Origin of the sequence: Chryseobacterium sp. SIMBA_038, from assembly GCF_046535115.1 — a bacterium.
GTDB lineage: Bacteria > Bacteroidota > Bacteroidia > Flavobacteriales > Weeksellaceae > Chryseobacterium.
In genome coordinates this window covers 403,700-461,370 of the sequence record NZ_JAWRXH010000001.1, presented here as the reverse complement: position 1 = coordinate 461,370, position 57,671 = coordinate 403,700, and the positions used below count along the sequence as shown (strand labels likewise).

The 57,671-nt window shown below is 33.9% G+C and carries 57 protein-coding genes and 1 tRNA gene (2 of these 58 running past the window's edge); 22 read left to right on the top strand and 36 right to left on the bottom strand.

The genetic code is table 11. The annotated features are described in order from the left end of the window. From SB689_RS02070 to SB689_RS02050, 5 genes are all read left to right on the top strand, one after another. Window positions 1-190, top strand: the 3' portion of a protein-coding gene (locus tag SB689_RS02070; protein WP_410690462.1) for a hypothetical protein. It extends 311 nt beyond the left edge of the window; the window shows 190 of its 501 coding nt (coding positions 312-501); its start codon lies beyond the left edge, outside the window; its stop codon occupies window positions 188-190. A 164-nt stretch (window positions 191-354) separates the two neighbouring features. Next, window positions 355-552 carry a 50S ribosomal protein L35 gene (rpmI, locus tag SB689_RS02065; protein WP_072406970.1) on the top strand — a complete coding sequence of 66 codons (198 nt, stop codon included), beginning with the start codon at window positions 355-357 and terminating at the stop codon, window positions 550-552. Between the two features lie 116 nt (window positions 553-668). Beyond that, window positions 669-1,013, top strand: coding sequence for a 50S ribosomal protein L20 (rplT, locus tag SB689_RS02060; RefSeq protein WP_054508924.1), 345 nt, complete (start codon window positions 669-671; stop codon window positions 1,011-1,013). Between the two features lie 103 nt (window positions 1,014-1,116). Further along, complete coding sequence (locus SB689_RS02055) at window positions 1,117-2,289, top strand: M28 family peptidase (RefSeq protein WP_410690461.1); 1,173 nt, start codon at window positions 1,117-1,119, stop codon at window positions 2,287-2,289. 103 nt (window positions 2,290-2,392) lie between these two features. Further along, window positions 2,393-3,565 carry a M28 family peptidase gene (locus tag SB689_RS02050; RefSeq protein WP_410690459.1) on the top strand — a complete coding sequence of 391 codons (1,173 nt, stop codon included), beginning with the start codon at window positions 2,393-2,395 and terminating at the stop codon, window positions 3,563-3,565. A gap of 43 nt (window positions 3,566-3,608) precedes the next feature. On the opposite strand, the gene hisIE is transcribed toward SB689_RS02050, so the two are convergent. The 14 genes from hisIE to SB689_RS01980 all read right to left on the bottom strand — a co-directional run bounded on the left by hisIE (window position 3,609) and on the right by SB689_RS01980 (window position 16,537). After that, complete coding sequence (gene hisIE / locus SB689_RS02045; protein ID WP_410690457.1) at window positions 3,609-4,196, bottom strand: bifunctional phosphoribosyl-AMP cyclohydrolase/phosphoribosyl-ATP diphosphatase HisIE; 588 nt, start codon at window positions 4,194-4,196, stop codon at window positions 3,609-3,611. Then, entirely contained in the window at window positions 4,190-4,945 is a 756-nt protein-coding gene (gene hisF, locus SB689_RS02040) for an imidazole glycerol phosphate synthase subunit HisF (RefSeq protein WP_410690456.1), read from the bottom strand. The genes hisIE and hisF overlap by 7 nt, the downstream gene beginning before the upstream one ends. After that, window positions 4,938-5,660, bottom strand: a complete 723-nt coding sequence (gene hisA / locus SB689_RS02035) for a 1-(5-phosphoribosyl)-5-[(5-phosphoribosylamino)methylideneamino]imidazole-4-carboxamide isomerase (protein ID WP_410690455.1) — start codon at window positions 5,658-5,660, stop codon at window positions 4,938-4,940. The genes hisF and hisA overlap by 8 nt, the downstream gene beginning before the upstream one ends. A gap of 2 nt (window positions 5,661-5,662) precedes the next feature. Continuing rightward, window positions 5,663-6,241: an imidazole glycerol phosphate synthase subunit HisH gene (gene hisH / locus SB689_RS02030; RefSeq protein WP_410691278.1), complete on the bottom strand. Its 579-nt coding sequence runs from the start codon at window positions 6,239-6,241 to the stop codon at window positions 5,663-5,665. A 1-nt stretch (window position 6,242) separates the two neighbouring features. Then, on the bottom strand, window positions 6,243-7,337 hold the full coding sequence (gene hisB / locus SB689_RS02025; RefSeq protein ID WP_410690454.1) for a bifunctional histidinol-phosphatase/imidazoleglycerol-phosphate dehydratase HisB: 1,095 nt from the start codon (window positions 7,335-7,337) through the stop codon (window positions 6,243-6,245). 38 nt (window positions 7,338-7,375) lie between these two features. Then, window positions 7,376-8,416 carry a histidinol-phosphate transaminase gene (gene hisC, locus SB689_RS02020; RefSeq protein ID WP_410690453.1) on the bottom strand — a complete coding sequence of 347 codons (1,041 nt, stop codon included), beginning with the start codon at window positions 8,414-8,416 and terminating at the stop codon, window positions 7,376-7,378. 3 nt (window positions 8,417-8,419) lie between these two features. Next, window positions 8,420-9,697, bottom strand: coding sequence for a histidinol dehydrogenase (gene hisD / locus SB689_RS02015; protein ID WP_410690451.1), 1,278 nt, complete (start codon window positions 9,695-9,697; stop codon window positions 8,420-8,422). 1 nt (window position 9,698) lies between these two features. Continuing rightward, window positions 9,699-10,556: an ATP phosphoribosyltransferase gene (gene hisG / locus SB689_RS02010; protein ID WP_410690449.1), complete on the bottom strand. Its 858-nt coding sequence runs from the start codon at window positions 10,554-10,556 to the stop codon at window positions 9,699-9,701. A 250-nt stretch (window positions 10,557-10,806) separates the two neighbouring features. Continuing rightward, entirely contained in the window at window positions 10,807-11,904 is a 1,098-nt protein-coding gene (locus tag SB689_RS02005; RefSeq protein WP_410690448.1) for a glycosyltransferase family 4 protein, read from the bottom strand. Then, window positions 11,901-12,677 (bottom strand): polysaccharide deacetylase family protein, encoded by a 777-nt coding sequence (locus tag SB689_RS02000; RefSeq protein WP_410690447.1) that lies wholly within the window; start codon window positions 12,675-12,677, stop codon window positions 11,901-11,903. Before SB689_RS02000 ends, SB689_RS02005 begins: the two co-directional genes overlap by 4 nt. Further along, window positions 12,677-13,609, bottom strand: coding sequence for a glycosyltransferase family 2 protein (locus SB689_RS01995; RefSeq protein ID WP_410690446.1), 933 nt, complete (start codon window positions 13,607-13,609; stop codon window positions 12,677-12,679). Before SB689_RS01995 ends, SB689_RS02000 begins: the two co-directional genes overlap by 1 nt. Window positions 13,610-13,616: 7 nt before the next feature. Further along, window positions 13,617-14,786, bottom strand: coding sequence for a glycosyltransferase family 87 protein (locus tag SB689_RS01990; RefSeq protein WP_410690445.1), 1,170 nt, complete (start codon window positions 14,784-14,786; stop codon window positions 13,617-13,619). 31 nt (window positions 14,787-14,817) lie between these two features. Further along, window positions 14,818-15,630 (bottom strand): 2,3,4,5-tetrahydropyridine-2,6-dicarboxylate N-succinyltransferase, encoded by an 813-nt coding sequence (locus SB689_RS01985; RefSeq protein ID WP_066758522.1) that lies wholly within the window; start codon window positions 15,628-15,630, stop codon window positions 14,818-14,820. Window positions 15,631-15,967: 337 nt separating this feature from the next. Continuing rightward, window positions 15,968-16,537, bottom strand: coding sequence for a C40 family peptidase (locus tag SB689_RS01980; protein ID WP_410690444.1), 570 nt, complete (start codon window positions 16,535-16,537; stop codon window positions 15,968-15,970). Between the two features lie 236 nt (window positions 16,538-16,773). Between SB689_RS01980 and SB689_RS01975 the strand changes: the two genes are divergently transcribed. Beyond that, window positions 16,774-17,421, top strand: coding sequence for a hypothetical protein (locus SB689_RS01975; RefSeq protein ID WP_410690442.1), 648 nt, complete (start codon window positions 16,774-16,776; stop codon window positions 17,419-17,421). Window positions 17,422-17,497: 76 nt separating this feature from the next. Here the strand turns inward: SB689_RS01975 and SB689_RS01970 are convergent, their stop codons facing one another. The 12 genes from SB689_RS01970 to SB689_RS01915 all read right to left on the bottom strand — a co-directional run bounded on the left by SB689_RS01970 (window position 17,498) and on the right by SB689_RS01915 (window position 29,961). Continuing rightward, window positions 17,498-17,875, bottom strand: a complete 378-nt coding sequence (locus SB689_RS01970; protein WP_410690441.1) for a hypothetical protein — start codon at window positions 17,873-17,875, stop codon at window positions 17,498-17,500. 33 nt (window positions 17,876-17,908) lie between these two features. Next, window positions 17,909-17,982, bottom strand: a tRNA-Ala gene (locus SB689_RS01965). A gap of 172 nt (window positions 17,983-18,154) precedes the next feature. Further along, window positions 18,155-18,634, bottom strand: a complete 480-nt coding sequence (locus SB689_RS01960) for a MarR family winged helix-turn-helix transcriptional regulator (protein WP_410690440.1) — start codon at window positions 18,632-18,634, stop codon at window positions 18,155-18,157. Beyond that, complete coding sequence (locus SB689_RS01955; protein WP_410690439.1) at window positions 18,631-19,125, bottom strand: GNAT family N-acetyltransferase; 495 nt, start codon at window positions 19,123-19,125, stop codon at window positions 18,631-18,633. Before SB689_RS01955 ends, SB689_RS01960 begins: the two co-directional genes overlap by 4 nt. A 166-nt stretch (window positions 19,126-19,291) precedes the next feature. Continuing rightward, a complete protein-coding gene (locus SB689_RS01950; protein ID WP_410690438.1) occupies window positions 19,292-20,707 on the bottom strand; it encodes a TolC family protein in 1,416 nt (471 codons plus the stop codon). 89 nt (window positions 20,708-20,796) lie between these two features. Then, window positions 20,797-23,943 carry an efflux RND transporter permease subunit gene (locus SB689_RS01945; RefSeq protein ID WP_410690437.1) on the bottom strand — a complete coding sequence of 1,049 codons (3,147 nt, stop codon included), beginning with the start codon at window positions 23,941-23,943 and terminating at the stop codon, window positions 20,797-20,799. A gap of 1 nt (window position 23,944) precedes the next feature. Next, window positions 23,945-25,132 carry an efflux RND transporter periplasmic adaptor subunit gene (locus SB689_RS01940; RefSeq protein ID WP_066758544.1) on the bottom strand — a complete coding sequence of 396 codons (1,188 nt, stop codon included), beginning with the start codon at window positions 25,130-25,132 and terminating at the stop codon, window positions 23,945-23,947. A 1-nt stretch (window position 25,133) separates the two neighbouring features. Next, window positions 25,134-25,589: a transcriptional regulator gene (locus SB689_RS01935; protein WP_066758545.1), complete on the bottom strand. Its 456-nt coding sequence runs from the start codon at window positions 25,587-25,589 to the stop codon at window positions 25,134-25,136. A 116-nt stretch (window positions 25,590-25,705) separates the two neighbouring features. Beyond that, entirely contained in the window at window positions 25,706-26,218 is a 513-nt protein-coding gene (locus SB689_RS01930) for a GNAT family N-acetyltransferase (protein ID WP_410690436.1), read from the bottom strand. Between the two features lie 460 nt (window positions 26,219-26,678). Then, window positions 26,679-26,909, bottom strand: a complete 231-nt coding sequence (locus SB689_RS01925) for a DUF2007 domain-containing protein (RefSeq protein WP_410690434.1) — start codon at window positions 26,907-26,909, stop codon at window positions 26,679-26,681. 62 nt (window positions 26,910-26,971) lie between these two features. Next, a complete protein-coding gene (gene lat, locus SB689_RS01920; RefSeq protein ID WP_410690432.1) occupies window positions 26,972-28,297 on the bottom strand; it encodes an L-lysine 6-transaminase in 1,326 nt (441 codons plus the stop codon). A 113-nt stretch (window positions 28,298-28,410) separates the two neighbouring features. After that, on the bottom strand, window positions 28,411-29,961 hold the full coding sequence (locus tag SB689_RS01915) for an aldehyde dehydrogenase family protein (protein WP_066758555.1): 1,551 nt from the start codon (window positions 29,959-29,961) through the stop codon (window positions 28,411-28,413). A gap of 133 nt (window positions 29,962-30,094) precedes the next feature. Here SB689_RS01915 and SB689_RS01910 point away from each other — a divergent pair, with 133 nt between their 5' ends. Next, entirely contained in the window at window positions 30,095-30,292 is a 198-nt protein-coding gene (locus SB689_RS01910; protein WP_066758556.1) for a hypothetical protein, read from the top strand. Window positions 30,293-30,365: 73 nt separating this feature from the next. Here the strand turns inward: SB689_RS01910 and SB689_RS01905 are convergent, their stop codons facing one another. The 5 genes from SB689_RS01905 to SB689_RS01885 form a co-directional block, all read right to left on the bottom strand. After that, window positions 30,366-30,554 carry an Arc family DNA binding domain-containing protein gene (locus tag SB689_RS01905; RefSeq protein ID WP_410690430.1) on the bottom strand — a complete coding sequence of 63 codons (189 nt, stop codon included), beginning with the start codon at window positions 30,552-30,554 and terminating at the stop codon, window positions 30,366-30,368. A 113-nt stretch (window positions 30,555-30,667) separates the two neighbouring features. Further along, window positions 30,668-31,537, bottom strand: coding sequence for an SPFH domain-containing protein (locus tag SB689_RS01900; RefSeq protein ID WP_410690428.1), 870 nt, complete (start codon window positions 31,535-31,537; stop codon window positions 30,668-30,670). A 335-nt stretch (window positions 31,538-31,872) separates the two neighbouring features. Then, window positions 31,873-35,118, bottom strand: coding sequence for a cytochrome c biogenesis protein CcsA (ccsA, locus tag SB689_RS01895; protein WP_410690426.1), 3,246 nt, complete (start codon window positions 35,116-35,118; stop codon window positions 31,873-31,875). 192 nt (window positions 35,119-35,310) lie between these two features. After that, window positions 35,311-35,895 carry a Crp/Fnr family transcriptional regulator gene (locus SB689_RS01890; RefSeq protein ID WP_410690424.1) on the bottom strand — a complete coding sequence of 195 codons (585 nt, stop codon included), beginning with the start codon at window positions 35,893-35,895 and terminating at the stop codon, window positions 35,311-35,313. 72 nt (window positions 35,896-35,967) lie between these two features. Then, window positions 35,968-36,612, bottom strand: a complete 645-nt coding sequence (locus SB689_RS01885) for a cysteine hydrolase family protein (protein ID WP_410690422.1) — start codon at window positions 36,610-36,612, stop codon at window positions 35,968-35,970. 258 nt (window positions 36,613-36,870) lie between these two features. Between SB689_RS01885 and SB689_RS01880 the strand changes: the two genes are divergently transcribed. The 4 genes from SB689_RS01880 (at window position 36,871) to SB689_RS01865 (ending at window position 42,634) form a co-directional block, all read left to right on the top strand. After that, entirely contained in the window at window positions 36,871-39,396 is a 2,526-nt protein-coding gene (locus SB689_RS01880; RefSeq protein WP_410690420.1) for a DNA translocase FtsK, read from the top strand. A gap of 66 nt (window positions 39,397-39,462) precedes the next feature. Further along, the gene (locus SB689_RS01875) at window positions 39,463-40,110 is read left to right on the top strand and encodes a LolA family protein (RefSeq protein ID WP_410690417.1); all 648 of its coding nucleotides are present in this window, start codon (window positions 39,463-39,465) and stop codon (window positions 40,108-40,110) included. Between the two features lie 157 nt (window positions 40,111-40,267). Further along, a complete protein-coding gene (locus SB689_RS01870; RefSeq protein WP_410690415.1) occupies window positions 40,268-41,722 on the top strand; it encodes an LptF/LptG family permease in 1,455 nt (484 codons plus the stop codon). A gap of 141 nt (window positions 41,723-41,863) precedes the next feature. After that, window positions 41,864-42,634: a hypothetical protein gene (locus SB689_RS01865; RefSeq protein WP_410690413.1), complete on the top strand. Its 771-nt coding sequence runs from the start codon at window positions 41,864-41,866 to the stop codon at window positions 42,632-42,634. A gap of 72 nt (window positions 42,635-42,706) precedes the next feature. Here the strand turns inward: SB689_RS01865 and frr are convergent, their stop codons facing one another. After that, window positions 42,707-43,261, bottom strand: coding sequence for a ribosome recycling factor (frr, locus tag SB689_RS01860; protein ID WP_410690411.1), 555 nt, complete (start codon window positions 43,259-43,261; stop codon window positions 42,707-42,709). A gap of 154 nt (window positions 43,262-43,415) precedes the next feature. After that, window positions 43,416-44,123: a UMP kinase gene (gene pyrH, locus SB689_RS01855; protein ID WP_410690409.1), complete on the bottom strand. Its 708-nt coding sequence runs from the start codon at window positions 44,121-44,123 to the stop codon at window positions 43,416-43,418. A 168-nt stretch (window positions 44,124-44,291) separates the two neighbouring features. Between pyrH and porQ the strand changes: the two genes are divergently transcribed. From porQ to SB689_RS01830, 5 genes are all read left to right on the top strand, one after another. Continuing rightward, on the top strand, window positions 44,292-45,281 hold the full coding sequence (porQ, locus tag SB689_RS01850) for a type IX secretion system protein PorQ (protein WP_410690407.1): 990 nt from the start codon (window positions 44,292-44,294) through the stop codon (window positions 45,279-45,281). 87 nt (window positions 45,282-45,368) lie between these two features. Continuing rightward, on the top strand, window positions 45,369-46,043 hold the full coding sequence (gene cmk, locus SB689_RS01845; RefSeq protein ID WP_410690404.1) for a (d)CMP kinase: 675 nt from the start codon (window positions 45,369-45,371) through the stop codon (window positions 46,041-46,043). 94 nt (window positions 46,044-46,137) lie between these two features. Then, entirely contained in the window at window positions 46,138-46,488 is a 351-nt protein-coding gene (locus SB689_RS01840; RefSeq protein WP_410690402.1) for a YtxH domain-containing protein, read from the top strand. Window positions 46,489-46,567: 79 nt separating this feature from the next. Beyond that, a complete protein-coding gene (locus SB689_RS01835) occupies window positions 46,568-46,876 on the top strand; it encodes a phage holin family protein (RefSeq protein ID WP_410690400.1) in 309 nt (102 codons plus the stop codon). A 3-nt stretch (window positions 46,877-46,879) separates the two neighbouring features. After that, complete coding sequence (locus tag SB689_RS01830) at window positions 46,880-47,377, top strand: phosphoribosyl-ATP pyrophosphatase (RefSeq protein ID WP_410690398.1); 498 nt, start codon at window positions 46,880-46,882, stop codon at window positions 47,375-47,377. A gap of 79 nt (window positions 47,378-47,456) precedes the next feature. Here SB689_RS01830 and SB689_RS01825 read toward each other — a convergent pair whose 3' ends face one another. Continuing rightward, window positions 47,457-48,179, bottom strand: coding sequence for a TrmH family RNA methyltransferase (locus tag SB689_RS01825; RefSeq protein WP_410690397.1), 723 nt, complete (start codon window positions 48,177-48,179; stop codon window positions 47,457-47,459). On the opposite strand from SB689_RS01825, the gene SB689_RS01820 reads away from it, so the two are divergent. Further along, window positions 48,165-50,765: a BamA/TamA family outer membrane protein gene (locus SB689_RS01820; protein ID WP_410690396.1), complete on the top strand. Its 2,601-nt coding sequence runs from the start codon at window positions 48,165-48,167 to the stop codon at window positions 50,763-50,765. The two genes, SB689_RS01825 and SB689_RS01820, sit on opposite strands and share 15 nt — an antisense overlap. Here the strand turns inward: SB689_RS01820 and SB689_RS01815 are convergent. Both SB689_RS01815 and SB689_RS01810 read right to left on the bottom strand, forming a co-directional pair. Then, a complete protein-coding gene (locus tag SB689_RS01815) occupies window positions 50,762-51,379 on the bottom strand; it encodes a vancomycin high temperature exclusion protein (RefSeq protein WP_066758584.1) in 618 nt (205 codons plus the stop codon). The genes SB689_RS01820 and SB689_RS01815 overlap by 4 nt on opposite strands. Further along, on the bottom strand, window positions 51,376-52,500 hold the full coding sequence (locus SB689_RS01810) for a flavin reductase family protein (RefSeq protein WP_410690395.1): 1,125 nt from the start codon (window positions 52,498-52,500) through the stop codon (window positions 51,376-51,378). The genes SB689_RS01815 and SB689_RS01810 overlap by 4 nt, the downstream gene beginning before the upstream one ends. Window positions 52,501-52,532: 32 nt before the next feature. Between SB689_RS01810 and SB689_RS01805 the strand changes: the two genes are divergently transcribed. The 5 genes from SB689_RS01805 to SB689_RS01785 form a co-directional block, all read left to right on the top strand. After that, the gene (locus tag SB689_RS01805; protein WP_410690393.1) at window positions 52,533-53,096 is read left to right on the top strand and encodes a TlpA family protein disulfide reductase; all 564 of its coding nucleotides are present in this window, start codon (window positions 52,533-52,535) and stop codon (window positions 53,094-53,096) included. A 24-nt stretch (window positions 53,097-53,120) separates the two neighbouring features. Beyond that, window positions 53,121-54,092, top strand: a complete 972-nt coding sequence (locus SB689_RS01800; RefSeq protein WP_410691277.1) for a FecCD family ABC transporter permease — start codon at window positions 53,121-53,123, stop codon at window positions 54,090-54,092. A 183-nt stretch (window positions 54,093-54,275) separates the two neighbouring features. After that, complete coding sequence (locus tag SB689_RS01795; RefSeq protein ID WP_410690392.1) at window positions 54,276-55,199, top strand: ABC transporter ATP-binding protein; 924 nt, start codon at window positions 54,276-54,278, stop codon at window positions 55,197-55,199. A gap of 165 nt (window positions 55,200-55,364) precedes the next feature. Next, the gene (locus SB689_RS01790; protein WP_054509975.1) at window positions 55,365-55,814 is read left to right on the top strand and encodes a MarR family winged helix-turn-helix transcriptional regulator; all 450 of its coding nucleotides are present in this window, start codon (window positions 55,365-55,367) and stop codon (window positions 55,812-55,814) included. A gap of 21 nt (window positions 55,815-55,835) precedes the next feature. Next, window positions 55,836-57,671, top strand: partial view of a 3-hydroxyacyl-CoA dehydrogenase/enoyl-CoA hydratase family protein gene (locus SB689_RS01785; RefSeq protein ID WP_410690391.1) — the 5' portion only. It continues 558 nt past the right edge of the window; 1,836 of the gene's 2,394 nt are visible here — the first part of the coding sequence; its start codon is at window positions 55,836-55,838; the stop codon falls past the right edge of the window.

Below are 57,671 nucleotides of genomic sequence, written 5' to 3'. Positions count from 1 at the left end.
TAACGGCAACCCTTTGTGGCATACAAACAGTTCAGTTAGCGAGAATGTGTCAAATCCGCATATCAAGCTTCAACTTTATTCAAAAAGTGGAGCAATGGTTCCTACGGGAATAAGAATTAAACTTATTTTGGGCGGAAATAATGTAGAAAGAAAAACAATAGCGGAAATAGACGTTGACGATTTTTATTAGAAAATTTTAATAATAGGCTGTTTTCATTGATAAAACAGCCTATTTCAATATAACTAATCTTAGTTTGGATTGATTTTTTTTGTATCTTTGCAAACTATTATTCCTAGATGTCTTTAGGGATAACCAATACAGATATTGATAACAAAACAATAAAAAGCAAAAAAATGCCAAAATTAAAAACGAAATCAGGTGCTAAAAAGCGTTTTAAACTTACCGGAACTGGTAAGATTAAAAGAAAAAATGCTTTCAAAAGCCACATCTTGACAAAGAAAGAAACTAAGCAAAAGAGAAATCTTACGCAAACTTCTTATGTTGCAAAAGTGGACGAAAAAAGTGTTAAGCGTCAATTAGCAATTCAGTAGTTTTTATAATCCTTATTCGGTTTATAAGAATAACAATTCAATATTTTAACCCTGGAATGGTGCAGATAAGTGTAATGAAACAGTTTACCGCCCTTTTCAAAAAAACAATTTAAATTATGCCTAGATCAGTAAATGCCGTAGCTTCAAGAGCTCGCAGAAAGAAAATTATTAAGCAAGCTAAAGGTTTTTTCGGTAGAAGAAAGAACGTTTGGACTGTAGCTAAAAATGCCGTGGAAAAAGCAATGCAATATGCTTACCGTGGTAGAAAAGAGAAAAAGAGAAATTTCAGATCACTTTGGATCATGCGTATCAACGCAGGAGCTAGAGAGCACGGAATGTCTTACTCTCAGTTTATGGGAGCTCTTAAAAAGAACAACATCGAGCTTAACAGAAAAGTTTTAGCTGACTTAGCTATGAACTATCCTGAAGCTTTCAAAGCTGTTGTAGATCAAGTAAAATAATGTAAAATTTTTTGTTATCAATATAAATCCCGAGTTTTTTGCTCGGGATTTTTTAATTATCTACATTTGCTAAATTATTAAATATTTAAAACTTTATTTAAAAGTGAAAAAATTATCTACTCTTCTACTCCTTTCGTTAGCAACTTGCGGTTTGCAGGCTCAAAGTTTTATTCAGGCTTATCAAAACAGAGCAAACTTGGTTACTCAGACGAATATTACGACAAACTTGCAAGAGTTTGGAAATTTTGGTGTAAAGACTACAGGTTCTGTAGCCAATACCAATGCGCTTAACTGGATCAAGAATAAATATCTGTCTTACGGTTACACGGTTAGCCAGATGGAAGAAGATCCTTTTACAGTAGGAAGTTTAAGTTCTAAAAATCTTATCATAACAAAAACAGGAACGGTTTATCCTAATACATATGTGATTATTTGTGGTCATTATGATACCATCACAGGTCCCGGAGTAAGTGATAACGGAAGCGGAACTTCTATTATTTTAGAAGCGGCTAGAATTTTAAAAGATGTTCCTACGGAATATTCTGTGAAATTCATCCATTTTTCTGGAGAAGAACAGGGACTTTATGGAAGTGATCATTATGCGAATAACGTTGTTTTCAAAAATGGAGTTCGTGATTTAGACGTAAGATTAGTTTTCAATATCGATCAGGTTGGAGGTAAATTATCGAGCCCGAGCAATTCAATAAAATGTGAAAGCGATCAGGCTGGCCAGTCTGGAAATAATGCGGCATCATTGTCGTTTACACAGCAATTAGCGGCTTGTACTACTCTATATTCGCCATTACAAACGGTGATGTCTAATGCCTATTCATCAGATTATATGCCCTTTGAAGAGAACGGAGATATCATTACCGGATTCTACGAAACTCCACAGAGTCATAATGAGCATACGGTAAATGATACATTTGCCAATGTAGATCCTACTTATGTTTTTAAAGTTGGAAAGGCTGCAGTTGGTGCGCTTCAACATTTTGCGGTTGCTTCAACTACAATTTTAGGTGTAAACGAGACTTCATCTCAAGGTTTAGAGTCTGTAAAAGTATATCCAAATCCGGCAAAAGATGTTTTAAATGTTGAACTACCAAAAAAGGTGAAAGATTTTAGCCTTGAAATTACAGATGTAAGCGGTCGTACGTTATTTTCAGTACAAAATCAAACAAAAATAAATGTTTCAAGTTTAGTAAATGGAACTTATTTATGTACGGTGAAGACAGATAATGAGAGCGTTACAAGAAAAGTAATCATTGAAAAGTAATTACATTACAATAATATAATTAATTGATCCTGAGTTTTTTGCTCGGGATTTTTTAATTATCTACATTTGCTGAATTATTAAATATTTAAAACTTTATATAAAAGTGAAAAAATTATCTACTTTTCTACTCTTTTCGTTAGCAACTTACGGTTTACAGGCTCAAAGTTTTATTCAGGCTTATCAGGATCGTGCCAATATGGTTACGCAGACTAATATTACGACCAATTTACAGGATTTTTCAAATTTGGGAGTTAAAACTACTGGTTCTGTAGCGAATGCAAATGCCTTAAATTGGCTTAAAAATAAGTATGCATCTTTTGGATATTCTGCCAGTCAGGTTGTAGAAGATCCGTTTACTTTTAGTGGAACAAGTTCAAAAAATTTAGTAATAACTAAAACAGGAACAGTTTATCCTAATAAATATGTAATTATCTGTGGACATTTCGACAGTATTGTTGGTCCCGGAGTCAACGACAATGGAAGTGGAACTTCAATTATTTTGGAAGCTGCAAGAATTTTAAAGGATGTTCCAACGGAATATTCTATTAAATTTATTCACTTTTCCGGTGAAGAACAAGGATTGAGAGGAAGTCAGCACTATGCAAATACAGTGGCTTATCAGGGAAGTACCCGTGTTTTAGATATAAAATTAGTCTTTAATCTGGATCAGGTTGGCGGGAAAATGGGAAATAACAATAATACCATTTACTGCGACGAAGACATGGGCGGAAATGCGAATAATACAGCTGCCGGTGTTGCTGCAACTCAGGAATTGGTAACACTTACAGGTCTTTATTCTCCTCTTTTAACTGATATTGACGAAGCAGAAGATACAGATTATATTCCTTTTGAAACTAAAGGTGAAGTAATTACGGGGTATTTTGAAAAAATTAGAAGTAATTATCCGCACACGGCAAATGATACTTTTGCCAATACAGATCCTGTTTATATTTACAATGTTGGAAAAGCAACGGTTGGTGCACTTCAACATTTTGCGGTGGCAGCTACAACAATTTTAGGAACAAGAGATGTTCCGGCAAATAATTTAGAATCTGTAAAGATCTATCCAAATCCGGCAAAAGATGCTCTTCATATTGAAGTACCCAGCAAAGTGAAAGATTTCAGTTTTGAGATCACAGATTTGATTGGCCATACTTTGATAAAAGAAGGAAATAAAACACAGATTAATACTTCTAGTTTAGCTAATGGAGCTTATATTGGAGTATTTAAAGCTGATGGTCAGACGGTTGTTAGAAAGGTTTTGATTGAAAGGTAAAAATGAAAATTTAAGATATAAACTCGCTTTTTTAGCGAGTTTTTTATTTATCGCGAGTTTGTAATACCTGTTCAATTTCTTCTAATGAAAAACCTTTAGCTTTTAATAAAATCAAAAAGTGATATAACAAATCTGCGGCTTCATTTTTAAATAAATTATCATTATTATCTTTAGCTTCAATCACCAATTCTATGGCTTCCTCTCCTACTTTTTGAGCTACTTTATTAATGCCTCTTTGAAAGAGTGAATAGGTGTAAGAAGATTCTACTTTATCATCAATTCTTTGAGAAATCCTAGCTTCCAATTCATATAAAAAACCTTTTGCTTCTTTCTCTCCGAAACAACTGAAACTTCCCGTGTGACAAACCACATTTTTAGGAATAGCTTTAATTAAAATAGTATCGCTATCACAATCAATTTGAATATCTTCAACCTTTAAAAAATTACCGGATTCCTCACCTTTCGTCCAAAGTCTGTTTTTAGAACGGCTAAAAAAAGTTACAATTCCTTCTTTTTCTGTTTTCTCAAAAGCTTCTTCGTTCATATATCCCAACATCAACACTTGTAAGCTTCTGCTATCCTGAATAATTACGGGAACTAATCCGTTTGTTTTACTGAAATCTATTACCATCTTACTTCAATTTTTTGATTACTTAATTCTTGTTTTAAATCCAAAATGCTCACTTCTCCAAAATGAAAAATACTCGCTGCCAAAGCGCCTGTCGCTTTCGTTTTTTTGAAAACATTTCCAAAATCTTCAATTTTCCCCGCACCTCCAGAAGCAATCACGGGAATATTGATATTTTCAGAAACTGATTTTGTTATTCTTATATCAAAACCATTTTTCGTTCCGTCACCGTCCATAGAGGTCAGTAGGATTTCGCCTGCACCTAAATCTGCTGCTTCTTTTGCCCAATCTATTGTTTTCAAATTGGTTATTTCTCGTCCGCCTTTCACATGAACCCAATCCGAATTATTAATAAATTTGGTATCAATCGCCACAACAATACACTGACTTCCAAACTCTTTGGCCAAGTCAGAAATCAACTGAGGATTTTTCACAGCAGATGAATTGATGCTAATCTTATCCGCTCCCGCTTCCAATAGTTTTTGTACATCTTGAATGGAAGAAATCCCGCCTCCAACCGTGAAAGGAATACTCAGTTCTTTAGAGATATTTTGCACCAATTCAATGAATGTTTTTCTCTTTTCAATCGTGGCGGTAATATCAAGAAAAACCAATTCATCGGCTCCGTTTTCTTCATACCTTTTCGCCAGTTCTATAGGATCTCCTGCATTTCTTAATCCTTCAAAATTAATTCCTTTTACCGTTGTTCCATCCTTGATATCCAGGCAAGGGATTATTCTTTTTTTAAGCATTTTCAATGAATTTTTGAAGTTCTTTTAATTCTATTTTTCCTTCATAAATTGCTTTTCCTATGATAGTTCCAGCACAACCAATTTCTTTCATTTTTTGAACATCTTCAATACATGAAATTCCGCCGCTTGCAATTAATTGAGCAGAAGTTTTATCTAAAATTTCTTTGTAAAGCTCTGTTGATGGACCTTGTAACATTCCGTCTTTTGAAATATCAGTACAAATAACCTGCTGAATTCCTTTTTTCTGATATTGAAGAATAAAATCAATCACGTCTTTATCACTGCTTTCCAGCCAGCCTGAAGTTTTTATCTTTCGATTATCACAATCGGCGCCCAGAATAATTTTATCTGCACCATATTTTTCAATTAATTCAAAACAAAATTCAGGATTCTTAATTGCAATACTTCCAATCGTAATTTGTTTAGCGCCAGAATTGAAAGCTATTTCAATATCTTTTACTGCTTTCAATCCACCTCCAAAATCAATAGATAAATTGGTTTCTTTTGCAATACTTTCCAGTACTTTTTGGTTGACAATATGCTTAGATTTTGCACCGTCCAAATCCACCAAGTGAAGGAATTTAATTCCAAAGCTTTCAAACTCTTTCGCAACTTCTACAGGATTTTCATTGTATATTTTTTTTGTGCTGTAATCACCTTTTGAAAGACGAACACATTTTCCGTCAATAATGTCAATAGCAGGAATAATTTTCATATTTAGAGTTTTAAAAAGTTATTTAATAATTCAGCTCCAATTTTTCCTGATTTTTCAGGGTGAAATTGGGTTGCAAAGAAATTATCCTTCTGCAAAGACGCACTAAAAGGCAAAATATAATCACAAACCGAAGTTGTATATTCTGATAATTCACAATAATAACTGTGAACAAAATACAAATCATTTTTTTTTTCAATTCCTGAAAATAATGGAGATTTTATCTCTGAAATTGTATTCCAACCCATGTGAGGAACAATATCTTTTGGTGGGAATTTCTTTACATTAATATCAAAAATCCCTAATCCTTCAGTGTCTCCTTCTTCATTATTTTTACACATTAATTGCATCCCCAAACAAATTCCCAAAACAGGCTGTTTCAAATTTGGGATCAACTTGTCCAGACCTTTTTCTTTTAATAAATTCATCGTAGAAGAAGCTTCTCCAACTCCTGGGAAAATTACTTTATCAGCTTTTTGAATTAGCTCAAAATCATCAGTAATTATTGATTCTGCATTTAATCTATTCAATGCATTTTGCACCGAATGAACATTTCCTCCGTTATATTTTATAATTGCAATCATATTAAAGACTTCCTTTTGTAGAAGGTAAATTAAAGTTTTCATCAGTCTGTTTTACCGCCATTTTTATAGCTTTTGCAAAGGCCTTGAAAACAGATTCAATTTTGTGATGCTCGTTATCTCCTTCAACTTTAATATTTACATTAGATTTAGAAGAATCGGTGAAAGATTTAAAGAAGTGATAAAACATTTCAGTCGGAACATCACCAATCTTTTCTCTATTAAAATCAGCTTCCCAAACCAACCAAGGTCTCCCTCCAAAATCTATCGCGACCTGAGCCAGACAATCATCCATCGGAAGCAGAAAACCATATCTCTCAATCCCTTTTTTCTTTCCTAAAGCCTGAAGAATTGCTTCTCCCAACACAATTCCTGTATCTTCGATAGTGTGATGCTCATCAACCTGTAAATCACCATTTACTTTGATTTTTAAATCTAGATTTCCGTGTTTTGAAATCTGCTCCAACATATGATCAAAAAAATGCAATCCTGTTGAAATCTCAGAATTCCCTTTTCCATCAAGGTTAACTTCAATGTCAATTTGAGTTTCATTCGTTTTTCTTGAAACTTTCGATTTTCTTGGTTTTTGATTTAAAAATTGATAGATCTCAGACCAATTTTCAGTTGTCAATTCAGCATTTTCATATTGAATTTTATTAATAAAAATTGCTTTTGAGCCTAAATTTTCCGCTAATTGAATATCCGTGATTCTATCGCCAATTACGTAGGAATTTTGTAAATCATAATCTCCGTAAATATATTTCCCAAGCATTCCAATTCCAGGTTTTCTTGTGGGTAAATTTTCATGCTCAAAACTTTTATCAATTAAGATATCACTGAAAATTATACCTTCATTTTCAAATGCTTTCAACATTTTTTCCTGAGGTTTAATAAAATCATCAAAAGGAAAACTTTCGGTTCCCAAACCATCCTGATTGGTGATCATGACCAATTCATAATCCAGTTCTTTGGCTATTTTTGAAAGGTTTTGAAATACTCCTGGATAAAACTCCAGTTTTTCTAAGGAATCAACCTGAAAATCCGTTAGAGGTTCAATAATCAATGTTCCGTCGCGGTCTATGAATAATACTTTTTTCATTTTTAAATAACTTTCATTTTCTTAATTTTTTAACGCTATCAAACCTTGTAGGTTTCACACTGTTTTAAAGCCTGAATCAACAGAATATTTTCATCTCTGTTTCCAATATTAATTCTGATACAATTGGGAATTTGAGGAGTTCTTTTACTTGTTAAAACTTCTTTATCCAAAAGATTTTCATATACTTTTTCAACGTCTTCAAACTCGATTAAAAAGAAATTAGCATGTGTAGGAAAGACTTTTGTAATACAACTTATACCTTGAAATTCATTTTTCAACCATTCTCTTTCTTCAAAAATATTATTCAAGTTTTGATTGAATTGATCTTTATTATCAATCACATTTAGAACCAATTCCTGACTTAAATAATTTACATTATAGGGTGCTTTTACTGTATTAATCAACTTAATAATTTCTTCACTGGCATACGCAATTCCCACTCTTGCTCCCGCCATTCCCCACGCTTTTGAAAACGTTTGAAGAACAATAAGGTTACTATATTTTTCAAGAAGTTCGAGACTCGATTTCTGATCTGAAAATTCAATATACGCTTCATCCACCACAACAATTCCATCAAAATTTTGAATATAAAACTCAATATCTTCAAGGCTGTTTCCTGTAGGATTGTTTGGAGAGCATAAAAAGAAAATTTTTGTTTGAATGTTCTGGGTAACTTTTAAGAACTCCTCTTTTTTGATTTGAAAATCTTCATCTAGATCAAGCTTTACCACTGTGTTTTCATTAATTGTGGCATAAAATCCGTACATCGCAAATGAAGGATTCATCATTAAGATTGAATCTTTTTTAGGCTCACAGAAAATTTTAATAATTAAATCAATCAATTCATCACTCCCATTTCCCACAGCAATTTGATTAGATGAAATATTTTTAAACTCAGACAATTTATTTTTAAGCTTTTTCTGAGTCGAATCCGGATAACGGTTACATTCTCCAAACGGACTTTCATTGGCATCTAATAAAACAGGATTGCTGAATTCATTATGATCTCTAAAACTGATGTAAGGCTGTAATGCTAAAATGTTCTTTCGAACGAAATTATTTAGGGTAAATTGTTTCATTTTTTATTGATTTAATCGGATGGTTACGGCATTTTTGTGAGCGAATAATCCTTCCGCCTCTGCCATGATTTCTATTGTTTTTCCTAAGTTTTGAAGTCCTTCTTTCGACAAGTACTGAAACGTAATTTTCTTCACAAAACTGTCTAAAGAAACTCCACTGTAATTCTTTGCAAAACCGTTGGTGGGAAGCGTGTGATTGGTTCCGCTTGCATAATCTCCGGCACTTTCACATGAATAATTTCCTAGAAAAACAGAACCGGCATTTTGAATTTGAGGAATATAGTTATCAAATTCATTTAAGGCTAAAATAAGGTGTTCCGGAGCGTATAAATTGCTGAATTCTATTGCTTCTTTGATGGTATTTAAAAGAATAAAATGACTGTTATTCAATGATTGTTGTGCAAATTCATTTCTTGGAAGTTCTTTGATCTGTTTTTCAATTTCTTCAATCGTTTCGTTGAAAACTTTCACCTCCGTTGATATAAAAATAACCTGACTATCACTTCCATGTTCCGCCTGTGATAGTAAATCTGCTGCACAAAATGCGGGAATGGCCTGCTCATCAGCAATCACTAAAACTTCACTTGGCCCTGCAGGCATATCGATCGCTACTCCATAATTTTGAGCATATTCTTTTGCGGCAACAACAAACTGATTTCCAGGTCCAAAAATTTTATAAACATTAGGAATACTTTCTGTCCCCAGCGTCATCGCTGCAATAGCTTGCGCACCGCCCGTTTTAAATATTTTTGAAACACCACAGAGTTGAGCAGCATACAAAATCGCAGGATTAATGTTTCCGTTTTTATCTGGCGGACTACATAAAATAATCTCTTTAGAACCCGCCAACTGAGCCGGAATTGCCAACATCAGAACGGTAGAAAACAAAGGCGCTGTCCCTCCCGGAATATAGATTCCTACTTTTTCAATCGCCCGATTTTCTCTCCAACAAACCACTCCTTTTTTCGTTTCAATTTTTTCAATTTCAGACTGCTGTGAAGCGTGAAACTTTGTAATATTTTCTTTAGCTTGTTGAATAGCTTCTTTCAATTCTTCGCTAATTAGGCTTTCTGTATTTTGAATTTCTTCCGTTGAAACTGTAATATTTTCAATATTTGCAGAATCAAATTTTTTATTAAATTCAAGCAATGCTTTATCTCCATTTTTCTCTACTTCTGAGAAAATATCTATGATTGTTTTCGAAATTTCTTCTCTTGTAAAAGCCGGTCGTTTTGTAAGTTCCTGCCAATTTTCCTGATTGGGATATCTGTAAATTTTCATATTAAATCACCATTTTATCGATTGGAATAATTAAAATATCCTGCGCTCCATTTTCTTTTAATTCATCAATAACATCCCAGAAACGATCTTCGTTGATCACAGAATGAATACTACTCCAGCCTTCTTCTGCCAAGGGAATAACCGTCGGACTTTTAAGCACCGGAAGTATTTTAGAAATATCCGCAATCTTTATATTGGGAACATTCATCAAAATGTATTTTGAATTTTTCGCTTTTAAAACAGATTGAATTCTGAATAAGAATTTTTCAAGAATGATTTCTTTTTCCTGATTGAGATTTGGCGTTTTAGCCAACACCGCTTCTGATTTCAATAAGGTAACCGTTTCTCTTAGTCCGTTCTTAAATAAAGTGCTTCCAGAGCTCACAATATCACAAATTCCATCTGCCAAACCAATGTTCGGAGCAATTTCTACAGAACCTGAAATAACGTGGATGTCCGCTGAAACATTATTTTCTAACAAGAATTTTTTAAGGGTATTGGGATAAGAAGTAGCGATTTTTTTATTCTGAAAATAGCTCAAATCGTTCGTTTCAACCTCTTTAGGAACTGCAAGTGAGACACGGCATTTTGAAAATCCAAGCTCCTGAATAATGTCGATCTTTTTTTGTTTTTCTACTAAAAGATTCTCCCCAACGATGGCAATATCTACCACCCCGTCTTCCAAATATTGAGGAATATCCGAGTTTCGCAGGTACATAATCTCCATCGGAAAATTATCTACCGAAACTTTAAGCTGATCTTTTCCGTTGTTGACGAAAATACCACAGTCTTTCAGAAGTTGTAAGGAATCTTCGTAAAGCCGACCGCTTTTTTGGATTGCAATTTTTAATTTACTCATTTTTTCTACATTGAGTCTGAGCAAATAAAAACTGATTATTGAAAAGAAATTCTCGCGAAAATTTAGAAACAAAAAAACCGTCTATTACTCAGACGGTTTTAAATATTTTTGATTTTAACACATGTTTATATCAATCAATTCCGTCTAACAGAGATGATGATAATAATGATGTAGTGTTAAAAAATTGGGTTTCATTGTTGAAATTTTGTGGTACAAATGTAGAACTTATTTTTAAACTTCAAAGGTTTTTCTACAGAATTTTTTGATAAAAAGTCATTAATTCATGGGCAATCGGCTCGTCATTAAACTTTTGAACAAACTCAAAACCCTTATCAGCACGACGTTTTCTCTCTGATTCATTATCCCATAAAAATTTTATTTTTGATTGAATATCTAAATGATTTTTAGGATCGATGTAAACAGAGTCCGGACCACCCGCTTCCGGAAGACAACTTGTATTGCTTGTAATCGTTACCGTTTTTGAAAAAAGTGCTTCTATGACAGGAATTCCAAAGCCTTCAAAGAAACTTGGATAGACAAAAATATCGGCTAGTTTATAGATTACTGCAAGTTCATCCATAGAAACACCTTCAAGAAAATGGATTTGTTTCTCCATTTTGTTTTTCCTGATGTACTCCTCTGTCTTGCTGAAATATTTTGTCTTTTTTCCGACAACAACCAATGGAATTTCTGTTTTGTCAATTGCTTTTACAACATTCAATAAGTTTTTACGCTCTTCAATCGTTCCAACATTGAGAATAAATCTTTCCGGAAGATTGAATTTTTCTTTCGTTTCCTGAATAAATTCTTCTGATTGATTTTCTTTAAAAGCATGATGGCAACCTTGATAAATAACTTCAATTTTACTTTCAGGAACTTTTAAATACTGAATAATATCTCTTTTCGTCTGCTCAGAAATGGCAATGATTTTATCGGCAGTTTGAGCTGCTTTTTTGAACTTCCATAAATGAATTTTTCGATCAAAAAAAGAGTAATATTGAGGATAACGAACAAAGATCAAATCGTGAATTGTAACCACTTTTTTAATTGGCTTTTTATCCCATTGTAAAGGTAATTCACCCGACAAACCATGAAAAATATCTGCATTTTGCTTCTGTGCATCTTTTCCCATTTTGAATTGGCGAGACACTGTTCCTTTTGAAGTTTCAACAAACTGAACATTAGCATTTTCAAGAATATCAGAACCTCTTTCAGATTTGTTTTTATTGAGTAAAATATATTCGTTTTCAGGGAAATATTTTACAAGAATTCTTACTAGATCTCTGGAATAATTCCCTAAACCTGAGGTATTGTGAAAGAAACGTTTGGCATCGAAAGCGATTTTCATGATTCTATTTGTTTTTGAAATTCCTGAAATGTTCCGAATGAATAATTTTTACTTTTTAACCAAGAAACAAATTCATCAAATCTTTCTACCATATCTTTTCCTGAATTTTTTACCGTAAAACTAGGGAGTTTAAACGCTTCATCTTTGATTTCTGCAAATTCCCAGGGATGGAAATACACATTCAGATAATTATCTTTTTTTAAGGTATCTGAAGCTAGTTTTTTATAAAATGATAACGGGAAGTTATGAAAGCTCAACCAAAATAAAGGTATTCTAAAATTAGGCGAAACCGAAGCCGGAATCTGCGTTACATTTCCTTCCTTAAAATACGTTCTTGAAACTTTTAGGTTGTTGTATCTTCCCGGAAGATAAGTTGGATTGATAGATGAATTGTAGGAATATCCAGCTTTTTCAACCTCTTTTTCATCGACAGGCATCATTCTGGGCATTCTTAATCCTGTTACTTTCGTAGAAAATAATTTTTCTAATTTTTCTCTGGATTCTTTTAAATGTTTTTCTTCAAATTCAGAATGAAACCATGTGTGAGAAGCCAATTCGTGACCTTCCCTTAGCAATCTTTCAATAAGGTGCTTACTATTTTCCGCGAAAATTACGGTTGAAAAAAAGGTAGCTTTTGCGTTATACTTTTTAAGAATATCAAGTATTCTTTCTAATCCGTTTTGTGAGATAGAGATTTGCTTTTCAAAGGATATTTCACCTTTGTATTCAAATGGCATATCAAATTCTTCAATGTCAAAACTTAATAAAACCATTATTGAAAATTTTTATTTTTTATGATATAATTAGGTCTTTGCTTCACTTCTTTAAAGATTTTACCTAAATAAATTCCGATAATTCCCATTATAATCAACTGTAATCCACCAAAGAAAACAATGGTCATAATTAGAGATGCCCAACCTGAGATTTCTGTTTTAGCAACGAAAGCATATAAGACATACAATCCATATCCAACGACTGAAAATGCAGAGAATATAAATCCAAGGTAAGCCGCGATTGACAACGGCTTTACACTAAAAGCAGTGATTCCCGTAAAAGCAAAAGTGATCATTTTCTTTAGATTATAACTGCTTTCTCCTGATAATCTTTCGCACGCTGTGAATTCGATTCCGGTTTGTTTGAAACCCATCCAGCTGGTTAATCCTCTTAAAAACAGATCATCTTCATTCAGACCTCTCATCACTTCTACGGCATTTGCGTCCATTAATCTAAAATCTGAACCGCCACCTTTTGTAAGATTAACGTCGGAGAGGCTTGATAATATTTTATAGAAAAAGTCAGAAGTTTTTCTCTTAAAAAAAGAAATTTCCTTTGGATACGTTCTGATCGTGAAAACAATATCGTTGCCTTCTTCCCATTTTTTGATCATTTCAGGAATGAGTTCCGGTGGATGTTGGAGATCGCCGTCCATTGAGATGACAGCGTTTCCGTGGGCATTGTCCATTCCTGCTTTTACGGCAGGTTGGTGTCCAAAATTTCTTGAAAATTCGATGAATTTTACTTCATCAAACTGTTGGGAAAGTTCTTCTAATTTTTGTTGTGTATTGTCTCTGCTGCCGTCATTTACAAATATAATTTCAAAATCATAATGGCGCAATCCTTCGAAAACTTCTTTGATTTTCTGATGGATCATGGCAACGTTTCCTTCTTCGTTGTAGGCGGGAATTACGATGGAAATTTTTTTCATATTTATCTTAATTCAGGCTGTAATTTTTCTCAAAATCTTTAGTTAAAAGTTCATATACAACCCTCAACCAAACTACAATGCAAGGTACTGCTTTTAAAGAATATTTGATGATATAATCATTTTTCACACTTTTCGGGAATAAATCTGAACTTGAAAAACATGTGAAAATAATAACAAAAACTAATAATCCTATGGTAAAAGGCGTTCTTTCTTTTTGAAGGAAAAACCAAAGCATTACACCGGTTACGGCAATAATATACGTTGGAGACTCAGAGCTTGAACTGAACAATACCAAAAACAGTAATGTTGAAGCCAAGATCATCAATTGAAAAGCATAATTTTTATATTGTTTAATTCTGATATATGGTGCTGCAAATAAGGGTAATCCCACGGCTAAAAACATCAGATTAGAAATAGAAGCGTCTCCTAAAATTCTTCTGAAAAAGCCCATCAATGAAATGTCCTGCATATTTCCTAATACCTGATTCTCACTGTTTTTTTCAACAATTGAATGGAACCAATCTGCATAACTTTGAATCACAAACTGCGGACTGGAATACGCCATCGGAAGCGCAAAAAATAATACTGCAATTGCCAATCCTGAAAGAATAAATTTAATCTTATTTTTAATAAAGAAAAATTGACTAAGACCAACAATTCCATAGATTTTAACGAAAATTCCGATTAAAATTGCTGTTACAGATTTTACCTCTTTTCTTTCATAAATATAGGTTGCAGATAATAATAAAAGCCCTGTTAAAGCCACATTAAACTGTAAACTTAACGCTGCCGTTATATATTCCTGCAAACAAAGTAATGCGAAAATTGCCTTTTTAGAATCTGAAAAAGGTAATTTATAAATCGCATAAACGAAAATGAAAGTATTAGCCAAATTCCAAAGAGAAATTCCCAGCCAATCGGGCATCATGGCAAATGGAGCAATTAATGCACTGAAAAATATTCCGTAATGATTTAAATCAAAATAAAGATCAGGATAATGGATAAATAAGTTTTTCTGATGAATGGTATTAAAAAATACATTTTTAAAGATCAGATAATTATTGATCGCATAATCTCCTCTGAAATATTTGGAAATCGCAGTAACAACCGATATAATAAGATAAACCCCAAATATATATTTAGGGTTTAGCAATATTTTAAGAAATTTTTCTTTCAAAATTGGGTGGTATTAGTGTAAAGAATTAATCTTAAACCGCTACATTATTTTCTCTCAATGCGTCATTAAGAGATGTTTTCTTGTCTGTAGATTCTTTTCTCTGACCAATGATCAAAGCACAAGGAACCTGATATTCTCCAGCCGGATATTGTCTTGTATAACTTCCAGGAATCACTACTGAACGAGCAGGAACTCTTCCCTTAATTTCAATAGGTTCAGGACCTGTTACATCGATAATTTTAGTAGATGCAGTAAGAACAACATTTGCGCCTAAAACTGCTTCTTTTTCTACGTGAACACCTTCTACAACGATGCATCTTGATCCGATAAAACAATCATCTTCAATAATAACCGGAGCAGCCTGAAGAGGCTCTAGAACACCACCGATACCTACACCACCACTTAAGTGAACGTTTTTACCGATCTGTGCACAGCTTCCTACCGTAGCCCAAGTATCAACCATTGTTCCTGAGTCTACATAAGCCCCAATATTTACATAAGAAGGCATCAAAATCACTCCTGAAGCAATGAAAGAACCCTCTCTCGCAATCGCATGAGGTACAACTCTCACTCCTTTTGCAGCATAATTTCTCTTCAAAGGAATTTTGTCATGAAATTCAAACGGACCTACCTCGATAGTCTCCATTGTTTGAATCGGGAAATACATTACAACAGCTTTTTTTACCCATTCATTTACCTGCCATCCGTTTTCTGTAGGTTCAGCAACACGAAGCTCTCCAGAATCTAATAAAGAAACAACCTCTCTTATTGCCTTTTTGCTATCTTCATTTTGTAGTAAATCTCTATTATCCCAAATGTTTTCAATTGTTTGTTGTAACGACATATTTCTAGTTTAAATTAATTTGAATAATTATACGAGCCCAAAGATACAAAAAAGTTCAGGAAAACCTTTTTATTGCAAGATTTGATTAAGTGCAAAATTTTTATAAAGCAAGGGAAATCTTTGTCATTTTGAACAGAACGAAGTGGAGTGAAAAATCTATTTTATTGTAATTGAGATTCATTTATTGTTTTATTATGTATAAACTTTCCATGCAGTTTGTCATTCCGCAGGAATCTATACATCGTTTTATAATTACACAGTTGAGATTCCTGCGGAATGACAAAGACTATGTTAAATTTATTTATGAAAGTCTTTTCCAATGATAACTAAGTCTGAATTACAAAACCCTTTGCGCATGGAGATAGGCTTTGTTCCAGTATTTTTCGTTTAATGACGAAATAATAACGCCTTTTGATGTTGAAGCATGAATAAATTTCACTTCACCATCTGTATTGATATCGTGAACAATTCCTACATGAGAAACCCTACTTCCGCCAGCTGTTGCGAAGAACAAAAGATCGCCGGGTTTTACTTCCGTGATATCGATTTTTTTACCTGCTTCCGCCTGATCGGTTGATCTGCGTGGAAGACTGAAATCATTTTCCTCAAACACTTTTACGGTAAATCCGGAACAATCGAAACCTGAAGAAGTATTTCCGCCAAATTTATAAGGTGTTCCGATGTATTTTTCAGCATCTTTTAGAACGCTGTTGATAGTTTTTGGAACTTTTCCGTCGAATTTTGAGTCCAGCTTTCTGAGATTTTCAGATTTAACAATAGTTTTATTTGTATTTTTTTTAGTTGCAACACTTTTTGAGCTTCCACAAGAAACAATAAGTGAGGATGTAATCAGCAAAACAGATAACTGCTTTATTCTAAAGTTATTTTCAAATATTCCCATTTTCATATTCATCTGATTTTTAACATTGTAACTAATTATTTACAAATATACATTTTATATTTAAATTATAATTAAACTATACTAGAACTATATACTAAATATATGTTAAAATTTTATATTTAATTATTAATCATTATATTTGAGACCTAAACACAAAAGGCACAAATGTTTTCACAAATTACACGAATCTCTTTTGTGATACTTGTGAAAATATTAGTGTTATTATTGCTTATCAATGAATTATGGCGACATATGAAAGTTTAATTAAAATTAATGGCGCAGTTGGCGACCTCGTTTTTTATACTTTGAATGGCAAAAATGTCGTTCGGAAAAAAAGCGGGTTCAATAAAACGGCTTTTAAGAAAAGTCCTGCCTATGAAAAAGTTCGACAAAACAGCTCTGAATTCGGCCATTGTTCTAAAGTTGGAAAAATTATCAGACAAGCTTTAGATCAATATATAAAACAAGCGGATGAGCCTCTACTCTATCAAAAGTTTGCAAAACTAATGACAGAAATCAAAGATTTAGACGAAGTTTCAGAAAGAGGAAAAAGAACCGTCGAAAGAGGAATTATAACAGAAAAAGGAAAGCTTCTTCTCCGTAAATTTCAATTCGGAAATAAAAATAATTTTGATGGTGAAAATTCTGTTTCCTTAGATTTATTAAACGAAAAATTATATTTAAACAATACATTTTCAGCGAATGAAGCTGTTTTAATTAGTTTAAAAATTGATTTTGGAAATTATTTAACGGAACATTTCGAAGAAAAAATATTAGTTGAAGAAAAAGAAAAAATATCTTTTACCAAACACTTTTCTGATGATGATTTAATTCTTTATTTTATTGTTTTAAAAAAGAATGAGGAAATTCTTAATATGGGGTTTGTTTAATAATTAAGCCAATTCGAGAGTTTTAAACAAAAAAGACTACCCAAACGGATAGTCTTTTGTATATTGTAATATTATTTTACTGCTTGTTTTTCGCACCAGTCCAAGTTCCGGCTCTTGCAGGTGTAGGAACTGAATTTGTCCAGCCTCCGGTACCTTTTTTATCCTCTCTTGTTAAAGTCCCATGAAAATCACCGTCTGAAGGTGTACCTATTACTCCTGTTAGATCTCCTGTGTCAGTTACATTTCCTGTAATCACATAATTTTCGTCTTTTACAGTAGAATGCATGGTTCCCGTTACTTTCCCGTCACTAGCGACAACGAAATTAAAATCACCTTTGTCACTTCCTTCATACGTTCCCGACCATGTTCCGATAAAATCGTAAATAGTATCATCATCAGAGCTACATCCGATAAATATAAAAGCCGTTAATAAGAGTAAAAAAAGTTTCTTCATAGTTTTTATAAGTTTATGAAATAATCAAATCTGTGGAGAATACGGGGATCGAACCCGTCACCTTTAGACTGCCAGTCTAACGCTCTAGCCAGATGAGCTAATTCCCCTCGTTCTTTTCGAAGCGGTACAAAAGTAAGTATTTAAACCACATATACAAATACTTTATTAAATTTTATTTAATAAGTTGCCATATTAGCTATGTAATAATCATTTTTTCGAAAGCTTCTTTGAATGAAATGGCAAAAGAAAATTATTTAACTGTCAATTTATCAGTGCTGTTTACTTAACATTTTTCAATTGCAAAACTCTTTGCAAAAACGACTGAGCAGCAATTTTTTCTTCTGCTTCATTAATCGCTTTCAATAAATGATTCTCATTATCTGATATTTCTCCTAAAACTTTTGAGATTATTTCCCAAACAGGCTTCATTTTTTCTATTAATTCAAGGCCTTTTGGAGCCAATTCGATTAAGCGTTTACGTTCATCCGATTTATCTTTTTTAGATATGATCATTTTCTGTTTCTCAAGCTCTTTCAAAAGACTGATGGTTGATGGATGGGTGTACCCTATTACATTAGCAATTTCAACGACGCTGAGTATTTTTTTATGATGTAATGTAAAGATTACCGGAAACCATTTAGGCTCAAAATCGATTCCAAATTCTTTATACACTAAAGCTCCATCTTTACGCAATTGCTCACTAAGACGTTGCAATCTCGTTGATAAGGCAAGAGTGCCGGATTCATTGATAACATTCATAAGTTAGATTTTAAATCAAGAAAACAAAATACATTATCGGCATTCATCACAGGGAATTTGGCAGGAAGTAATTCCTTATCGATGATCGTAAAATGATTTCGTTCGTAAAAACGCAATGCAGCTTTTAATATCGATACGGTTCCTAAATATACTTCATCTATTCCGTTTTCGCGACAGTATGAAATCAGGATTTCTAATAGTTTTTGGGCAATAGTATGCTCCTTTCCTCTGAATTCTTTTTTCACAAACATCTTTCTGATCGCAGCAGCTTTATCATCAAACTTCAGTAAAGCTATTGTTCCGACCAACTCACCTTCGATAAAAGCTCCCCAGAAGCTTCCCCCATTGGCAAAATAAAAATCCTCTATCTGCATAAGATCCGGCTGATCATCTATTGTGATTGGAACATTAAATTCCTTTTGCTGAATATTCAGAACCAAATCTATGATAGATTTTGAATGTGTATTGTTTACAGGACTGATTTCTAACATTGTATTTAATTTACGTACAAAACTACGTAGTTAACTACATATATGCAAATAAATGAAGTCAATAATAATTTAAGTAATTAAAAATTAGATGTTTAAATTTTAGTTGAAACAAAAAACGCATGCTAAAATTAATTAACATGCGTTTTTACTTTTTATGATTAAATGACTACTGCCATCCGCCTCCCAGAGCCTGATAAAGGTCTATTCCGGCTTTCATTTTACTGTATTCTGCGTTTGAGATATTCAATTCTGCGTTTAATGAATTTACGCTGGCATTCAATACTTCAAGATAGTTTGCCATACCGTAGTTCACCAATTCCTGAGAATAATCTACAGATTTTTTGTAAGCTCCCAATTCTTTTTCCTTTAAAGCAATGAAAGAATCCTGAACAGAGAAAACTCTTATCGCATCAGAAACTTCTTTTCCGGCTGTAAGAACCGTTTTTCTGAAGTTCAAATACGCTGTTTCTTTATTAGCTAAGCTTACTTCATAGTTGGTTCTGATCGTTCTTTTATTTAAAATAGGTTGAACTAAACCTCCAACGACACTTGCAAACAATGAATTCACACTGAATAAATGATCAATATCCAAAGACTGAATTCCTCCGCTTCCTGTAATTTTCAATGTAGGATAAAACTGAGCTTTTGCTGAATTAGTCAATTCAAATGCATTCATCAAGTTGTATTCTGCTCTCATCACATCCGGGCGGTTTGCCAATAACTGAGCAGGATATCCTAATTTTAAATCGATTGGAATATTCTGTGTTTCCAACGTTGATCTTTCGATCGTGTGAGAAGGTTCTCCCATTAATAAGCTCATTGTATTCTCCAATAATTGGATCTGAGTATCAATATCAATCAATAAAGACTGTGCATTGAAAACAAGTGCTTCACTTTGCTGAACGGCAACTTCAGTTACAGTTCCCGATATTTTTAAAGCTTTGGTTGTTTCTAAATTTTTCTGACGAACGGCAATCGTTTCCGTAATAATCTTTTTCTGAGAATCATACGTCAACAACTGATAATACGCAGAAGCAACAGACGCTACCAAGTCGCTTTTTACGGCTTTATGAGCTGCAACAGTTCCTAGATATGTGGCTAACTGAGCTTTCTCCTGAGATTTTAATTTACCCCAAATATCAGCTTCCCAGCCAACACTTGCTGTAATGTCAATTTGGTTGATGTATCTTCTGTCTCCGAACAACTGCCCCGTTTGGGTATTCAAAGACTGAGTCTGGAAAGAATATCCCGGACCAACACTTATTGTCGGTTCGTAAGCTGCTTTACTTTGCTTTAAATAAGCCTCCGCAGAAGTAATGCTCTGTAAGGCAATTCTTATATCTAAATTATTTTCTAAAGCTTTAGAGATATGTCCTTGAAGTATCGGATCGGTAAAAATTTCTTTCCAGGAAACATTCGCGATATTGGTACTGTCTGTAGGAAGCATATCTGTACGGAAAAGCTTTTCGTCTACAACACTTTTCGGTCTTTCATATTCTTTTCTCGCCATACAAGATGAAACGGCTGCAAGAATTGCGACTGAAAAAGTTATTCCTTTTATGATGTTTAATAAACTCTTCATTTTTTGTAATTAGAAGTTAGAAACTAGAGGTTAGAAGCTAGATTTAAAAACTAATTTCTAAAATCTAACCTCTAACTTCTCTAATTAAATTATTCTGCTAAATTGATTTCTTCTCTTTTAATTGGCTTCACTTTTTCTTGTAACGTTTGGAAAATCACATACAAAACAGGAATTACGAAAAGTCCTAAAATTGTACCTATTAATAATCCAATCGCGGCACCTGTTGCAATAGATCTGTTACCAACTGCTCCAATTCCGCTTGCTAAAACCAATGGTAATAGACCGAAGATAAAGGCAAATGAGGTCATCAAGATTGGTCTTAATCTCGCTTTTGCAGCATTGATGGCAGACATTACAATGGTTTCACCGTGATGCCTTCTCTGAACAGCAAATTCGATGATCAAGATGGCATTTTTCGCGAGTAATCCGACCAACATAATCAAGGCGATCTGGAAATAAATATTGTTTTCCAAGCCCATAATTTTTTGACCAAAATAAGCTCCCATTACCCCGAGAGGAAGAGAAATTACCACAACCAACGGAAGAATATAACTTTCATACTGAGCAGAAAGAATGAAGTAAACGAAAATTAAACTTAATCCAAAGATCAACAATGTCTGAGATCCTGAATTTAATTCTTCTCTTGTTAGCCCCGTAAATTCTACATCATAGTTTTGATTTAAAGTTTCCTTAGCTACATCCTGAACTGCCGTAATTGCATCCCCGGAACTGAATCCTGCGGAGTTAGCTCCCGTAATTTTCACGGAAGTAAACAAGTTATATCTACTTACCGATTGTGGACCGTATGCTTTTTTCAGCGTTACAAACTGAGAGATCGGCGACATTACTCCGGAAGACGTTCTTACATACAATTCATTTAAGTTATTGATGTTTTGTCTGTTTTCAGGAAGTGCCTGAACCATTACTCTGAACTGTTTTCCGTATTTCGTAAAGTCAGCGGTGTAAACCCCTCCGATATATCCCTGCATTGTACTTAAAATTGTACTTACAGAAACACCAACCTGCTTAGCCAAAGGAACATTAATGTCCATTTGATACTGAGGATATTTTGTGTTAAATGATGACTGAGCAAATTCAATCTCAGGTCTTTGCATTAATTTTCCGATAAATTCGTTTGTTTTATCATCAAGAGCGGAATAATCTCCACCTGATTTATCCAGCAATACCATTTCAAAACCGGCACTGTTACCAAAACCTGGTACACTTGGCGGTTGGAAGAATACTACTTTTGCATCCGGAACTTTTCCTGAAATACCGAATAATTTTTTAGTAATATCTTCAGAAGTCTGATTGTCTTTTTTCCTTTCGTCAAATGGTTTCAACTTGATGAAAGCAAGACCGTTATTACTACCGTTTCCTGATAAGAAACCTCTACCTGTAGAAATCGTAACGTTTTGTACTCCCGGAACCTTCATTGCATTTGCTTGAAGTGTCTTCAAAGCATTGTACGTTCTTTCCATTGAAGCCCCCGGAGGAAGCTGAACATCAGTAAAGATAATCCCTCTGTCTTCTGTTGGTACGAAACCTTTTTTCATCGTAGAACTTGCCCAGAATAAAATACCTCCTGTAACTGCAAAGATGATCAGGGTAACCCATTTATGTCTTAATAAGAACACAAATCCTCTTCCGTAACGATCTGTTGTCGTTTTGAAAGCAATATTAAATTTATAGAAAAACTTCTGTAAAAAGTTTAAATTCTTATATTCTGAATGGTGTGCATCGTGAGGTTTTAAGAATAATGAACATAAAACCGGACTCAATGTTAATGCATTAACTGCAGAAATAATGATCGCAATAATCAGCGTAATACCAAACTGTTGGTAGAAAACTCCCGTTGGACCTGTAATAAATGTTACCGGAACGAATACCGCTGCCATTACCAATGTAATTGAAATAATAGCTCCTGTAATTTCGTCCATCGCTTCAACGGTTGCCTTTTTAGCATCGGAAATACCGTGCTCCATCTTGGCGTGAACGGCCTCGACGACTACGATCGCGTCATCCACCACAATACCGATCGCAAGAACTAATGCGAATAGCGTTAAAAGGTTTAATGAATATCCAAATAAATTCAGGAAGAAAAACGCTCCTACAATAGATACCGGAACCGCAATCGCCGGAATCAACGTAGATCTGAAATCCTGTAAGAAAATATAAACCACGATAAATACCAAGATAAACGCTTCAATTAAGGTATGAACAACCTTTTCGATTGATGCATCCAAGAATTCGTTGGTATCAAAGTTAAATGTATATTTTACCCCTTCAGGGAAGCTTCCTTCTGCCGATTTTAGGTAAGTTTTAATATTTTTAATGATCTCCTGAGCATTAGAACCCGGTGTCTGGAAGATACCCATACTGATCGATGGATTGTTTCCGTTTTCCCCGATTCCTGTGTAAGATTGTCCTGCCAATTCAACTTTAGCAACATCTTTCAACATCAAATTCTGTCCGTCAGGAAGCGCTTTAATGATGATATTATCGTACTGATCTTTTTCGTTGAATTTTCCGACATATTTAATGATATATTCGAAAGAACTACCACTGTTTTGTCCGATAGAACCAGCCGCAGCTTCTCTACTCTGCTCGTTGATCGCTGTTGTAACATCATCTGGAGTTAATCCGTAAGCCGCCATTTTTGCAGGATCCAACCAAACTCTCATTGAGTAGTTTTTACCCCCAAAAACGTTGGCATCACCTACTCCATTAATCCTTTTTAAATTTGGAATAACGTTGATGTTCAGGAAGTTTTGAAGATATACATCATCTAAATCTTTATTTTCAGAATAGAAAGACATATACATCAAGGCACTCGTCTGCTGTTTCTGCGTTACAACCCCGGAACGCGTAACTTCACTTGGAAGCAACGGCGTAGCTCTTGTAACACGGTTTTGCACGTTTACCGCAGCAATATCCGGGTCAATTCCTTGTTTAAAAAATACCTGAATTTGCGCTGAACCATCATTTCCAGCAGAAGAAGTAATATAGTCCATTCCTTCCACCCCATTGATCTGCTCTTCCAAAGGTACTACAACACTTTTCATAACAGTTTCCGCATTGGCTCCGGTGTAGTTCGCTGAAACGCTTACTGTGGGAGGTGCAATATCGGGATACTGTGTGACTGGCAGGGAAATTAATCCCAAAACACCGAGAATCACAATCAAAATTGAGATTACAGTGGATAAAACCGGTCGGTTTATAAAATTTTTAATCATTTTAGAATTTCGGTTTTATAGATTGAACAAGGCTATCCATTTTTACTGGTTTTGGCTTCACGGCAGTTCCAGGTTTTAGACCTCCGATTCCTGCAGCAATAATAGTTTCGCCTTTATTTACGCCAGATTTTATTAAAGCCATATTTTCGATTCTGTCGATCACATTAATCACAACATTTCTCGCTGTGTCTCCTTTATCAACTTTGTAAACGTAAACGATACCTTGTTGTTCGTAAGTTGCGCTTTCCGGAACTACCAATACATTGTCGTAAGCTTTTGGAAGTCTGATAGATCCACTATTCCCATTACTCAATAATTTCTGAGGATTTGAGAAAGCAACTCTAAACTGAATCGTTCCTGTTGTAGCATCAATTTGGCCTGTAATCGCTTCAATTCTACCTTTTTCAGAATAAATACTTCCATTTGCTAGCTGTAATTCTACCATTGGAAGATTTTTGATCTTTTCCGGCAATGTAGCTCCCGGAGATTTTTCTAAGAAATCAAAATATTCTTTTTCATTCATTGAGAAATAAGCGAATAATTCTGATGTATCTGAAATTGTTGTTAAAGCGGTCTGATCTGTCGGACCAACTAAACTCCCTACTTTTAGAGGAAGCTTCCCGATAACTCCTGAAATAGGCGCACGAATGATAGAATATTCGATGTTTGCAGCTACTCCTTTATAATTTGCAGAAGCTTGTTGTTTTGCTGCCATTGATTGTTGCAACTGAGCTTTTGCCTGAGCTAAATTAGCCTGTGCAGTCTGCAGTTGAACATCACTGATGATATTTTTAGCAACCAAAGGCTTTAATTTATTTACTTCAACCTGAGCTGCGTTTACACCTGCCTGTGAAGCTGCGATTGTTGATTCAGCCGCGCCGATTCCTGCTTTTGCAGCAGCAGCGTTTTCTGTTAAGATATTGGTTTCAAGGCGGAACAAAGGCTGTCCTTTTGTAACATATTGTCCTTCATCCACCAAAACCTGAGTGATATATCCCTGTATTTTCGCACGTACATCATTATTCACCCTACCCTGAATGGTAGCCGGAAATGTCTGATAACCTACGATATTTTTTACCTCCACATTCACTACAGGATATGGTTTTGCGCCATCCTGTTTTGGAGCTTCTTTTTTGCAGGCAGTGAGTGAAAATGCCGCAATAGAAAGTATAACTAGCTTATTATTCATTTTATAGTTTATTAAGAGATTCTTGAATATTTATTATGTTTTTATCTAAAAGAGCTTTATAAGCTTCAATTTTTTCGTCGTAACCATCATCTTTAACTTTTTTAAACTTGTCTAAGTCATCCAGTAATTTTAATTCGTCCTTCATTTTTTGAACTATTTTTTCAAATCTTATTTTTTTGTACTCATCATTGATAAAAAAATATCTTTTTCGTTCATCCATTTTATTGTGATCTACAATAAGTTGTGAGCTCAGCAGTAAAGAAATACTCGTAGAAACAGAGCTTTTACTTGCAGAAAGCACTTCAACAAACTCATCAAATGTAATCCCCATCTTTTCATAATCGAAAAGAAGATAGGCGTAAATTTTTGAAGCTAACGGTGGTAAATTGAAAACGGTGCCATAGAATTTCACAGCATCCTGAAAAATTTTTTCGTCAATTTCTATACTCTTATGCATTGTATATAATTTGAAGCAAAAGTAGATAATTAGTTCAGAACTAAACGAACAAACTCAATAGAGTTTATAAATGAAGTATCTTTTAAAAATTCAATAAAGATGATTTAACTTTTGGCTTAAATGATAATCTTCTCAAAAGCCTTCCTCATTCCACCTGAAAGAAAAACCTCTCCACAATAAGAATACCCTTGTTTTTCAAGGATTTTTAACATGGCAATATTATCATAATTCGTGTCTACTTTTACGCTTTGCACTCCATTTTCTTTGGTGAAAATTTCAATATGATCGAAAAGTTTTTTAGCCAATCCTTGTCCGGCAAACTTTTCATGAACAGCTACTCTGTGAACAACGACAAATTCTCCGTCACTCAGCCAAGCGCCTTCGATCGTGCTGTAAGCTGGTTCATCATTAAAAATAAGTGCTACATAAACGGCAATTTCTCCGTCTACTGTTAAAACATATCCGAAGTTTTTTGCAATGTCACTTTCTATGGTATCGAGATTGGGATATCCGTTCTGCCATTGTGTGCTTCCGTCTATTCTTCTTCTTTCAATTGCCTGTTGGATAATTTCCCAGATTAGATCTCTGTCTTCAATTTCTGCTTTCCTTAGTTTAATTTCTTGCGTCATGTTTATTTTAGTATTGAAAATTGAAATATTTTAAAAGTCTAGTTTATCTCCTGATCTTAGGCTGAAAAGCTCATGAAAACTACATCTATTGATTGTTTTTGAGAGCAGAAGTTAAATGCTAAACATACATTTTTGTGAAAATAATTATTTAATCCCTGAATATCAGATAATTTAATTAAATAAAATGATTAAATTTTGTTTAAATAAGAGTTTATAGAAACTATTTTGGAAATTGATCTAATGTTTTCTTTAAACGCAAAGATCGCAAAGTTTTTTCTGACTACTAACTGTTTTTAAGTTCGCAAAGGCGTTTTACTCAGCAAAGTTTGCAATTAATTATAGATTGTGAATAGCCAATACTTCTTTATTGTTGATGAAAAAGGGATAAAAAAAACCGAAAATTAATATTAGTTAATTTTCGGTTCGAAGTAGTAAAATTTAAAATTATGAAATTGTTTTTTTATTGGTTTTCACTTTGTTGAAGGTAAGCATCTATAATTTCAAATGCTTTGCTTTCTTCTTCCAAATCTACCATAACTTTTAACGATGTTGCTGTTGGCGTTGTTGTAAAAGTCAGATAACTGTTTTCAACTGCATTTGTAATTTGTGCATCATCCAATTTAGATTTGATTAACTGTATTTCTGAAGGTTTATCACTTTCAAAAACGGATACTCTCGTACTTCTTTCCATGTTCTATATCGTTTGAGTATCTAAATGTACAATGTTTTTTTTAAAATTACAAATATTCAGTTTTAAATTTTCTTAATATTATTTTCTATTTTATCTAAAGCTAATTGAATTTCTTCCTTTGTCACATTTAGGTGCGGTCTGAATCGAACTGACTGACCTCCACACGATAAGATGATCAAACCATCATTAAAAAGTTCATTAATTAAATGATTTCTTTCTTCCGACGTTGGCAAATCTATCGCACACATTAGACCTCTTCCTCTTGCATTTGAAATTTTTTCAGGATATTTTTGAGCCAGATTTTTCAATCCGTCTAATAAATAATCACCAACAATTCTCGCATTTTCGACAAGGTTTTCCTGCTCGATAACTTCCATCACCAATTGGAAACGAAGCATGTCGATAAAGTTCCCTCCAAAAGTGGAGTTAATTCTTGAACTTTCTCTGAAAACGTTATTCGGAACCTGATCAAATTTTTCTTTATTCGCCAAAACTCCACAAACCTGTGCTTTTTTACCAAAAGAAATAATATCCGGCTTTGCAGTGAAATGTTGGAAGGCCCACATTTTTCCTGTAATCGCGATACCTGTCTGAACTTCATCGTAAATCAATAGGATTTCGTTTTGATCACAGATTTTTCTTAAACCTAATAAAAACTCATCTCTGAAATGATTGTCACCACCTTCAGCCTGAATCGGTTCAATAATGATACACGCTACTTTATCAGGATGCATTAAAATTGCTTCTTCAATATTTAATAAAGCCAATCTTTCATTCTTGATCGTTTCTTCTAAATTTTCCTCAGTAATTGGGAAACTTAGTTTTGGATTCAAGATTCTTGGCCACTCAAACATTGGGAAATATTGATATTTTCTTGGGTCAGAAGTATTAGTTAAACTCAATGTATAACCGCTTCTTCCGTGAAACGCCTGCTTGAAATGGATACAAATTCCTGCTTCGGTTTGAAGTCCTTTTTCAAAATTCTTGCGGGTTTTCCAGTCGAAACATGCTTTCATTGCATTTTCTACGCCTAAAGTTCCGCCTTCAATAAAGAAAGCATACTGCAATTCTTCAGGAATTACCACTCTTTCGAAAACTTCTAAAAAGTGTGCATACTCCTCAGAATAAACGTCTGCCAAAGTAGGTTTGTTTACAGCCATTTTCCCTAACCAAGCCGATCTTTCAAGAAGATAAGGGTGATTGTAACCGATAGAAGCCGATGCAAACATCGAAAACATATCTAAATATTCTCTGTCTGAAAGCTTGTCATACAGCCATGATCCGTGAGATCTTTCGATATCCATCACGAAATCAAAACCGTCTGCCAAAACGTGCTTTCCTACTGTTTCTTTTACTTTATTTGCCTGTATATCTAATGTGTGTTCCATATTTTTTAAAATTTAGTGATTAAGGAATTCAGAGATTTAGAAATTAGTGACTGGTAATTTCTTAATGTCTAAATCTCTTAAATTTTTTAATTGTTTTAACTTAAATTAAAACTTTATAAATCGAACTTAATTCCCTGTGCTAAAGGAAGTTCCGCTGTGTAATTTATAGTATTGGTTTGTCTTCTCATGTAGTATTTCCAAACATCAGAACCGGACTCTCTGCCGCCTCCTGTTTCTTTTTCACCACCGAAAGCACCACCGATTTCAGCACCGGAAGTTCCGATGTTTACGTTGGCAATTCCACAGTCTGAACCTGCCTGAGAAAGGAATAATTCTGCTTCTCTCAAGTTTTGAGTCATGATCGCAGAAGATAAACCTTGAGGAACATCATTCTGAATAGCGATTGCCTCGTCCAAAGTTTTGTATTTAATTAAATATAAAATTGGAGCAAAAGTTTCGTGTTGAACGATTTCGAAAGAATTTTTTACTTCAGCGATACATGGTTTTACATAGCAACCTGATTCGTAATCTTTTCCTTCTAATACTCCACCTTCAACGATGAATTTTCCACCTTCTTTTTTACACTTTTTGATTGATTCTTCGTACTGATTTACTGCATCAACATCGATAAGCGGTCCAACATGATTATTTTCATCCAATGGATTTCCAATTTTCAACTGACCGTAAGCTTTAACCAATCTTTTCTTAATTTCTTCATACACATCTTCGTGAATGATCAATCTTCTTGTACTTGTACATCTTTGTCCAGCCGTTCCTACAGCTCCAAAAACAGCTCCGATGATCGACATGTCGATATCTGCATCTTTAGAGATAATGATAGCGTTATTTCCGCCTAATTCAAGGATAGATTTCCCGAATCTTTCTGCCACTTTAGTAGAAACCATTCTTCCGACTCTGGTAGAACCTGTGAAAGAAACCAGAGAAACCCTTTTGTCTTCCACTAATTTTTGTCCGATCTCGTGGTCAGAAACCAATAAGCTTGAAACTCCTTCTGAAATATTATTCTCTTTAAGAACTTCAGCCATAATGTTCTGACAAGCTATCGCACAGAAAGGTGTTTTTTCTGATGGTTTCCAGATCGTAACGTTACCGCAGATCCAAGATAAAGCTGTGTTCCAAGCCCAAACTGCTACCGGAAAGTTGAAAGCTGTGATGATACTTACAATTCCAAGCGGATGATATTGCTCGTACATTCTGTGGCCAGGTCTTTCAGAGTGCATTGTGTATCCGTGAAGCTGTCTTGATAAGCCAACTGCAAAGTCGCAGATATCGATCATTTCCTGAACTTCTCCTAAACCTTCCTGCAAAGATTTACCCATTTCATAAGAAACAAGTTTACCCAGATCATCTTTATATTCTCTTAGTTTTAATCCTAATTGTCTTACTAATTCTCCTCTTCTTGGAGCCGGAATCATTCTGAATTCCAAAAATGCCTTTTGAGCAGATTCTATTACTTTATCATAATCGCTCTCTCCGGAAGTTTTTATTTTACCAATCAATCTTCCATCAGCAGGAGAATAACTTTCAATCGTTTTGCCTGAAGCAAAGTATTTTCCACCTATGGAAGTTCCTTTATTTTCATCTTTAATACCTAGATTTTTGAGTGTTTTTTCGATCCCGAAATCTTTGACTTTTTTAGACATAAATATTACTTTTCGTTTCCTCTAAAGATAAAAATATTATGCGAATCCCAAAATTTTAATTTTTTAGCAACTTTTTATTTGGACTAATTATAAACATGCTTATCTTTGTAGGGTAATCATTTGAATTTCAGAAATGGAAAATAATAAAACGGTAAACGAGCCGGTTGAAGAAAAGAAAAACTCCAAATGGAAGCAATTGCTTAAAAAATTTGGGATTGGCGGAATTATCTTCTTTACCGTAAAAGGAATCATTACTTCTACGCTTATCTATTTTCTTGGGAAAAATTTCTGGAGCATTATCAGCGGTTACTTTACTGGGATATTTGATTAATTAATTGATATATTTGAATATAAAAAAGCAGAGAACTATTTCTCTGCTTTTCTTTTTGTTGAAGGTGATTATTTTATTCTTTTTTCTTTCTTCCCGATTCCATCAGTTTTTGATGTAGCAAATACTCAATCTGTCCGTTTACACTCCTGAATTCATCACCTGCCCATTTTTCCAGAAGTTTGTACGTAGACTCATCTATCCTTATGACGAAAGATTTTTTGCTTTTGTTTTCGGTAGAATTTTGAGCTTTTTCTGATTTCATTTTCTTTTGTTTTCTGATGCTTTTTTAAACGCAAAGGGCGCAAAGTTTTTTTTGATAAACTTGATGTTTTTAAGTTCGCAAAGGCGTTTCACTCAGCAAAGATTGTAAGAAATTTAATTATACAAAGTTCCGGCATTTACGATGGGCTGTGCTGCTTTTTCGCCGCAAAGAACAACCATTAAATTACTTACCATTGCTGCTTTTCTTTCATCATCTAATTCAACGATGTTCCCTTCGGAAAGCTTTTTTAAGGCTAACTCAACCATTCCAACTGCACCTTCTACAATCTTAGTTCTTGCTGCTACAATTGCTGTTGCTTGTTGTCTTTGAAGCATTGCCCCAGCAATCTCAGAGGCATATGCTAAATGTGAAATTCTGGCTTCCTGAATAATAATTCCTGCCTTTGAAAGTCGGTCTGTTAATTCCTGCTCTAAGATAGAATTGATCTTGTCACCACCTTCTCTTAAAGTAATCGGCGCGTGATCATCTTCTAAATTATCATAAGGAAAACTCATCGCCAAATGACGAACCGCTGCTTCACTCTGCATTTTCACGAAGTCTGAATAACGCTCAACATCAAAAGCTGCTTTGTAAGTATCTCCTACCTGCCAAACCATTACTACTGCGATCTCGATTGGATTCCCCATTTTATCATTTACTTTCAAAGTCTGTCCCTGTAAGTTTTCTGAACGAAGAGAGATTTTCTGTGAAGAATATAAAGGATTAATGAAAAACAATCCGTTGTCTTTTACAGATCCCACATATTTTCCGAAGAAATTTAACACTCTTGAGTGGTTTGGCTGAATGATCATCAAACCTTTAATAAAGAAGAAAAATGCAACAAAACAGACTCCAGCCAACACAATGTTTGCAATATTTTCACTACCCGCTCCTGTAATAAATAGAAATACAGATGCAATAAATAAGACTAAACAAATTACCAAAGCAAGATAACCTGACATTGGTTTTAAAACTTTTTCCATAATTGTAGATTTTAAAATGATATTATTTTGATATCATAAAGATATAAATGGATTTTGAATTATGAAATATAAATTATACTTTTTTTAATGTGGAAATTTTCTTAATGTTGATGTTTAAAAATTTAAACCATTAAGATTTTTTTTAGGAGTTAAGGAATTTAAGTTAGATTCTTCATTTCGCTTTGCTCTATTCGGAAAGACACTATAATTGTCATTTCGACGTAGGAGAAATCTCTTAATAATCTTAACTCCTAAAAAAAATCTTAATGGTTATTATCCAACAAAAAATCCCGAAAATTACTTTTCGGGATTTAATTTAAATATGATTTTAAAATCTATTTTTTATTTAAAGCTTTAAACTTAACGTAAGAAACTGCAGATAAAATAATCATCGATGCAAGTCCGATGTAAACCCAAGCCGGAACCGGAACAGGATCTCCCGCTGCATAAGAGTGAAGTCCGCTTAAGTAATAATTTACTCCAAAATACGTCATAACCATTGAACAGAATGCAAACATTGTTGCTACGTTGAATGCCCATTTGCTTCTTAATCCAGGAACCAATCTCATGTGTAAAACAAAAGCATACACCATGATTGAGATGAAAGCCCAAGTTTCTTTCGGATCCCAGCTCCAGTATCTACCCCAAGATTCATTCGCCCAGATTCCTCCTAAGAAGTTACCTACTGTTAATGCAAATAAACCGATGGTAAGAGACATTTCAGATACGATCACTAATTCTTTTAATGTTGTATCATGATGAATTTTGTACATTTCTTTACTAGAAATAATGTAAAATACTAAACTGATTACCGCAATAATCATTGACAAAGCAAAGAAACCATAACTTGAAACAATAATCGCAACGTGAACGATCAACCAATATGATTTCAATACAGGTACCAATGGTGTGATCTGTGGATCAAGTGCTGAACCTCCGTGAGCAAATCCCATCATAATTACCGCAACCATAAATCCTGCCGCAGGAATTAATGCATTTGAGTTTCTGTACAACGCTAAACCAGCTGAAATTCCAACCCAAGAAATAAAGATAATTGCTTCATAACCGTTACTCCAAGGTGCGTGACCTGAAATATACCATCTTGCAACCAATCCTAAGAAGTGGAAAATATATCCGAATATTCCTATTACAATAATTACTTTAATGATCTTGTTTAAAAGCTTGTTAGGCTTAAATAATTCAACAAAACCTAAGACCAATAATAACCCTCCAATAATGGTATAGAATATTAATAATTTGAAGTTGATATTCACTTTATTCATGAATACTTCCAAATCAACTTTAGATTTTGAAGGAACAACTGCTTTCCCCCATTTTTGCTGATAATCTGAAAGCTTTGCCAATTCAGCATCTGCTTTACTCCAGTCTCCTGATTTTTGAGCCGTCAATACTTCTGCAAAATAAGGTCCCATCACTTGCTGAGATTCCATATCCGGTTCAAATTTTTGGTCTAACCAAGAATGCCAAGTGTGATTTGCATCATTTTTCACAGGAACAATTTTCATGAACTGACCGCTGAAGAATTCATTAAAAATCTGAACTCTTTCGTTTACTTTAATGATCTGTTTGTCATATTCAGTTTGTTCTGATGCTTTCTTACGGAATGCTGTGTTATAATCTGCCTCTAAAATATACGTTAGATTTCCATTAGCATCAGCTGGGAAAAGACTCATCAAAGAAGTGTATCCATCTTCATTGGCTTTTGTTTTTTCTAAAAGCGCTTTTCCTCCTTTTGAGTCTACTTTAATCATTGGAACCATCGTCCAACTTGGAGTATCGGTATTAATTGAGATAAACCATTGATCAGCTGTTAAAGACTTTCCATCTGTACCTCTGAATGCATCTTTTTGGTAAAGTTTTCTTAAAATATCTAAAGCCTGAGTGTTTATTGGAACAATTCTTCCTTCAATATTCTGCACCAATAAATATCCGAATTTATCGGCATGCTCTGCACTTATTTTGTTTCTAGCGATAATTTCATCTGGCGAAACCAATTTCATTTTTGTAAATGGCTGCGCGCTTTGTGGCTGAACCGTTTCAGACGCCGGAGTGTGGTTATGGCTTTCTCCTTCTACATGAACGTGTTCTCTGCTTCCGTCTGTTGTTCCGTGAGTTTCAATTTTCTGAGCATTTAAGCCTAAACTTAAGAACAATAGCACAACCATTGCTGCTCTTTTCTTGTTAACGTCTTTCAGCATTTTATTTAATTTCCAGAAGTGAGTTCCTTTCCAGAAGAAAATAACAAACATTCCTGAAAATAATAATGTGTATCCTATATAAGAGATCAAAGTTCCCCAGAAATCGTGGTTTACAGAAAGTACTGTTCCCATTCTGTCCGGATCAAAACTTGACTGGAAGAAACGGTAACCGCCATGATTTAAAACGTGATTCATATAAATTTTATAAGGCGTTTGTTTTCCTTCATCAATGATTTTAATGTGACTTTCATAAGCACTTGGAGATGTACTTCCAGGATAAGTTTCCATTACGAAATCATCTAATTTAAGTGCGAAAGGAGTGTTGTAAACTTTAGGACCGAAACCGACCATAATGTTTAAACCATCCATTGTTACTTGTTTGTAAGCATTTGGATTTCCTCTTTCTACAGAAAGTTCTACTAATTGTTTTGTTTTTGGTCCTTGAAGTTCAACTGTCAAAACATCAGGAATATTAGCATCTTTCTTTCTGTCACCTTCAATAGAAAGTAGTTTTCCCTTTTTAAGACCTTCAGGTACAACTAATTTTAGTTCATTAATGCTATATAAACTTCTCAACGCTAAAGGCTGGAATTCGTCTTTCGTTGTATTTCCTGTAGCCTGAGTTGCCATCGTCATATACGTAGCATCAACAGGAGTTTTAATGAATATTTTTCCTCCTTCAGTTTTGAATTCTACCGCACCTTCAATTGCTCTGTTGAATGTTACCAAAGTTCCGTTAATAGACTTAGTTTCACCCGGTTTGATGAAGATATTTTGTCTTCCTGTTTTTCCTGTAGATACCAAATGTAGATATTCGGCACCGCTTGGATCAGCCAGTAAGCTGTCTTTTTTTCTTTGAACGTAATCTTTTGTTACCACTTTAATTTCCTTACCGTGGAAATCATAAGTCGCATTGAAATCTTTGTGCAAAGGAGACATCAGATAAGGAACATCTTGATAATTAAGAACATCACCTTTTTCTTCAATCTGAATTTTAAAGAAATTTTTGTCGGTTACGATTTCGTTTGAAGTTTCACCTTCTCTGATGTGCATTGTTCCTTCAAAACTGATGTATCTGGTAACTGCACCCCCAACGAAAATGAAAATGAATGCAAGGTGAAATACCAAAACCGGCCATTTTTCTCTTTTCCAAAGTCTGTATCTTCCGATATTTCCTATGAAGTTTAACATAAGCAGAACCATAATCAGTTCAAACCATTTTGCTTCATAAATTAACGCTTTTGCTGTTGGAGTTCCGTAATCGTTTTCTAAAAACGTGGCATAGGCCATCGAAAATGCGAATACCAGTAACAGCACAGCCATTGTTCTGGTTGAGATAAGAATATCTTGGAGCTTCTTCATGATTTATTTTACTTGACATGCAAAAATAAGGATGATAAACCACAAAGAGGATAAAAAAAGCTGTTTTTTGTCACTTTGAAGCCTATTTCCGCTATTTTGAACCATTCTTAATAAGTGAAAATAAATTGAAGAAAATTCAAAACCAAATAGCCTGAAAATGTGAATATATAAAACCTATTCTGATGATTGAGGTTATCTATTTCCTAATGTTGTTTTCTTTCTGATTTTACTTAAAAACTCATGGGAAATTCCCAAATAAGAAGCAACTTGCTGTTGGGTTATCCGCTGTTCTAATGTAGGATACTTTTCTAAAAATTCAAGATAGCGCTTGTCTGCGGTTTTATTCATTAACGATAAAATCCGTCTTTGCAAAGCCACCGAAGATTGCTGATTCATAATCCTGAAAAGTTTTTCAACCTGCGGCATCGTTTCGTAAAGAAGCTCTTTGTCTTTTTTTGAGATCATTAAAACTTCACTGTTTTCTAAAGCTTCAATATTTAAAGTGCTTGGAACATTGTTGATTAAGCTGTCAAGATCCGTAATCCACCAACTTTCGACTGCAAAATATAGAGTTTGCTCAAATCCGTCTTCTGTTAAAAAATAAACTTTGAAACATCCATTTACAACAAAGCCTTCAAAAAGGCAATGATCCCCTTCTCTTAATGCAACTTCTTTCTTTTGAAATTTTTTAAGCTGAAAAGGCTCAGAAAAACGTTGAAATTCTTCTTTCGAAAGTGAAATGTGGCGAGTAATATTTTTATATAGTAAATCGAGCATCATTACTGTTTAAAGCAAAATAAAGATACCAATAATTATCGATATCTTTATTTATAATTGACTTGATTGTTATTATTTTCCTTTTAATAAATCGGAAGTCGTAATAACTCTGGCGTAAAGATTTCCTAATGTTGAAATTCCTGCCAAGAATGATCTCTGAATTTCCTCTGCCTTTACAATTTTTCCAAATAACTCTCTGTCTCTGGTTGCTGTTGCATCACTGATTATTGTATTATTAAAACCAAAATCAAAAGCCGCTCTTGTAGTAGATTCTACACAAACATCGGTCATCATACCTGTAATTACAAGATTTTTGATTCCTTTTGATTGTAAATATTCCAATAATTCTGTTTCTCTAAAACTGTTTGGGTAATGTTTTGTAATTATTTTTTCATCTTCTCTTGGCAAAACTATTTTATTAATTTCGGCACCTGAAGTATTTGGAATGAAAAAAGTAGCTCCTTCCTGAGTTGCAATATGCTTAATATGAATCACTGGTAATTTCTTAGATCGGAAATAATCCAAAACTAATTTCGCATTGTTACCTGCCTTTTCATAACCAACCAATTCCATATTTCCTCCTTTAAAATAATCATTTTGAACATCAATGATTAATAATGCTGTATTTTCCATGCTTTCTTTTTTTTGTGCGTTAATTTTAAGTAATGAAATGAAGACCAAACAGATGGTCATTGCGATTTTAAATAAATTTTTCATAATTTCTATTGTTTAATTATTATGATGCAAAACTACAGAGCTTTCAATTCAAAAAAATTGAACTAGTTCAAAAAAACATTTTATACCACGTTTATTTAAATGAAATCAATTTATTACTTCAATAGTTTTAAATTTTAGAGTAATTTCCTTTCTAAAGTGACATTTATTATAAAAAAATTAACATAAATTAGAGTTCTATTTTGGCTAAAAAAAATTCATTAGTATTGAAAAAACACTAAATTTGCCCACACTGATATTATGGACAAAAAGACACAAAAACAACAAGCGGAATTGCCTGAAAAAGGCAAAATCTTATCTAAGCCACGTATTTTCATCGGGCTTACTTTTATACTTTTTTCTGTCGTGCTTGTTTTCTCATTCATTTCTTATTTAATGAATTGGAAAGCAGACCAAAGCCAGGCAGGAACAATGATGGACAAAACTATAAAGTCATCGAACATCTTTGGGAAACTGGGCGACTGGCTCGGGAATCTCTTTATTTTTGAGAGCATAGGCGTTGCCTCTTTTATTATAGCGTTTCTTTTCACGGTGACAGGTACAATGATCCTGAAAAAGAAGATCTTTAAACCTTGGATGACTTTCGGACATTCTTTATTCTTTATCTGTTGGCTACCTGTTTTGTTTGGAGCCATTACTAAAGGACAAGGTGTTTTAAGCGGAGTTTACGGTTATCAGATCATGGATTCCTTGAATGCAATCATTGGAAGCGTTGGACTTTGGACTGTTTTGGTGGCTAGTATTGCGTTGTATTTTATTTTGGAATTTAATCTTCGTCCAAGCTCGATGAAGGCAAAACTGGATAAGATCAATGAAAATACGATCGGAAAAGTAAAATCTATGATGCCAAATTCTGAGGAAAACTTTGAAGCTGATGAAGAATTGGAAGAAGAAATCCAAGAAACGGCACCTCATGTTTCGGTAACAGACACGACTCAAAAAATAAAAGTTGAAGAGCCAGTGAGTGTTCCGAAAGGATTTCCTGAAGTTCCTGTTTCAACAAATTTAGAAACGATCACAACTCCAAATCATACTTCATTTGAAGAAGACAAAAATGATTTTTCACCATCATCTGTTAGTTTAAATCTAAATACAAAACCTGCCGTTCCGGTTTCAACTCCGGAAGAAGCGTTTGATATTAATCCTCCAAAACCGGTTGTTAAAGATGAGATTAAATTCAATGTAGAAGTTGCTCCGGTAATTGATATTCTGGATGAATCTGACAGAAAATCTAAAGACCTCGTTGACAAGCACGGACTTTATGATCACAAATTAGATTTGGCGAATTTCCAAATGCCTCCTGTTGAACTTTTAACTGATTATGGTAATGAAGAAATTTCTATTAATAAAGAAGAATTAGAAGAAAATAAAAATAAGATTGTTGGACTTTTAAAGAATTTCAACGTTGGAATTTCTGAAATTAAAGCGACGATCGGGCCAACGGTTACATTATACGAAATTGTACCAGAAGCCGGAATCAGAGTTTCTGCGATCAAAAAACTACAGGATGATATTGCTTTGAATCTTTCAGCATTAGGAATCAGAATTATTGCTCCAATGCCTGGAAAAGGAACAATCGGAATTGAAGTTCCTAGAAAGAATCCTACGATGGTTTCTATGCGTTCTGTGATCGCTTCGCATAAATTCCAAAATACAGATATGGATCTTCCGGTTGTGTTTGGAAAAACAATTTCGAACGAAGTTTTCATGGCCGATCTGTCAAAAATGCCTCACTTGTTGATGGCGGGTGCTACAGGTCAGGGTAAATCGGTTGGAATCAATGCAATCCTTACTTCCCTACTCTACAAGAAACACCCAAGCGAATTAAAATTCGTAATGGTAGATCCTAAAAAAGTGGAACTTTCTCTATATTCAAAAATTGAAAGACATTATTTAGCCAAACTTCCGGATACGGATGATGCAATTATCACAGATACCAATAAAGTAATTAATACTTTAAATTCTCTTTGTGTAGAGATGGATCAACGATATGATTTGCTTAAAAATGCATTCTGTAAAAACTTAAAAGAATACAATAAAAAATTCACTGAAAGAAAATTAAACCCTGAAAATGGTCATCGTTATTTACCTTACATCGTTTTAGTTGTTGACGAGTTTGCAGATTTAATTATGACTGCCGGAAAAGAAGTTGAATTACCAATCGCAAGATTAGCACAGTTAGCAAGAGCAGTCGGAATTCACTTAATTGTGGCAACACAAAGACCTTCTGTAAACGTAATTACAGGTATGATTAAAGCTAACTTCCCTGCCAGAGCTGCATTTAGAGTAATTTCAAGTGTGGATTCAAGAACGATTCTTGATTCTCCGGGAGCAGATCAGTTGATCGGTAAAGGAGATATGCTTTATTTTAATGGAAATGAAATCTTAAGACTTCAATGTGCTTTTGTAGATACGCCGGAAGTAGAAAGACTGGCAGAATTTATTGGCGAGCAAAAAGGATATGCTTCTGCTTTCCTACTTCCTGAATATGTTTCAGAAGAAGCGACAAGTAACGTCGGTTCTTTTGATCCAAATGAAAAAGATGCTTTATTTGAAGATGCAGCGAGAATTATTGTTTCAACTCAACAAGGATCGACATCAATGCTTCAAAGACAGTTGAAATTAGGATACAATAGAGCAGGAAGAATTATGGATCAGTTGGAAGCGAGCGGTATTGTAGGAGGTTTCAATGGAGCAAAAGCCAGAGAAGTGATTATCAGTGATCTTCATTCTTTGGAACAGTTTTTGGAAGATCTGCGTAGATAGAAGGATAAACGTCATTTGACGATATCTTTTGAAGTTGGAAATGTTTAAGAGTATAAAATTAAAAAAATGAAAAACAGTATTTCAAAAATAATATTAGGAGGATTTATAATTGGAGCAGTTGGATTTACCAATGCACAAAAAATTGATGCTAAGGCTAAAAAAATATTAGACGACATCACAGCAAATTACAAGTCTAAAAAGAACACTTATTTTAAATTTTCTTTCGGAAGTGGAGTAAACGGAACAGTTGGAAAAACAGAACCGGGAATTTATTACGCTGCAGGAGATAAATATAAATTGAAGATCATGGATACAGAACAGATCTTCGACGGTAGCAAAATTTACAACATTAATACAGAAGATATGGAAGTAACTGTTGCAAAGCCAAACGCAAGCAGCACGATGTTCTCTCCTATCAATTATCTTTCTTCATACAGAAATGATTACAATGTAACTTACGATGGAAAGAAAACTGTAAATGGAGTAAGTACAGATTTCATTAAATTAACTCCCGTAAAAGCAAACGGGTTAAAATATGTCTACATTTTTGTAGATTCTGCTAAAAAACAAATGGTAAAACTGGAACAGCACGGAAATAATAAAGACGTTGCCGTAATTGCCATTAAAGAATACAAGGAAAATCAGGATCTTGATGCCAATATGTTTGTATTTGATAAGAATAAGTACAAAAATTATGTTATCACAGAACTATAAATAAAGCAAAATAGCGAAATCGGAGAACTGCATCAGAATCAATTATTCAAAAGCAAATTTGCTGTTTTACGATTTCGCGTTTTTACTTAATGATAAAAAAATAATAAAATATAGAGTCACAAAGAAAACTTTGTGGCTTTTTCATTAATTTTGGCGCATGTTAAAAATACTAGACCGATATATCATAAAAACCTTCTTTGGACCGTTTTTCTTTATATTCAGCGTATTGTTTTTCATATTTATTGTAAACATTATCTGGGTTCAGTTGGGGCAGTTTATGGGTAAAGGATTAAGCTATTGGCAAATCCTTAAATTGCTGTTCTACCTTGGGGTGAGTGTAATAAGTATGGTTTTACCGCTTACGATCCTTTTGGCGAGCATCATGTCTTTCGGTGAATTTGGAGAACGGTACGAGCTTGCCGCAATGAAGGCTGCCGGAATTTCTCTAACCCGAGTAATGATGCCTCTTTTGGGAGTTTCCACGATGCTGGCGATTATGCTGTTTTTCTTTTCGAATAACATCATTCCGGATTTCCAGAGGAAGGCGAAAAATATGCTTTTTAATATTGCTCAAACCAAACCTGCATTGAACTTTACTCCAGGACAATTCATCGATCAGCTTCCCGGTTACATGGTGAAATTTGATAAAATTTACGGTGATAATGGAGAAAATATTGAAGGCGTTTTCGTTCACAGAAAAGCGAGTACGTATGAAAATCAACAATCTATTGTAGCTGAAAAAGGGAAATTTGTTCCTGCAGCTAACAAGAATTATTTAAAATTAGTTCTTTACAACGGATATATTTTTGAAGATAATTTCGGTGGAAAAGGTGATAATGTAAGGTTAAAACAGCCCGATCAGGCGATTAAATTTGATACTTTAACATCGCATTTCGACATCAGTGAAATCATTAATAAAGCCATCGAGGAAGAACAAATTACGGATGATTACCGTTTCCAGACTTTCAATCAGCTTAATAAAACGATTGATAAAAATAAGAAGGATAATGAAAAATTCTTCACTTCTTCAAGTAATGATGCCTTAAACCAAGCCAATTCTGTGATAACGTATATGGATCAGAATAAATCTAAAGCAATTCCTAAGGCTCAAATTAAATTAGACACCGTAAAAAGTGATAAAAAACTGGATATGATCTACAATGCTCATAACAGATTGGATAATTTAAAAACGACTTTAGATACAAAAAATAATGATATCAACCCGAATGTAAAGTATTTCAGTAAGGTTGTTATTTATCAGCAGAGAATTGTGACGTATTCTTTCACCTGTATTATTTTCTTTTTGATTGGAGCAAGTTTAGGTTCAATCATCAGAAAAGGAGGAATGGGGCTTCCGGTGATCATCGCGATTGTAATTTTCATCATATTTTATGTCATAAATGTTGGGGTTGAAAACATTGCATGGGCAGGAAAAATGAACCCTTATCTCGCAGCGTGGCTTCCGAATATCATCCTCTTCCCTTTTGGAGTTTGGATGACTTACAAGGCACTTACCGATTCGCAATTATTTGATGCAGAAAAATATAAAGTGCTATTTAAACCGATCACAAAACTGTTCTCTAAGAATAAAGAACATAAAAGATATCAATAGTTTTAATTAAGATTAAAGCATTTAAAAATTAAAAGATTCAGAGTTTTCTGGATCTTTTTTTATGAGTGATTGTTAATTTTTTTAGTCTAAATATTTATTTAAATTTAAAAAATTATCTTTACGGAAATTAATTAAAATTGTATGAAGAAATTATTACTAATTGGCTTATTCGGGCTTTTTTCTCTGAATGCAAATGCTCAGGAAGAAACAACAACTTATAATGGTGAAAAATACGGATATATTATTGATAAATCTGGAAAAAAGGTTGAGGGTGTTGTGCATTTAAATGGAAGTTATTCCAGTCCGTGGCAGAATCAGTTAAAAGTAAAATTTGCTGCTGTTGCTGACATCGATAAGGTGAAAAATAAGATCAAATTTAAAACTTACGATGCCGATGATATCAAAGAATATATGTTGTATGAAGGTGATGCTCCAAGAGTTTTTCAATCTATAAAATATACCAATACAAGAGAAGCCATCAACAGTTCAAATAATTCTACAGGAATTGGTGCAGGAATAAAAGCTTTAAACAACCTGACCAGAACTTCACAATTTGCAGAAATTGTAACAGATGGAAAGATTAGAGTTTATAAAATGTATGGTTATCCTACCTCTGCTTCAGCCTACAATTCGGTGGAAAATGAAAGATTGAGAACTACTCCTGATTATGTTTACTCAAAAAAAGGAGGAAAAGTTGAAGATTTTACCCCTGCAAAAGTAAAAATAGCGATCGGAGACTGCCCTGTCACAAAAGCAAAAGCAGCTAAAGGTGAATACGGATCTTTAAAAAATGAAGAAAAACAAAGGAGCGGTCTTGGAAAATTCATCAGAGATGAGATCAAAAATGCAACAGTAGACAAATTATCTATCGTAAATGAAGTCATCTACGATTACAACGAAAACTGTAAATAATCTACTATTCAAATAAAACAAAAAGAGGCTCCAAAAATTTGGAACCTCTTTTTTATTTTCAAAAACTGAAAATTATACTTTCATAATTTCAGCTTCTTTTACTTTAAGATGGTCATCACAAGCCTTTACATGCTTGTCTGTAAGAGTCTGGATATCTTCTTCCACTCCTTTTATAACGTCCTCAGAAACACCTTCAAGTCTTTTAAGTTCTTTCAAACCGTTTTGTCTTGCGTTTCTTACAACGATTTTTGTATCTTCAGTTTCTGCTTTAGCCTGTTTTGCCAATTCTTTTCTTCTTTCCTCCGTTAAAGGCGGTACATTAAGGATAATATTTTCCCCGTTGTTAGAAGGTGCAAAACCTAAGTTAGAGTTGATAATAGCTTTTTCTATCGCGCCAATCGCTGTTCTATCCCAAGGTTGAATAGAGATGGTCATAGCATCAGGAACAGAAACGTTTGCAACTTGGTTAATAGGAGTCGGAGCTCCGTAATATTCTACCATAACATCCTGAACCATAGATGTAGATGCACGTCCTGCTCTAATTCTTTGAAATGCATGATCCAAATGCTTAATAGCTGCCTCCATGTCTTGTTTTACAGTTTCTACTATAAGATCTAATTCTTCCATTATATATCTAAAATTTGAATAGTTACACATTTTTTTTATGAGTAATGAGTAATGAATAATGAGTAAATTTTTAATGCCTAAATCTTAAAAATAATTTAAATTTTTAAATCAAAACTCTCACCTGATTCCTAAATCCTATTACCTTAACCCTTTCCTATAAATTAACTAGAGTTCCAACATTTTCTCCTTCTACAATCTTCACTAAATTACCTTCTTTGTTCATATCGAATACAATAATCGGCAATTTATTTTCGTGACTTAAAGTGAAGGCAGTCATATCCATTACTTTAAGGTTTTTTTCAAAAACTTCGTCGAAAGACAAAGAGTTATATTTTACAGCATCTGCATTGGTCTCAGGATCGCTGTCGTAGATACCGTCTACTCTTGTTCCTTTTAAGATAACATCAGCTCCGATCTCGATTGCTCTCAACGTTGCAGCCGTATCAGTTGTAAAATAAGGATTTCCTGTTCCTGCACCAAAGATCACTACTCTACCTTTCTCAAGGTGTCTCACAGCGCGTCTTTTGATAAAAGGTTCAGCCACTTTATCCATTTCGATAGCAGATTGAAGTCTTGTTTTGATTCCTGCATCTTCCAAAGCACCTTGTAGAGCCATTCCGTTGATTACAGTAGCAAGCATTCCCATGTAATCTCCTTGTACTCTGTCCATTCCTTTCGCAGCACCTGCTACTCCACGGAAAATATTTCCTCCTCCAATTACAATGGCAATTTCACAGCCTTTTTCTACTACTTTTTTGATCTCCACTGCATACTCCTGTAGTCTTTCAGTGTCAATACCATATTGTCTGTTCCCCATTAAGGCTTCACCACTAAGTTTTAGAAGGATTCTTTTATATTTCATCTTTAATTTTTAATAACTTTTTTACGAAGGGATAGCTCCCAGAAATTTGATTTTGCAAATATAATCATTAAAAATATTGCAATAAGAAAAATATTTAATCAGAAATAATGTTAGAAATATTTTGATAAGTACGAAAAAGGATTATTTTTGCATTAATTATAAATTGAATTGAAGAAAATTGTCATTTTTTCATTGTTTCTATCAGGAATTGTTTCTTTTGCTCAAACAGGAACAAATGTTTATCCATTTTTAAATATTCCTGTATCTGCCAGACAAGCGGCCTTGGGTGGAGACGCAATTACCATAAGAGATTATGATGTTTCTTTTGCTATTGCAAACCCAGCGTTACTGAATAAAGATTCTGATAAACAGCTCTCTGTGAATGGTGCTGCGTATCTAGCCGACTCAAAATACGGAACGATAGCTTTTGCCAAAGATTTTGATAATGGTCACATGGCCACGATCAATGCAAGGTATATGAGCTATGGAGACATCCCGCGAACGGATGAAAGTGGTTTTGAGAACGGAAATTTCACAGCCTCTGATGTTGCTGTGGGAGCCGGATATGCGTATCAGTTTGAAGAAAACTGGACGATCGGTGGAGGGATAAACTTCATCACTTCAAAAATCGATACTTATACATCTTCTGCCATTGGAGGGAATTTCGGGGTTACTTATCACAATAAGAAACGTAAAGAAGTTGTTTCCGTAGTTGCAAGAAACTTTGGATATCAGTTTAAATCTTTCAACGGGACGAGAGAAAATCTTCCGTTCAGAGTAGATTTAGGATATACTAAAATTTTAACAGCGATTCCTTTGGCGATTACTATTACTGCTCATGATTTGCAACAGCTTGATATTTCTTCCGATTATAATTTAAATGGTCAGGAAGTAAATGTCGGACGAAAAATTGCCGATCACTTCTCTATAGGAGCAGAATTATTCCCTGAAAAAAGTTTTAACATCAGATTGGGTTACAACGTAAAAAGAGGAAATGAATTGGCAGTAGCAGATCAAAGAAATTTTTCTGGACTTTCCGGAGGTTTTGGGATCAAAATTGCAAAATTCAGGATAGATTATGCTCACGTAAGATATCATAACTCTTCTAACGTCAACCAAATAGGAGTTTCAATGGATCTTAGCGGACACAGATATTAATTTTCACCAATTAAGAAATTATTATTTTAATTAATAAAATTTCTTAGTATTTCTTGGTTTTTTAGAAAAAATTTTGAAATTTGCGGTATGAAAAAACCTGTAATAGCTATCGATGGGTACTCGTCTACCGGAAAAAGTTCAATATCTAAGGTCATTGCCGACAAATTAGGAATTGTTCATCTGGATACAGGTGCGCTTTACAGAGGTATTACCTGGTTTGCGCTTCAAAACTGTCTTAATGATAATGGGTCTATCAATTTGGAAGGATTATTTTCTTCTTTAGATCAAATTCAGCTTGAGTTTAAAAATAACGATGGCGAATTGGTTCTTCATCTTAATCATACTGATATTTCTAAAGAAATCAGAAGCAATGAGGTTTCTTCTAATGTAAGTTTAATTGCAAAACAAAAAGAAGTAAGAGATTTTTTACTTCATTCTCAACGCTCTTTGGCAGAAAAAGGCGGGATTATTATGGACGGACGTGACATCGGGACAGTAGTTCTGCCAAATGCGGACTTCAAATTTTTCCTTACTGCCAGTATTGACGAAAGAACAAAAAGAAGATACAATGAGCTTTTAAGTCTGGGAATTGAAGCAGAAGAACAGCAGGTAAAGGAAAACCTCATTATACGCGATAAGATAGACAGCGAGAGGGAAATTGCCCCATTGAAGCAGGCTGACGACGCCATTGTTATCGACAATACCAACCTTACCAAAAAAGAAACTATTGAAAGTATTCTTTCCCATATTAAAAACTTTTAACAATTTTTAATAAACAATGCCCTGTTTTGGTACATTAATTGCAAGATTTAAAGCGTAAAAAACTAATATTTATTAACTATTAAAAAAACGAAAAATGTCTAGAAAAGGAAACAATTCAGCAGGTATATTAGCGGGACTTCTTGCAGGTGCTGCAGCAGGTGTAATTTTAGGAATGCTTTATGCTCCGGAAGAGGGAAAAGAAACTAGAAAAAAAATCAAAACCAAAGCTAACGATCTTAAAGATCAGGCTAAAGAAAAGTATGGAGAAGTTTCTGAAAAAGTGAAAGACCAATATGGTAACATTTCATCTACTTTTAAGGAAACAGCTAGTAATGTAGCTCATACAATGAAAGACGGTTACGATAAATATAAAGATCAAATTGTTTCTAAAACTACAGATGTAGTGAAAAATGTAGAAGCAGAATTGAATGATCTTAAAAAATAAATAATTTATTTTTTGAGTAAATTATGAGAAGGAACTTTGTGCACTAAAGTTCCTTTTTTTGTAACTTTAAAAAAAAACAATGATAGAAACTATAAAAGAATACGCATCTAAGAGAATAGATCTTCTGAAGATTGAAGCTACAGAAAAGTCTTCTCTTTCTGCCGGTATCATTGCCTATCTTGCCATATTACTTACCGCTTTTGCTTTTTTTATCATCCTTTTTAATTTTGGGATAGCGTTTCTTATTGGCAAAGCTTTAGATAATATTTCTTATGGATTTTTAATTGTTGCTGCTTTTTATTTTTTGGTTATGATTCTTGTTATTCTCTTTAAAACCAGAATCGTAAATACAGTAGCAGATCAGGTAATTAAATTTTTAAATCATTAAACTATGGGCAGAAACTACGACAGCTTAAAAGAATTAAGAATTAAGAAAGATTTGTTGAAAGGTGAAATCAATGATTTGGAAAATCTTCTGACTTTTAAAAATACAAAAGAAAGTTTAAGCGCATTTACTAATGGTTTAACAGATCAATATCTGCAGGAAAAGGTAGATGAAGATGGTGATGAAAAAATTGTTCTCAGAAAAGATGTGATTGCCAAACAATTGACCACTGAGGTTAAAGATATGTTTGTCAATAGAAATACAGCCATGGGAATCGCAAGTTCTGCATTGAAAGGTAATGCAATGGATAGCCTTATCAAGCTAGGAATCACTGCGTTGGTAGGGAATTATGCGAAGAAAAACATGAGCAGTTCTAATTGGAAGAAAAAACTTTTGGGTGCAGCTTTAATCTATGTTGCTCCTATTGCTTTGAAATTTATACGAAAAAAATTAGAAAGCTATCAGAAAAATAAAAGTGTTTCAAGCTTGGAACAACTTATATAATCTTGTAGAGTTTTAGAGTCAGAGAATTTTAGGGTTTGCAATAACTCAAACTCTCCCACTCTAAAACTCTATTTCTCTCCTACCTGAAAAGTTGTCCTAAAATAATCCCCGCCGCCATTGATACATTCAGGCTTTCTGTGGATTGAGATTTACCAAATCTTGGGATACTTATGCTTTTTTGAAGGAGTTTTTCTGTTTCGGGGCGCATTCCGTTGCCTTCGTTACCTAAAATCAAATTCATTTTTTCAGGTTTTTTGAAAGTATAGATATTTTCGCCTTCCATATCGGTGCCGATATTTATATTTTTTGTGTTTGAAAGATATTCAACCAAATCGGTATAAACCATATTTACCCTCGTAAAAGAGCCCATAGTCGACATAATAACCTTTGGATTATAAACATCTACGGTGTCTTCACTACAAATAATTTGTTCAATTCCAAACCAATCTGCCAATCGAATGATCGTACCCAAATTTCCGGGATCCTGAATTCCGTCCAACACAAGCTGAACATTTTTATCCTCAAATATTTCTTCTGTTTTTAAATGGCAAACTGCCACAGAATCTTTCGGATTTTTCAGGAAACTAATTTTTTTCAACTCATTTTCAGACACATGAGTGATGGGAACATCCGTACGGTCCAATTTTTGCGGATCGGTAGAAAATATTTCTTTAATTTTAAAATTAGAATTGGGAAGTTCGCAAATGATTTTATTACCTTCAACCAAAAACAAATTGTATTTTTGTCTGAACTTCTTTTTATCTAAAGACTGTAAAATTTTTATTGTATGAGCTGTAAGCATTATAAGAATTCTCCTCAAAAATATTATAAAATTATCTCATTTGCAACATTTGTTGGTCTTCTTTATGCTTGTAGTACAACAAAGAAAGTTCCGGATGGTGAATATCTGCTTACGCAAAACAATTTTGAGTTTGAAGATAAGAAAGAGCTTTTTGATGGTGAACTGAAAAATTACGTTCAGCAAAAGCCTAATAAAAAGCAGTTTCTCTTTATGCCTTTAAGTTTATGGCTGTACAATTCTGCTAATCCTAAGTACGATACGATTCTTAACGAATACATGACCTATCCTAATGAAATGAGAAATCAGAAATTACGTGATTCTCTTTTTATTAAGTATAACATGAAAAGTAGCGTCGGGAAAAGCCTTTTGATTGACAGATTATATCATAACTGGGGATCACCACCGATAATTTTAGATCAGACAAAAACTGAGAAAAGTGCGCAATCTATTGAGAAAAGATTGACGTATCGTGGTTATTGGGATGCAGAAGTAAAATTTAAGCATGTTTTAGATTCAGCTTCTAAAAAAGCGGCCGTAACCTACTTTATTACGCATAAAGATCCATCACTTATAAAAGAATATTATTATAACATTCCGGATCCGAAGGTTAAAAATATCTATCAGCAAAAGATTCATGAAACTCTTATAAGATCTGGGAAAATCCTTGATCAGACCGTTCTTGAAAAAGAGGTGACAAGAATTACAGATCTCATGAGAGAATACGGTTATTATAAGTTTAATAACTTTAATGATGAAATTTATTTCGTTGCAGATTCTTTAAAAAGCAGAAAACAGATTCCTCTTACTTTAGAAATTCATAAAGATTCTATTGACACACCTTATAAGGTTGCAACAATAGGAAATATAGACGTTGCTATCGTTGATGAAGCAGGAGATTATCCTAAAAATACAACGAAAGATAGTTTAAGAGGCATCAGATTTCATAAGGTAAATGATCAATATAAGACAAGATCAATCTGGAGATCAATTATTGTGGGAAGTAAACAACCTTATGATCAGAAGAAATTAGATCTTACGAAGAGAAATCTTTTATCGATGAACAACTTCAGCATCATAAAAGCAAAAGACTCATTAAGACATGGTGGCGGAACATCTCCCAACGACAGTATTGTTGACGTAATGTATTTGCTGAAACCACTTCCAAAATATGAATTAAAGGTAGGAACTGACGTTAATTATTCTCAGTTATTAAACCTGGGAGTTTCTCCTTCGATAGATTTAACAACAAGAAATGTTTTCAACGGTGCAGAAAACCTTTCAACAAGTCTTTCGGGAACTTTTGGCTCTATAAGAAGTACGAAAGATATCAGCAAACGTGTTTTGGCGTACGAAATTTCGGCGCAGGCTTCATTGAATTTCCCGAGGTTATTGCTTCCTTTTGATTATTATAAATTCCTTCCAAAAAGATACAGTCCGACCTCTTCTATTGTTTTGGGAGCTGCCGTTCAGAATAATATCGGTTTGGGAAGAGTTAACTTTAATACAGGTTTAAATTATTTCGCAACTGTAAATGATAAGGTTTCTCACAGACTTACCCTTTTCAACACACAGTTGAGTTTAACAAAAAATAAAGATGCGTATTATGATTATTTTGTGAATGATAATATTATCAGAAATGAAATTTTCACTGATTATTTTCAGCATAATACAGATGCGGCGCAAGAATTTGCTTCCGGACAGAAAACAATTGATGAAATTTCTCAGGAAATTATTAATGACACCGATTATATAGGAACTCTTGATCAAACTGGAAGAGATAGATTGACAGCATTTCTTGGAACTTTAGTAAATAAAGACAGACAGACGCAGGATGTTATTATTTCGTCAATGATCTATAATTTTGTTTATAATGAAATTGGTAAAAAAGACTATCCAAACGCATTTTATTTTAATGGAAAAGTAGAATTAGCAGGGAATATTTTGAGCGCATTTAACCAAAAAAGAAATGACGGAGGGATCGTAACGAGCCCTGAAAGAACAATTTTTGGAATTCCTTATGCTCAGTTTATAAAATTTGATGTTGATGTAAGAAAATATTTCAAATTTAATAGCAATCAGACCTTAGTTTTGCGCCAGTTTATTGGGGTGGGTATTCCTTATGGGAACTCGTCTTCAATGCCGGTGATCAGATCTTATTTCAATGGTGGTTCCAACGATATCAGAGCCTGGGTTGCTTACGGAGGTCTTGGACCATCTGATTCTCAGGTTGATGAAAGAGTTCGTACTTACATGACAGACAACGTAAAACTGACGACGAATATCGAATATAGAATTCCTTTCAATGATATGTATGAAGGGGCAATTTTTACAGATATCGGTAACACTTGGAGTCTTAAAAACTATAATGACGGATATGGAGATGAATTTAAATTCAATAAATTCTTAGGTCAGGTCGGTATCGGAAGTGGTTTCGGATTGAGGGTAAATGTAGCTTATATTACGCTTAGACTGGATCTTGCCTATAAAATCTATGACCCAAACAAACCGGATGGTGACAGATGGAGATTTAAAGATTTCCAACCCTTCAAACCAACTCTGAATATCGCATTCGGATATCCTTTCTAATCAGGAGAAATTCCCAATACAAAATATACTACAGCAATTACTCGAGCCAGAATTTCTCTGGCTTGATTTCTGTAAAAGCTTTCAGGTTTGTTGACATCCTGAGCATCAAAACCTAACGCATTCATATTATTATTTCTTGCAAAAAACAACGCACGAAGATTATGAAAACCTTGTGAAACAATAATCACATTGTCTTTTTTGTAAACATCTTTGCAACGCAAAATGCTTTTATAAGTATTGAAACCTTTTGGATCTTCCGTAATAATATCTTCTGGAACACCTTCCTGATAAACCAGATACTTTTTCATGGCAGCCGGCTCGTTGTAGCCTTTACTTTTTTCACCGCTTACAATGATTTGCTTAATTTTTCCGTGGTGATAAAGGAGAGCCGTTGCATCCATCCTTTTCGTAAAATAAGGATTAGACATTCCCGATCTCATTTTGGGCGATGTTCCCAAAACCAAGGCAATTTCACGGGGCGGAATTTTTGAGATTTTCGTATACGTACGACCTCCTGTAAGAGCAAACACCCAGGCATTGGCAAGACATATCAGCAGAATTCCAATTTCTACGGATATAAAGGCAAGGTTAAATATGTTTTTTACGATTCTCAAATGAAATCAAAGTTAAGCTTTATTTTCTTAGTTTTTGCAATAGACATACAGGCTAAAATTTTTCCTTGTGCTTCTTCTTTTTCTGTTAAATATTCATTTTCCAGCAGCTCAACTTCCCCTTCTTCAAGATAACATTCACAACTTCCGCAAATCCCTGATTTACATGAATAAGGAACAGAAAACTTCTGAATCAATAACTGTTGAAGAATTTTATCCTTATTATCCGGCAATTCTGCATGATATTCTTTTCCGAACATGGTAAAATCAACTTCCACATTTTCAATTAAAGGAAACTCTTTTTCTATCGGATAAATATCGTCATTAAATTCTTCAAAAAGCTCAAAGTGAATATTTTTCTTAGGAATCCCGTGATGATAACATGCATTTGCTAGGGTTTTAATCATTTCTCCTTTTCCGCAGATCAATACTTCATCTACAGCATCCCAGATAGTAGATTCTTCATCAGTATCGTCTAAATGTAGGATTTGATTAATAATTAAATTCAATTTCTTGGCATCCAATCTTCCATAAAAGAATTGATCGGCGGTTTTTTCCTGAGAAAAGAAATAGAAAATTTGTAATCTGTCGCCACAAGTTCTTGCAAGATTATCTAATAAATCTCTATAAACCAATTCCTCAGAATTCTTATTTCCAAAGAATAAAAACAATCTCGTTCTTGGTTCTGTGTGAAGAATATTTTTAAAGTGACTTAATATTGGAGTAATTCCAATTCCCGCAGCAAAAGCAACAATCGTTCTGAATTCATGAGGTTTGGAAACCAGTGTAAATCTTCCGCCCGGCTCACTCACAAGCAAATCATCTCCTACTTTATAATTTTTAAATAGTTCGGAAGTCTCTCCATCAGGCGAATTTACTTTTATTCCTAAACTTATTTTTTTCTCATAAGGAGCAGAGGTCATCGAATAATCATTAATAACATCTTTACCATGAGATTGAAATTTTACACTTACAAACTGCCCCGCTTCAAATTCGAAATTTTCCTGCAAATTCTCGGGAATCTCAAACTCCAGAGAAAAAGTATTTTTGGTAAGTTCTTCCTTTTTTGCTACTTTTAACCAATGAAACTGCGTCAGTTTCCCTTTATAGATTTGTTGTTCCATACTTCAATTCAAAAATAGCTAAAAAATAATTTATGAGGAAGATAATTTTATCCACGCTTGTTCTAGTTGCACTTTCAAGCTGTAAAAAAGAAAGCCAGAAAACTGATGAAAATGTTGTTACCGAAGATTCGGTTACTGTTTCACAAAATCCAGAACCTGCTTCTCCTGCTTTAGCATTAAAAGTTTTGACTACACAACAGGCTTCCGACTTTTTAAAAACTAAAAATGACACTTTATATGTAACCAATTTCTTTGCAACCTGGTGCGGACCATGTGTAAGAGAAATTCCACATTTTAAAGAAAAAATCACGGAATTAAAAGGAAAACCTGTAAAAATTACATTTGTAAGCGTTGATAATAAAGATGTTTGGAATACAGATGTTCCTCGTTTTGTAAACGAACAAGGCATTAGTGAAAACACGCTATTACTTGACGGAAAACTTCTTGATGCCAACTTTTTCAAAAGCAATTTTACAAAATGGGACGGAGGAGCTATTCCTTTTACCTTTATGAGAAAGGGTGATAAGACCGATGAATACTTGGGAATGATAACTCCTGAGCTATTAGATTCTAAAATAAAATCTTTTCTAAAATAAATCTTACAGAATTCTTTCTGAATGATGTCAAATAAATTTAAAATCCTGTGTTTACTGTTATTAATCGCCATTATTATTACAGCGATAATTAATCTGAACACAGGATTTTTAAGTCTCAATGTTCAGGATTTTTTCATGAGCTCTGAGAATAATCAAATTGCAGAAATTCGTATTAATAGAGTCTTAGTAATGCTTTTGGCAGGAATTTCAATTCCGACTTCCGGTTTTTTAATGCAGGAATATTTTCAAAATCCATTAGCCGGACCTGATATTTTAGGTATAACCTCTGTCGCCAGTTTATCTGTTGCATTTTATATTTTTTTCTCTCACAATATTCTCCTTCCTGAATTTCTTCAAAACAGCTTTCTGAGCTTATCAGCCATTGGTGGAAGTTTACTTTTGATGCTGGTTTTATTATCAATGTCGAATAAATTTCAGGATAAATCTTACTTAATTATTTTTGGATTTTTGGTTTCCGCATTTGCCGGAGCGATTGTTTCACTGCTTCAATTTTATGCTGAAAATCAAAGCCTGAAAAACTATATTTTATGGTCTTTTGGAGCTAATAATATGGTGACGAGAAATCAGATTTATGTTTTATCAATTTTAGTTTTGATAGGATTATTTATCTGTTTTAAAACCATAAAACCTCTCATTGGAAATTCTTTAGGAACTTCATACGCACAAAGTTTAGGAGTGAATTTGAATCGATTAAAAATATTAATCATTGTAGCTTCTTCCCTACTTTCGGCTTCTATTACAGCGTTTTTGGGGCCTATTTTGTTTATTGGAATTATTGTTCCTCATTTTTGCCGATTGGTTTATAATCCCGCAAAACTCTGGCAGCAATGGATTTTAAATATGTTTTTGGGAATGTTGATGATGTTATTATTTTCAATCGTTGCAGAGAAAACGCAAGTTCCAATAAATGTGATAAGCTCTATATTTGGGATTCCTGTGATATTGATGATGCTTTTGAAGCAGAATAAAGTATAAAAGTGAATTGTGAATGAGTCAATTGTCAATTTAAAATAATACGTTATAATTGTCATTCCGTAGGAATCTAAACTCTCTTTGTAGAGATGCTTCCAGCATGACAAACTAAAAGTAAATAAAATCTGCGAGAAAAGAAATCTGTGTAAATCTGTGAAATCCGTGGGAAACAAAAATTAAGTAAAAATGCACCTACAAATCAAACAAGCAAACATCGGCTATAACAAAACCTTAATTTCAAATGCTTCTGCCCATTTGAATTTAGGAGACGTATGTTTATTGATTGGTAACAATGGGGTTGGAAAAACAACTTTAATCAAATCTATTCTCCATCAAAATCCTTTATTAAGCGGAGAAATTTCTATTAATAATAAAAATATAAAGAATCTTTCCGTTAAAGAAATTGCAGAAAATATTGCGGTTGTATTTTCAAAGTCAATTATTCCACAGAACTATACAGTTGAAGACCTTATTTCGTTGGGAAAATACATTTACTATCCTTTCTATTTTGAGATTAAAAAAGAAGATAGAGAAGAGGTTTTAGATATAATTAAAGCATTAGATTTAGACCAATATAAACATACTCTTCTTAAAAACCTATCAGACGGAAACCTTCAAAAAGCCTTTATTGGAAGAGCTTTAACCCAGAACTCTCCTATCATTATTCTTGATGAACCTACGACTCATTTAGATGAAAAGAATAAAATTATCATTCTAAAAACGCTTAGAAAATTAGCCAAAGAACAGAACAAATTAATCTTATTTTCGTCCCACGATTGGCGATTGGCTAAAGAGTTTGCAGATAAAATATGGTACGTAAAAGATAGCCATTTATACTCCGGAATTGTTGAAGATCTTTTGCTTCAACATGACGAGCTAACAAACGCTTCTTTATTTCAGGTCAATGAAAATTTTGTGTCTCCAAAAATCATCGCACCCGATTTTTATAAAGAAATGTTGTATTCTTTACTCCAAAAAAACTTCCAAAAAGACCTCTCTTCATTAAATTTTGAGTTTCAAAACAACTTTTGGGTTATTTCCAATGATTCAATGAATCAACAATGCGAATCCTTCGAAGAAATAGTTAATTTCGTAAAAACCATTCACTAATACACGTTTTTCTTTATTAACTTCATATACTATGCATGCATAGTATTATGCTAGTCATACAATTTAATCATCTAACTATCAGGTTATTAACAAAATTTAACGTTAATAAATACTATGCATGCATAATATTTACTACATTTGAATTAAACCATTTCCACAAACATGATGGACAACAATAAAGATAAAATAGAAAATGTAGATCTAATTTTAAAGCAGACTTGGTTGGCTGTTTCTAAAATGTATACAGATCTTGCTCAGGAACATGATTCCACGGCTGTTCAGGCGCTTACTCTTCTTAAAATTGATCCAAAAGAAGGGACTAGAAGTACGAATTTAGGTCCTAAAATGGCTATCGAACCCACTTCTTTAACAAGGATCATCAAACTTCTTGAAGACAACGGATACATCTATAAAGAAAAAACAACCACAGACAAACGTGAAGTAATTATTAAACTTACAGATAAAGGTTTGAATTCCAGAAACATGTCTAAAGAAGTTGTTGTAAACTTCAATAAAAGAGTGATGGAAAAAATCGCTCCCGAAAAGTTGGATACCTTCAAAGAAGTCATGGTTGAGATCATGAAAATTGCGATCGATTTAAACAATAAAAAATAATATAACAAATCAATAAATCAAATGAAAAGAAGAATCAAACACGTAACGGTTCTTGGTTCAGGAATTATGGGAAGCGGTATTGCGGCTCACTTCGCTAATATTGGCGTAGAGGTTTCGCTTTTGGATATCGTTCCTTTTGAATTAACTGAAGCAGAACACAAAAAAGGTTTGACCAAAGATGACAAAGCGGTAAGAAACAGAATCGCTTCTGAAAACTTTGAAAAACTGAAAAAAGCAAGTCCGGCTCTACTCTATTCTCCAAAATTCGCAGATAGAATCAAGGTTGGAAATTTTGATGATGATTTACCAAAAATAAAAAATACAGACTGGATTATTGAAGTTGTAGTTGAAAGACTCGACATCAAAAAATCAGTTTACGAAAAAATCGAACAGTTCAGAAAACCTGGAACTTTAGTTTCTTCAAATACTTCCGGTATTCCAATTAATATGTTGGTTGAAGGAAGAAGCGATGATTTCAAACATTATTTTGCAGGAACGCACTTCTTTAATCCTGTAAGATATCTCCCTCTTTTAGAGATTATTCCAACAACTGATACAGCTCCGGAAATCATTGATTTCTATATGAATTATGGAGCAAAATTCTTAGGTAAAACAACCGTTTTAGCAAAAGATACTCCTGCATTTATCGCGAACAGAATCGGGGTTTTCTCAATGATGGATTTACTTCACAATGTTCAAAAATTAGGTTTAACTGTTTCTGAAGTTGATAAATTAACAGGTCCTGTAATCGGTCGTCCAAAATCTGCAACGTTCAGAACAGCTGATGTTGTTGGATTGGATACGTTGGTGATGGTTGCAAACGGCGTTCGTAACAGCGGTGCTGAAGCTAATAATTTCAATGACGTTTTTGCACTTCCAGGTTACATCCAGAAAATGGTTGATAATAAATGGTTAGGTTCAAAAACTGAACAAGGTTTCTACAAAAAAGTGAAAAATGCAGAAGGAAAATCTGAAATTCACGGATTAAATCTTGATACTTTAGAATACGAACTTCAAGGAAAATCTTCTTTCCCTACTTTAGAATTAACTAAAAATATTGACAAGCCAATTGAAAGATTTAAAGTTTTAATTGGCGGAAAAGACAAAGCTGGAGAGCTTTACAGAAAATCTTTAGGAGCATTATTCGCTTATGTTTCGCATAAAGTTCCTGAAATTTCTGATGAAGTTTACAAAATCGACGATGCCATGAGAGCAGGTTTCGGTTGGGAAAACGGTCCATTTGAAATCTGGGATGCCGTTGGCGTTCAAAAAGGTATCGAATTGGCTAAAGATGCCGGTTACGAAGTTTCAGACTGGGTAAAAAATGTAGAGACTTTCTATAAAGTTAATGATGAAGGACAGACTATTTTCGTTGATAAAAATTCAGGAGAATACAACAAAATTCCGGGTCAGGATTCTTTCATTATTTTAGATAATATCAGAAAAAATAAAACGCTTTGGAGTAATTCGGGAGCTTCGATTGAAGATCTTGGAGATGGAATTATCAACTTCGAAATTCGTTCTAAAATGAACTCTCTTGGAGGCGAAGTTTTAGATGGATTAAACAGAGCGATTGATTTAGCTGAAAAAGAATATGATGGATTAGTTATCGGAAATCAAGGCACGAATTTCTCTGTTGGAGCCAATTTAGCGATGATTTTAATGATGGCTATCGAACAGGATTGGGATGATTTAAACATGGCGATCGCTTATTTCCAGAAATCGATGATGAGAGTTCGTTACTCTTCTATTCCTGTCGTAGTTGCTCCTCACGGAATGACGCTTGGTGGTGGTTGCGAAATGACCATGCACGCCGACAGAGTTGTCGCAGCAGCAGAAACTTACATCGGATTGGTT

Coding starts and splice junctions, on each gene's coding strand:
- lat (WP_410690432.1), bottom strand. CDS start 28,297: ATGGAACACACATTAGATATACAGGCAAATAAAGTAAAAGAAACAGTA.
- SB689_RS01985 (WP_066758522.1), bottom strand. CDS start 15,630: ATGTCGTTACAACAAACAATTGAAAACATTTGGGATAATAGAGATTTA.
- rpmI (WP_072406970.1), top strand. CDS start 355: ATGCCAAAATTAAAAACGAAATCAGGTGCTAAAAAGCGTTTTAAACTT.
- SB689_RS01830 (WP_410690398.1), top strand. CDS start 46,880: ATGGGCAGAAACTACGACAGCTTAAAAGAATTAAGAATTAAGAAAGAT.
- SB689_RS02005 (WP_410690448.1), bottom strand. CDS start 11,904: ATGAAAATCGCTTTCGATGCCAAACGTTTCTTTCACAATACCTCAGGT.
- SB689_RS01950 (WP_410690438.1), bottom strand. CDS start 20,707: ATGAAGAGTTTATTAAACATCATAAAAGGAATAACTTTTTCAGTCGCA.
- SB689_RS01970 (WP_410690441.1), bottom strand. CDS start 17,875: ATGAAGAAACTTTTTTTACTCTTATTAACGGCTTTTATATTTATCGGA.
- SB689_RS01800 (WP_410691277.1), top strand. CDS start 53,121: ATGTCAAATAAATTTAAAATCCTGTGTTTACTGTTATTAATCGCCATT.
- hisB (WP_410690454.1), bottom strand. CDS start 7,337: ATGAAAAAAGTATTATTCATAGACCGCGACGGAACATTGATTATTGAA.
- SB689_RS01995 (WP_410690446.1), bottom strand. CDS start 13,609: ATGAAAAAAATTTCCATCGTAATTCCCGCCTACAACGAAGAAGGAAAC.
- hisH (WP_410691278.1), bottom strand. CDS start 6,241: ATGATTGCAATTATAAAATATAACGGAGGAAATGTTCATTCGGTGCAA.
- SB689_RS01975 (WP_410690442.1), top strand. CDS start 16,774: ATGGCGACATATGAAAGTTTAATTAAAATTAATGGCGCAGTTGGCGAC.
- SB689_RS01925 (WP_410690434.1), bottom strand. CDS start 26,909: ATGGAAAGAAGTACGAGAGTATCCGTTTTTGAAAGTGATAAACCTTCA.
- frr (WP_410690411.1), bottom strand. CDS start 43,261: ATGGAAGAATTAGATCTTATAGTAGAAACTGTAAAACAAGACATGGAG.
- SB689_RS01915 (WP_066758555.1), bottom strand. CDS start 29,961: ATGTCTAAAAAAGTCAAAGATTTCGGGATCGAAAAAACACTCAAAAAT.
- SB689_RS01900 (WP_410690428.1), bottom strand. CDS start 31,537: ATGGAAAAAGTTTTAAAACCAATGTCAGGTTATCTTGCTTTGGTAATT.
- SB689_RS01865 (WP_410690413.1), top strand. CDS start 41,864: ATGAAGAAATTATTACTAATTGGCTTATTCGGGCTTTTTTCTCTGAAT.
- SB689_RS02000 (WP_410690447.1), bottom strand. CDS start 12,677: ATGGTTTTATTAAGTTTTGACATTGAAGAATTTGATATGCCATTTGAA.
- ccsA (WP_410690426.1), bottom strand. CDS start 35,118: ATGAAGAAGCTCCAAGATATTCTTATCTCAACCAGAACAATGGCTGTG.
- SB689_RS01805 (WP_410690393.1), top strand. CDS start 52,533: ATGAGGAAGATAATTTTATCCACGCTTGTTCTAGTTGCACTTTCAAGC.
- SB689_RS01905 (WP_410690430.1), bottom strand. CDS start 30,554: ATGAAATCAGAAAAAGCTCAAAATTCTACCGAAAACAAAAGCAAAAAA.
- SB689_RS01910 (WP_066758556.1), top strand. CDS start 30,095: ATGGAAAATAATAAAACGGTAAACGAGCCGGTTGAAGAAAAGAAAAAC.
- SB689_RS01960 (WP_410690440.1), bottom strand. CDS start 18,634: ATGAATGTTATCAATGAATCCGGCACTCTTGCCTTATCAACGAGATTG.
- SB689_RS01890 (WP_410690424.1), bottom strand. CDS start 35,895: ATGCTCGATTTACTATATAAAAATATTACTCGCCACATTTCACTTTCG.
- SB689_RS01945 (WP_410690437.1), bottom strand. CDS start 23,943: ATGATTAAAAATTTTATAAACCGACCGGTTTTATCCACTGTAATCTCA.
- hisD (WP_410690451.1), bottom strand. CDS start 9,697: ATGAAAATTTACAGATATCCCAATCAGGAAAATTGGCAGGAACTTACA.
- rplT (WP_054508924.1), top strand. CDS start 669: ATGCCTAGATCAGTAAATGCCGTAGCTTCAAGAGCTCGCAGAAAGAAA.
- SB689_RS01875 (WP_410690417.1), top strand. CDS start 39,463: ATGAAAAACAGTATTTCAAAAATAATATTAGGAGGATTTATAATTGGA.
- SB689_RS01930 (WP_410690436.1), bottom strand. CDS start 26,218: ATGACGCAAGAAATTAAACTAAGGAAAGCAGAAATTGAAGACAGAGAT.
- hisG (WP_410690449.1), bottom strand. CDS start 10,556: ATGAGTAAATTAAAAATTGCAATCCAAAAAAGCGGTCGGCTTTACGAA.
- SB689_RS01790 (WP_054509975.1), top strand. CDS start 55,365: ATGGACAACAATAAAGATAAAATAGAAAATGTAGATCTAATTTTAAAG.
- SB689_RS01935 (WP_066758545.1), bottom strand. CDS start 25,589: ATGCATAAGAGTATAGAAATTGACGAAAAAATTTTTCAGGATGCTGTG.
- hisC (WP_410690453.1), bottom strand. CDS start 8,416: ATGAAACAATTTACCCTAAATAATTTCGTTCGAAAGAACATTTTAGCA.
- SB689_RS01835 (WP_410690400.1), top strand. CDS start 46,568: ATGATAGAAACTATAAAAGAATACGCATCTAAGAGAATAGATCTTCTG.
- SB689_RS01885 (WP_410690422.1), bottom strand. CDS start 36,612: ATGAAAAATTTATTTAAAATCGCAATGACCATCTGTTTGGTCTTCATT.
- SB689_RS01820 (WP_410690396.1), top strand. CDS start 48,165: ATGAGCTGTAAGCATTATAAGAATTCTCCTCAAAAATATTATAAAATT.
- SB689_RS01810 (WP_410690395.1), bottom strand. CDS start 52,500: ATGGAACAACAAATCTATAAAGGGAAACTGACGCAGTTTCATTGGTTA.
- SB689_RS01825 (WP_410690397.1), bottom strand. CDS start 48,179: ATGCTTACAGCTCATACAATAAAAATTTTACAGTCTTTAGATAAAAAG.
- pyrH (WP_410690409.1), bottom strand. CDS start 44,123: ATGAAATATAAAAGAATCCTTCTAAAACTTAGTGGTGAAGCCTTAATG.
- hisA (WP_410690455.1), bottom strand. CDS start 5,660: ATGAAAATTATTCCTGCTATTGACATTATTGACGGAAAATGTGTTCGT.
- SB689_RS01870 (WP_410690415.1), top strand. CDS start 40,268: ATGTTAAAAATACTAGACCGATATATCATAAAAACCTTCTTTGGACCG.
- SB689_RS01940 (WP_066758544.1), bottom strand. CDS start 25,132: ATGAATAATAAGCTAGTTATACTTTCTATTGCGGCATTTTCACTCACT.
- SB689_RS01955 (WP_410690439.1), bottom strand. CDS start 19,125: ATGTTAGAAATCAGTCCTGTAAACAATACACATTCAAAATCTATCATA.
- SB689_RS01840 (WP_410690402.1), top strand. CDS start 46,138: ATGTCTAGAAAAGGAAACAATTCAGCAGGTATATTAGCGGGACTTCTT.
- hisIE (WP_410690457.1), bottom strand. CDS start 4,196: ATGGTAATAGATTTCAGTAAAACAAACGGATTAGTTCCCGTAATTATT.
- cmk (WP_410690404.1), top strand. CDS start 45,369: ATGAAAAAACCTGTAATAGCTATCGATGGGTACTCGTCTACCGGAAAA.
- SB689_RS01980 (WP_410690444.1), bottom strand. CDS start 16,537: ATGAAAATGGGAATATTTGAAAATAACTTTAGAATAAAGCAGTTATCT.
- SB689_RS01795 (WP_410690392.1), top strand. CDS start 54,276: ATGCACCTACAAATCAAACAAGCAAACATCGGCTATAACAAAACCTTA.
- hisF (WP_410690456.1), bottom strand. CDS start 4,945: ATGCTTAAAAAAAGAATAATCCCTTGCCTGGATATCAAGGATGGAACA.
- SB689_RS01880 (WP_410690420.1), top strand. CDS start 36,871: ATGGACAAAAAGACACAAAAACAACAAGCGGAATTGCCTGAAAAAGGC.